This is a genomic window from Lactiplantibacillus dongliensis (assembly GCF_005405105.1).
GTDB lineage: Bacteria > Bacillota > Bacilli > Lactobacillales > Lactobacillaceae > Lactiplantibacillus > Lactiplantibacillus dongliensis.
The window spans coordinates 57672-114984 of sequence record NZ_BJDK01000007.1; the positions used below are offsets into that span (position 1 = coordinate 57672).

The following is a 57313-nucleotide window of genomic DNA, read 5'->3' on the forward strand; positions in this document are numbered from 1 at the left end:
TTTTCAATAATCGTGGTGTTAAGGTCGGATCTGGCCCATCATCAAACGTTAAGGCAACCGACTTCTTGTATTTCAGTCCAGTGGTGCGGTTCTTTTTTGGTAAGTATCGATTAATCACTTTTCCAGTTAACTGTTGGTAAGGAATCACAATTTGCTTCACCTTAAAGCTATTCGGTAATAAATTCATCCGTAGCCCACTGGCCGTTAACGTGGCCTTTTTCGTCATATGGGTTGGCAGTTTAACTTGATAAACAGCTGCCACCCGACTAGCTTTAGCATGGGTCTTAGTCAAGATTTCCTGACGAGCGGCTTCCCGAATAGCCGCCAGTCGATGGGAATTCTGATTGGTTAACTGTCCAAAAGTAACGGTTGATGCCTTCACAGCGGCTTGCGCGGGCATGGTGCCACCAAGGCCCAGTATCGCTACCGCCACTAGTCCCAAACTATAACGGCTTAACATCCCTTTAATCATGATAAGTCCCCCTTTTTCGTGCTTCATTGACTACGTCTAATTCTACGCTGCCAACCAGGAAAACACACTTACTAAGGCTCGAACTCAGCTGACTATTTTCCGCGTATTTCCCGGGAAATAATTTCAAAATAAAAAACGCCCAACTGGACGTTTTAGTCGTGCTGCAACGGTCGTAATTTGACAACGGTACCTGTTAACCAGACCCCTAAGCTCAATAAAGCCAAAACGGTTAACGTGGTTCCCCAGGGTAATGACCAAACTTGTAAGCCATAATAGCTCACGAGTCCAATGCCCCACCAGCTAAAGTTCAACCATAACGGTAAACTGGCGTGCCGGATGAAGTACGTCACAAAAATAGTTGCGTATAGCGGGGCAAAGACCGACCCAATCAAATAGAGAAAATTCTCATAATAGTGCATCGAAACTAACAGTGCTAGTAACAAACCAACTAACGTGACGATAATTGCAATTGGTTTTAGGCGGCGACTTCCCGTCACAACTTGCAAACTCGTAGCGGCCGAGTAGGTATCCATAAACGTCGTGGTCACCGTTGAAAAGACAATAATGAGTAAGGCGACCAAGCCTAAGCCAGACTGTGTCAGCCAACTGGCAAGATTACTTTGACCCGTGCGTAAGACGAGCAAGAGTCCCGTCACAAACATCGCCACACTCCCACAGCCATAACCGACCGCACTCATAATGGCCACAGTCCAAGGCCGCCGAATCTGCTGCGTATAATCCCCGATTAACGGTAACCATGATAAAGTCATCGTCACATTCAACTCCACCGCTTGCCCAAATGACAGGGTCGTCGTTGCTGGAGCCGGTGTAATCGCTGGTGTTTTGAAGACCATCACCAACATCAGCATCGCGCCAATCACTAAAAGCCCAACCACTGCATTATTAATTCTGAATAATAACGTTGTATCCATTAATAACCAAATGATAATTAGCCCGGCGACGACAAGCGCCATAATCGCTGAATTTTGAAAGTGAAACAGTCGTTGACTGACCCCATTCATGGCCAATTGCGCATTAACAATCATGACCGCCGTCCATCCGACTAACTGTAAGGCATTTAACCCCGCTGCTAGGCGTTCACCAAGTCGTCCAAAAGCCAATTGCACAGTGCCCATAGCCGATTGATGCAACTTGGCACCTAAGTACCCGGCTGGCACTAAAAACAAGCCACACCCAATTAAATGGCCTAATAAGATTGCAGCTAGAGCGGGGCCAAATCCCAAGGGTGCTAACAACGTTCCAGTGACAATTTCTGCAATCGAGATTGCGGCTCCTAACCATAGTAGAAACTGACTACGAATGACTGCTGACTTCATTGCATCAACCACCCAGCCGTCCGCATCGCCGTAACCGTTCGCTGATAATCATTACTCTGTGCCAACATCGAGATCACAGCGGCACCAGCGACCCCTGTTTGGGCCAAAGCAGGAAGTTGGTCTTCCGTAATCCCACCAATCGCCACGATTGGTCGGCTTGAAGCCGTCACTAATTCCTGCAAGTTAGCGAGACCGACCACCGGATCAGCATCAGCTTTTGAGCTAGTTGGAAAGATTGGGCCACTACCGAGATAGGCTAGGCCAGCAACTTGATTGGCTACTCGCACTTCCGCTAACGTTGAACAGGACAACCCAATAAACATCTGCTGACTAACTGCCGTGACCACCTGTTGGATACCCGTGTCACTTTGCCCGACATGAATGCCATCCGCACCAAGCGCCAACGCTAAGTCAACATCATCATCCACAATAAACGGGACGCCAGCAGCCTCACACAACGTATGCAATTGTTTTCCTAACGCTAAACGTTCACTGGCCGTTAATCGACTAGCTCCTTTATCTCGATACTGAAAAGCGGTGATACCAGCCGCTAGTGCGCGCTTTAAAACGGTCGTTAACCGCTGACCCGGTATATCTTGCGTCCCACAGACAAAATAAGCGGCTAATTGCTTTTGGTCGAAGTTAATTGACATATTTAGTCACCGCCTGACTAGGTTGTACCCAGTGGTTTAATGGCCCATGACCATGGCCAACTTGAATCGTATCCGCAATCGCTGCTGCGACGAACCCTTTAGCCGTTTGAATCGCCGTTGCCATGGGTACCCCTTTGGCTAATTCAGCCGTTAAACAAGCTGATAACGTATCACCAGTGCCGTGTGTCCGGATTGTGTTGGTTCGCGGTGCCGACAGCCAGAATGATTGCCCGTCTGCCAGCAACACGAAATCGCTGGCGGTTTGTGGATTAGCACCATGCCCCCCTTTAATAATGACGTTTTTTGCGCCTAATGCTTGGAGCGCATGCCCCGCCGCAATCATCCCCTTAGTATCGGTAATCTTCAGCCCAGTTAAGGCCTCTGCTTCCGGTAAATTAGGGGTGACAACGGTTGCTAACGGCACCAACTCATCCCGCACCGTGGCAATCGCAGCTGACGCCAGTAACGCAGCGCCCCCCTTAGCAATCATCACCGGATCAACGGTCAATGGCCCGAAATCGACCCGCTTTAAATTTTCAACGACATTATGCACGTGTCCCGCATCCGCCAGCATCCCAGTTTTACAAGCCTTGATTTTAAAATCCGCTGCTAGTGACGCAAATTGCTCATCAACTAATTTGGTTGGCATCGCCATAAAGTCTTGCACACCAAGCGTGTTTTGCGCCGTGACCGCCACAACCACCGCTGTCCCAAAAACATGCCGTGCCTGCATCGTCTTTAAATCGGCCATCACACCAGCACCACCACCACTATCAGTCCCAGCAATCGTCACTACTTGTGGAAATTCATTCACCATGTTACTACCCCGCATCCTTCTAAAATTTAATCAACCACTGCAATTTTGCTTAATTCAGCTGGCGTTACCAAATGTAATTTATCAATCAACAACATTGCAAAGGTCCCTGGCCGACTAGCGGTTAATTGCGCCGCCACGAGCTCGCCAGTCCCCGCTAAAACGGTCGCTGCTGTCGCTGCGGCTGCCAGTAAATTTTGCGGTTGAACCGCGGCAAAAGCTGCCACAAGACTGGATAATAAGTCCCCGGAACCCACATGCAATTGAAATAATTCAGTCCCATTGTGTACCCGAACAACTTGCTGACCATCCGTCACAATATCAGTGGCGCCCGATAAGACCACCACACAGTGATACTTCTGCGCACAAGCCTGTGCCATCGCAACCAGATCGCCACTACCAGTCCCCGCATCAATACCTTTAGCCTGCCAATTCCAAGCTGCTAAAGCCGCAATCTCACCCGCGTTACCGCGAATAACATCGGCGTGAACCGTCCGTAACAAGGTCTGCGCTGCTTGCAGGCGATACGGGACCGCCCCAACAGCGACTGGATCAAGAATAACCGGTTTATGTTGCCGATTAGCCGCCGCACCAACAGCTCGCATCTGCGCTAACTGTAATTTAGTTAATGTCCCAAGATTCAAGCACACTGCGCCCGCAATTGTCACCATCGCTTCAGCTTCATCAACTTCCGCCGACATAATCGGCGAAGCACCTAGGGCATTTAACCCATTCGCCACATCTTGCACCGTGACATCATTCGCCAGCGTTAAAACAATTGGATTCTGTTGCCGCAACGTCGTTAGTAAGTCTAAAGTCATCATTTTTCCTCCTATAATTCGGTCACGCCAACAAAAAAGCGCCCACCGATTCAAAATTTCTTTGAACCAGTGGTCGCTAAATAATCAGCTGTGACACTTTCCCTACGCAAGTCTGAACTTACAGGTTCAAAGGGATCGGTGTTAACTCACCATCTCAGCCCAGTCATGGACACCCCTAGTGTTTGTATTAGTTTCAGTGTACCGGTTGTAAGCGTTACCGTCAATGAAGAGTAACATTTAACTTGCCGCTACGGTTGGTCTGGAATGATGCTGACCCAACCAGAGTGGCACAAAAAAAGAGCCTGGATTTTAATCCAGACTCCGAAGAACGATTGCTGATTAAGCAAAAGTTGCTAATTGTTGTTTTGTTAAGGTGTCGTTCATGCGACCACTACGGAAACCGCCTAAGTCTAAAGTAACATAACGGAAACCAAGCGCTTGCAACTTACGGTTAACACGGTCGTTGAAGACCAAGAAATCACCGATACGGGCTTCTGGTAATTCTACACGGGCGATATCACCATGGTAACGAACCCGAACTGTTGGGAAGCCTAAGCTACGTAAGTACTTTTCAGCAGCCATCACTTGGGCGATGTTTTCATGAGTTAACGTGGTGCCATAAGGGAAGCGTGATGAAACTGAGCAAGACGCAACTTTGTTCCAGTTGTTTAAGTCAAGTTCTTGGGCCAAAGCACGAACGTCAACCTTGAAGAAGTCAGCTTCTTGTAACAAGCTACGAGCGCCGGCTTCAGTCCGAGCTTTCAAGCCGGGACGGTAGTCTTGTTCGTCGTTTTTGATCATACCGTCTAAGACAGCGTCGCTACCGTTTTCAGTAGCTAAGTCGTTCAAACGTGTATAGAACATCTTCTTAGCATAGTACCAGCTATCAGCGGTGTTATGTTCAATATGTTCGTCACTCAAGTAGTCCAAAGTCGTGGTTTGGACATTAGCACCTAATTCTTCAGCTAAGCTAACGGCTTTGTCGAATTCTTCTTCAGTGAATAATTCAGAGTTAGCAACGACTGCGGTCACGTTATCGCGACCTAAAACGTTTAAGGCCATCTTCAAAACGACCGTACTATCGATCCCGCCAGAAAATGCAACGGTGACCTTGTTCATCTTTTGTAATAAATCTGTTAAAGCTGCTTTTTTTGCTGCTAAAGTTGTCATAATTAAAAGCCCTCTTCTATTTTATTTTTTTACTTTAAATTCCGAAAAAGCCATGCATGAACCACGCGGCCACGGCTGCCCCAACGAAGGGGGCAATCCCAGGCACGATAATCCCATATTGCCAGTCGCTATCAGCTTTATTGGCAATTGGTAAAATCGCATGCGCGATCCGGGGACCCATGTCTCGAGCCAGGTTCATCGCGAACCCAGTTGGACCACCAAGTCCCATCCCAATGGCCCAGACTAACAAGCCGACACCAATTGGCACAACACCGGGTGTTTTGACTGTTGAAATAGCCAAAATACCGGAGATAAAGATAAAGGTATCAAAGAATTCCACGAAAAAGTTGCGTGGTAAATTCCGAACGGCTGGTGAGGTACAGAACAAGTTACGAATCGTAATTGGTGAAATCTCATCAGTCGAAGCTTTAAAGTGATCCGCATACATGATCCAAACAATCACGGAACCAACCACCCCGCCTAAGACTTCGGCTACGGAATAAGGAATAAAATCAACCCATGGCAAGTTGCCCAATAGACATTGTGCTAAGACCATCGCCGGATTAATGCAAACATTACCGAAAATAAATAAGGCGATACTAATCCCAAAACCCCAAGTCGTGATGGCAAAGATATGCCCGGAACCACGATATTTAGTCCCTTTAAGTACCGTACTACAGTGAACCCCAACCCCAAAAATAATCATCAAGGCTGTGCCCATAAACTCTGCTACTAATGCGTGAAACAAGTGATTACTCTCCCTTCGCCAGTTGACCGGCTGCCGCCAAAGCCGCTTGGTAAACCGTCATTAGTGGAATTTGATGCTTGCGCGCCAATTGGGCACAATCATCAAATTCCGGTGTCTTTTTTTCAATATCATCATAGGTTGCCACTTTTAACTGCACCGCCCCATACGGTGTTTGGACCGTTTCAAAGTGCCGCTGCATAATGGCGCGTTGCCAAGTCTGATACCGTACCCCAATGGTGCTTGTCTCGGCTAAAATCAACTTGGTCAGCGCAGTTTTTGCGAGCGGATTACCTAAGACAGATAACTTTACCGCTGGCCGATCCTTCTTCATCTGGATTGGTGTGAAATAGACGTCATACGCCCCAGCTGCTAATAATTGCGTCATCACATAACCTAAGCCTTCGCCCGTTTGGTCATCTAAGTTCGCTTCAATGAGTAAGACCGCGTCCTTAGTTTCGTTAACGATTTGATGACTTAGTTTTTTTTTTCGAATAATACCGCGCGCAAGGCGTTGAAACCGCCTGTGTCACGCTTACCAAAGCCATACCCAACTTTTGTTGGATTGGCCTCCGTTGGTAGTGGACCGAAGTCGTGGACCAACGTCTTAACCAGCCCCATCCCAGTTGGGGTAATTAATTCGGTATGAATATCTAATCGTTGTTGAATTGGAATGGCACTACCAACCCGCATCTGCATCACTGCTGGAACAGGTACTGGCATTTGACCATGCGCAACATTGATAAAACCACTACCATCAGTTAATGGCGATGCTAAGATCGTGTCGATCTGCATCAATTCCAAGGCCACACAACAGCCAACGATATCAACGATTGAATCTAACGCGCCCACTTCATGGAAATGGACATCCGCTAACGGCATGTTGTGTACCGTGGCTTCAGCTTTAGCAATTTCCGTAAAAATGGCTTTTGAACGCGCCTTAACTGTAGCCGATAACGCACTAGCATCAATCAAGGCCGTAATTTCGGTTAAATGCCGAGCATTATGGTGATGGTGATGATGTTCAGTTTCAGCGTGATCATGGTCATGATGATGGGCCACTTCGGCGGTGTCATCGTGATGATGGTGTTCAATGAACCCATGATCCTTGCCGCCAGCAACTTGCACATCAAAGCTGGTCCCATAAATACTGCTCTTCGCCAACCGGTCACTAGTCAATTCGTAACCGCTGACGTGTAATTTAGCTAATTCCGTTTTTAACGCCTCGAAGTCAAGGCCTAAATCTAACATGGCCCCTAAAAACATATCGCCGCTAATCCCAGAAAAAGCATCTAAATAAAGTGTTCGCATAAGTTACTCCTCTAAATATCTAAGTTACCCAACGCGTTACAATTGATTAATCATGCTGGCCGAATAAGCCGCCCCGAAACCATTATCGATATTAACGACCGTGATACCCGAAGCACAGCTATTCAACATTGTCAGTAACGCCGTTAACCCTTGGAAGTTAGTTCCATAACCCACACTCGTCGGCACAGCAATCAGGGGTTTGTCGATCAGCCCCCCAACAACACTAGCGAGCGCGCCTTCCATGCCGGCAATCACAATCACCACTTTAGCACCGCGGATGACATCCAGCTTAGCAAAGAGACGATGAATGCCAGCAACACCAACATCATAGACCCGTTCAACCCGGTTGCCAAAAGCTTGGGCCGTCACAGCGGCCTCTTCAGCAACTGGCAAATCCGACGTCCCCGCAGTGACGACCGCAATATAATCAGTCGATTTAGGGGTTGGCATCGCGCCAACGGTCATGCATTTCGCCGCTTCATGGTATACCGCGGTCGGCAAGGCCGGTTGTAACGCCGCAAACTTCTCGGCCGTTAACCGAGTCGTTAAGATTGGTGTGGTTTGTGGCGTCATCGCTTTGATGATCCCCGCAATTTGTGGGGCCGTTTTACCGGCACCATAAATCACTTCGGGAAATCCGTTGCGGTGCTGCCGGCTTAAATCAACATTGGCAAAGCCTAAATCGGCCGTTTGAGTCGCTTCTAATTGCGCGGTTGCCGCCGTGGGACTTAATTGACCGGCAGCTACTGCTTCTAAGATTTCCTGCGTCGTCATAATTATTTAACAATAACCCCCAAACCGTCAGGCACAACGGTCACTTTGGCAGCTTTACCTTCACGGGCATAGGCTTTTTCCATGGCTTCGTCTAAAGTCTTGGCTAATTCCATATGCATCCCGGTGATTAAGTCAGGATCAACTAAATCTGAAACGAAGATAACATGATGATGCACTAAGATCCGAGCAAAGATTTGCGCCGTCCATTGGTCAGGAATCGTCTTCAACCGTGGTGTGTTAATCGCTTTGTCTAAGAATTCCTTAGGATCGTCAACATCAGCTAGGTTATGGAAGAAACCATCGCCACCATGACCATCGCGGGCACCGGCAACCATCACAATGGTTCCGCCTTCTTTGTTGGTCGCTTCGGCAGCGGTCATCCCTTTAACAGCTTGGTAGATGTTTTGGTCAAGTGGGTAGCCACCATTGGTTGAGATGGCAATATCGCTATCAATGGCCGGTACACTGGATAAGCTTTCAACAAAGTCACAACCGACTTTGTGAGCGGCTTCCATGTCACCCGCAAATGACCCGATAATCTTTTTATCTTCATCTAAAACGACGTTGATAATAAAGGCTAATTTAGCCGTCCGGGCAGCATAAACCATGTCTTTATGAATTGGGTTATGCATTAAGTTCCCGGTCCGAGCCTTTGATGAATTAATAAATTCACCAGAGTGGTTCGCCATGATAGTCTTGTAATAAGAGACCCCAGGTAAAACGGATTTCCGGCCGCCAGAGAAGCCAGCAAAGAAATGTGATTCGATAAACCCTTCTGAGATTAATAAGTCTGCTTCCGCAGCGACTTTATTAATGATACATTCCCCACCAGATGGTAAGGTCCCGATTTTGACACAAGAGTCACGATCGGTAGACACATGCATGACGATTTCTTCATTGTCAACGATTTCAGAACCATATTTGTTAACTAATTCTTCATGGGTTGATGGCCGATGGAAACCAGTTGCAACTAAAATACGAATACGGGCATCGGGCGCAACAGAACGCAAACGCCGTAATAAGATTGGTGTAATAATATGTGAAGGTACTGGCCGAGTATGATCAGAACTAATAATGACAATATTCTTCTTGCCCTTAGCGAGTTCTTCCAGCTTTTGTGAACCGATTGGGTTGTCTAACGACTTCTCGACCGTTTCCTTTTCTGAAAGTTTGTTATGATATGTTGCAGCTTGTGAGACGAGCTTACCAGCGAAGTTTTCATCAGGAATTTCAGCGGTAATCCTGGTTTTATCATATGGTAAATCAATTGATACCATGTCTTTTGGCCATCCTTTTTTTGAATTGTTTTTTGCACGTGCTTTTAGTTATACTCGTTCACTAACCACTTGTCCGTTACATTTAAAGTTTTCAAAAAGAGTTAACAAATGTATACTTAAAATGCGATTGCCGAATTTTTTAAAACCGGTATGATTAGCAACATAACTAATCGTGACGGGGTTTTGGCAATTACCAGCCTCCTAAATCACTCACGAAAGAACTGAAAACTAAGATGGTATTAACTGATATTGAATATTTATTAAGCTATTTGGAAGCCCATCATGTCCCGACAATTCAAAAGAAGCGTCATACTTATTTGACTTATCACGGCTTAGCCGAACACTATACGTATGTTTTAAAAGATGGCATCATTAAAAACAGCATTATTTTACAAGATGGCCGTGAATTTAACTTGTCCTATATCGCCAAGCCTGATGTGATCTCACTACTGCGTGATGAAGTCTCCCGATCAACCGATCAGCCCTTTAATGTTCGGATTGAATCCGAATACGCGACCTTTTATCAAGTCAATCGCGTGGCCTTTTGGAAATACGTCAACAGTACGCCCGAACTACAAAATTATGTCAAAAATTACTATCGTAAGAAGCTGTCAGAGAACATTCTGCGCTTACAGCGAATGGTGATGAATGGCAAGAAAGGGGCCATTTGCTCTTTTCTGTATAGTTTAGTCGATTTGTTTGGACGTAAGATTAAAGCGGGCGTATTGATCGATTTTGTGGTAACTAATGATGACATTGCTGGTTTCTGTGGGATTAGTTCCCGCAGTAGCGTTAACCGCATGCTCAAAGAATTACGCGAAGATGGCGTGCTTTCAGTCCAAAATCATAAATTCATCATTAAAGATATCAGTTATCTCTTAGATCAAATTGCTAATTAGCAGAGGAGATTTCCATGCACATTCCAGATAATTATTTAAGTCCCGCGACTTGCGGTACCTTAGCGATCGCTATGGCGCCGATTTGGACCGTCGCGGTACTCAAAGTCAAAGTTCAAATTAAACAACATCGCGAAACCTTGCCAATGTTAGGCATTGCAGCAGCCCTTGCTTTTCTGATTATGATGTTTAACTTACCGATTCCCGGTGGTACGACGGCGCATGCGGTGGGTGGCACCCTGTTAGCAGTCCTCATCGGGCCGTGGGCAGCTTGTTTGGCCTTAACCGTGACCTTATTACTACAAGCGTTACTATTCGGTGACGGCGGTATTCTGGCCTTTGGGGCGAATGCCTTTAACATGGCGTTCATCATGCCATTTGTCGGCTACGCTTGTTACCGCCTTGGTCAAAAACTGCATCACGAAAAGATAGGCTTAGCCATTGGGGCATACCTTGGGATCAATACAGCGGCCTTAGTTGCTGGGATTGAATTGGGCTTACAACCACTACTCGCGCACACCGCCAGTGGCGCCCCGCTCTATTGCCCATACGGCTTAAATATTGCGGTACCCGCCATGCTCGCAGCGCACTTATTAGTCGCTGGCTGGGTCGAATTAGTCTTTACGTTATTGGTTTACCAGTTTGTTCAAAAAGTGGCGCCCACTAACCTCTACCAGACGACCCCTAAAACGAGTCAACGACCTTGGCTTTACTTATTAGGCGGCATGGCACTCTTGACGCCGCTAGGGCTACTCGCCAGCAATACTGCTTGGGGCGAATGGAGTCCCAGTGAATTAAAGCACTTATTAGTCCAACAACACGTTGGGTCGACCGTACCACAAGGCATGGCGCACGGCTTTCATTTTCAAGCGCTGTTTAGCGATTATGCGATTGCGGGCTTACCGGTCAGCGTCGGCTATATCCTATCAGCGTTGACGGCGATTCTGATCTTCTTACTCTTGATTCGAGGACTGCAACATGACCAATCAACCTTCAAAAACTGATTTACCAACGTGGCTGCAAACACCCAATCAGCCAATCACCAAACGGCATCGGCAACCGTTTTGGGCGCGTAATCAACGGCACTTACAAGCACTGCTTGTTCGATTAGCCCAACCAGCGCCGGCCATTCCGGCGACGCGCTGGCAATTGGCGCCGCACATCAAGCTACTGCGCTTAGGGTTACTGTTACTGCTGATTGCGCTGATCAATAACGGCCTCTTCCTCTGGGGATTGGCACTACTGCTAGGCGCCCAGTTACTCATCTTAGCCCCCAGTCAGTTGCGTCGTTTCTTACGCAGTTGGCTATTCAGTAGTCTGATGGCAGTCATTATCGTCTTGCCGACTTATTGGCTGAATGGTCCCGCCACGTTACTCTGGTTCGGGTTTAAAACCAGCTTGATTTTGGCCAATGCACAATATTATCGCGCCACAACTAACTTTCAGGATCTACTGACGGGCTTAAAAACCTTGCATTGCCCGGATGTATTCATCATGACATTAGCGATCGCGATCACTTACTTGCGTATGCTAGGCAACTACCTGTTACAAACTATGGAAGCCCTTAGCTTGCGGACCGTGGCCCCCGCCAAGCACCCTTATCGTTTAATTGGGGCCCTCTTTGGTAACTTATACTTAAAGAGTTATACCTACGCGTTAGCGCTATATGCAGCGATGGAAGCGCGGGGCTTTAACGGCCATTATGCGAAACCCGCTGCAAAGCCAACCCGTTGGCGTGATTACCTGTCACTAAGTCCCTATGTGGCGCTAATGGCGCTGCTGATTTTTTGGAGGAACTAACTAATGCCGTTGATGACTTTAGAACAATTGAGTTACAACTATCCCAACACTCAAGGTCTCGATCACTTAGACTTAACGATTCAAACCGGGGAATTCGTCTGCTTGCTGGGGCCCAATGGTTCTGGCAAGTCGACTTTACTGCGAATTCTCAGTGGGCTGGCCACTGCCAGCACGGGGACTTATCGCTTTAATGATCAGGCGATTACGGCTGATTATTTGCGTGATGCCACGAAACGGCAACAATTACATCAACAAATCGGCCTTGTCTTTCAGAACACAGACGTTCAGCTGTTCAATCCCTCGGTCACTGAAGAAGTTGCCTTTGGGCCGCGCCAGCTAGGCCTCAGTACCGCTGAAGTCACACAACGGGTAACCGATTGTTTAGCATTAACAGATTGTACCGAACTACGCGAACGGGTTCCCTATCAGCTCTCCGGTGGTGAAAAAAAGCGGGTCGCTTTAGCCAGTGTCTTGGCCTTGAATCCGAGTGTGCTATTATTAGACGAGCCATTGAACGGGCTGACAATTGCTGCCCAACAACAATTGCTAACGTTACTATCACGTTTACAAGCGGCTGGTAAGACCATTATTATGGCCAGCCATAACTTCCAACAAGTTCAAGCTGTTGGTCAACGTTTCATTATATTTAATTCTGCCCACCAAATTGACGCGGACGTCGCTGGCAGTGTGCTTGCCACCCAGCCAGAACGCCAAGCGCAATTGATGACTTTATAACTTAAGGAGTTGGAGAACTTGATGAATCCAAATGGGGCCATTCACCGTGGCTGGAACCGTCGCGTCGTTACCGGTAAGACTTTAGCCGAATGTGACGAACGCTTGGTCAATTATTTAAATGACCAAGATTACGGTTCTGGCGAATTCGTCGTTTTACATGAAAACGACGGAACTAACCAAAATACCGGTTATGACTTACCCGACGGCGATCATTGCTACATTAGCTTTTTGATCTACAATAGTCGGCTTTAATCACGAAACAAAACGACCTCGCAACTGAGTTTTAACTCAATTGCGAGGTCGTTTTGTTTCACATGGAACATTTGATTAGCGCTTAATAATCAGATTAAACCGCCACTCTGGTTAGTCCAGAATCAGCTGGAACGTGGTGGCCACGTTTGCAAGCCAATTCTAGCCCACCCGACGTTAATTAGCGAGCAGCTACAACCGACTGATGATTTTTCACCAGTTACGCTTGGTGCTAGTTGGTTTAAATTGTCACTCTGGTTGGTCCAGAATCGGCTGGAACGTGGTGGCCACGTTTTTGAGCCCAAAAGCGGTCTCAAAAGCCGGGCTTTATCTAAGGCCGGAAAATCACCGACCAAGATAAACGACACCACTGAGCCAATTCTGGCCCGCCCGGCGTTAACTAACGGTAATTGAAAAATTAACGATTGATTACTTTCAGTTCAGTCATTTAGCCGAGAGATTGGTTCCTAAAATGCTCAGCCGTGTCGTTGGCTTTAGTGTGAGTAGTCTGCTCGGACTTAGGCCAAGGTCAGTTTTGAAGACTGGGCTTTGGCTTCAAAATGGCCCATGGCATTTCAGCGTTTTAGGAACCAACCAGCAGGCGACAATTTCAACTAGCACCAAGCGTACCAGTTAACTTAGCCGTATCGTTGACCTTAGTGTGAGTATCTTTATCAGACTTAGACGAACAAAAAACCGCCAACTAACTGTCAGCGGTTCAAGTTTTAATTAGTGATCAAGGTCTTACCTTCAACGGTGACCCGATTACGACCAGCTTGCTTCGATTGATACAAATAATGATCAACCCGGGCAAACCAATCACTAAACGTTTGATCCTCTGGTTGTAATTGAGAGACTCCAAACGAAACCGTAATATGCAAGGCTTGACCATCAAAATCCAACGTTCGTTGTTGTAAATCCGAACGAATCGACGAAACAATGGCCGCCGCTTCAGTCACGGCTACCGACCGGAAAATGACGACAAATTCTTCCCCACCATACCGAAACAATTCGCCATGCGTTTGTTGAGCCAACAGTTCTTGTTCAAAATGTTGCGCCACATACTTCAAGACCGCATCACCAGTCGTGTGACCATGCAAGTCATTGAATTGCTTAAAGTGATCAATATCAAACATTGCCATCGTAATTGGATTACGCGTCCGTTTACGATACACTTCAAACACTTCGGCTTTCACCGTATCAAAATTACCACGATTACGGACACCGGTTAACTCATCGAAGTTAACTTGCTGACTTAACGCCGAATAGCGTTCCAACACGCGGCTCATCCACTGAATTCCCCGATGTAATGCCCCAATGTAAGCCATAAAGATAACTAACATCAAGACAGTAAAGAACAAGTTAAACGGATGAATCGCCCAGATAATGAACCACCAAGTGCCTCCATAAATCGCTTGTAATAAGAAATACTGCCACTTGGAAGCCATCACTTCCGTTCGATGCCAGGCAAAATAAACGATTCCAGCAATCAGTAAAGTCACCATAACGGCAAAGATCGGCGCATACCGCCAACTAGACCCTAAGTAGATCCCTTGGCTGTAGATGAAGACCGGCATGATAATATTCAGCATACCAATTGCTGGGCCCCACATCGTATATAACGCAAATAACAAGATCGTTAGTTGCGCGGTCGCATAAGACCAAGTCAAGACCGAGCCATCATTGATCGCGTAAAACGTCGATCGAATAATCAGCATACTCAACAAGACACTTGCCGTCTCAACCACATGAACAATCCAAGTAAAACGGCGCCGGCGAATTTTTAACGCCCGATGTTCTAAAATATATGTTCCTACTGACATTAAGGCAATCAAGCCAGTCGTCATAAACGCAATGATAACTGTTTTCATATTAAAAATAGCTTCGAAAAACAGCACTAAATGTTGATCAATTTGCACATTGAATACCTCGTTGTGTGATTAAATCCTAAATATAGTCAACAACTATAGTAACACGAAATGGTCACTTATCGTTAGTGACCAAGTTAAACGTGCAAAATTAATCGTAAATCCAAGTAACTAAATACGCTTGATGCTAGTTGGCTTAAATTGCCACTCTGGTTGGGCCAGAATCGGCTGGAACGTGGTGGCCGCGTTTTCGAGCCACAGAACGGTCTCGAAAGCCGGGCTTTATCTAAGGCCGGAAAATCACCGACCAAGATAAACGACATCACTGAGCCAATTCTGGCCCGCCCGTCGTTAATTAACGGATATTAAAAAATTAACGATTGATTATTTTTAGTTCAGTCATTTAGCCGAGAGATTGGTTTCTAAAATACTCAGCCGTGTCGTTGGCCCTAGTGCGAATGATCTACTCGGATTTAGGCCAAAGTCAGTTTTGAAGATCGGGTTTGAGGCTTCAAAATGGGCCATGGCGTTCCAGCGTTTTGGAATCCAACCGGCAGGCGCAATTTCAACTAGCACCAAGCATAACTAAATAACGCTCGTCACACCGAATTAGTCGATATAACGAGCGTTATTAGGAATTATTATTAATTTGCCATTACTGGCGCAGCTTCATCAGTTTCGATAAACGTCAAGAAGTTGTTAAAGCACTGTTTTAAGAACGCTTCACTCCCGGCATCATTCAAATGGCCTTGGTCATCGAATTTGTCAGCAGCTTGTGGCAACATAAATTCATTGCCAGGCAGGACTTTTGCATTGACCCCGGGTGAATCTAGGATTTGCCGTAAGTTCATTTGGGCGCGAACCGTCCCTTGAATCCCCAAGGACGTCCCAACAATCATGACTGGTTTGTCCTTGAAAGGATGTTCTTGGCAAGAGAGCCATTCCAAGGTACTCTTTAACGCCGCCGGAATCGCATGATCATATTCCGGCACCGCAATTACAACCCCATCAGCCGCATCAATCTGTTGACACAAAGCAGTGACGTTCGCTGGTTCTGCATCGACATCATCTTCTCGGAACAACGGGACATCGCTAATTTCGGCAATCTCAAAGTTAACTTGGTCACCGAATAAGTTCTGCATTGCCTGCAATAGCGTCCGATTATATGACTTCGTCGCATTCGTTCCCATGAGACCAACGACGTTTAGATCTGTCTGCCCAGCCGCTTTTTGCCGGTCAGCATTGGCGCTCGCTGCAGCTCCGGCCACATAGCCTGAGGAGATGCCCCAAGTGTTCATCATACTTGGCATTGAATCATGACCATTCGCACCGCCAGCCACTTCACCAGCCGCATAATAGTTTGCAACTGGAACGGCATCTTTAGTAATGAGTTGTAAGTCCGGCGTAGTGACCGAATAACCACCGAGCGTTGTTGCAAACCGCCCGCGTTGTTCAACCAAATAATAAGTGTCGCCATCAAATGAATGCAAGTATTGGGCATCGCGGTTGAAGTCGGGATCTTGCCCCGCTTTTGCATAGCCTTGATACGCCGTTACCGTCTTTTGCAACGTGTCAGCATCAATACCAGCTGCTTTAGCAACGGTTGCCAAATCACCTTTAACAAAAATAGGCGTTTTATCTTGATGATCAAAGAAGCCTTGAATTTCATTAGCCGTAAAGTCATGTAAGACTAATAAGTCATAGACTTGTTTCCAAGTTCGTTCGTCCATTAACATAAACGCGACTTTATCAGGTTGCGCCAAGATAGCATCACGGAAGTCACTATAGACCGCGGACTCATTCACAATCCGTTGGCCCTTAGTATTGACGTATAACGCCCCCATATCCGTGGCTTTCTTCGACGCATACGTGGTCAACTTTGCCACGCCGGGTTCAACTTCAACCCCATGCGGATAGACTTTATACCAGCCTAAATCATGGGTTTGCAGGTTTAATTTGCTGTTAAACCCATAAGCATCACCAGTCGAGGTCATTGGACCATAATAGTCTAAGCCCTGACTTTCAGCACCCCGCATCTTTTGGCTGGCACCATGACCACCTGTGGCTAAAACAATCGAACGGGCCTTGATCTTAACCGGGGTTGCATGTTGAACAGCGGTTAAGCCATTGAGTTCACCCTGCCGATTAAACGTCAGCCCTTCAACCCGCGTATCCAGTAGCGTCTTGCCACCATGATCATTAAAGGCCTTTGACACCTTTTGAATCAGCTCATAGCTGCTAGCGGTTGGAAGCTCAATCTGCCGATTAATCGAATGTTCTGGCGTTTGCGTTTGCGCTTTTTGATAATCCAACCCAGCAAAGTCACTAATAAAATCAATTGCCGGACCAATGTTGTTGACCATGACATCCGTCATTGCTGGATAATTTGTGTGTTTACTTTCGCGCGCCACATCATCCGCCAAAGCTTGGGGGGTATCATGGTTGTCACCAAAAATCTTGGTCGCCACTTTTGACCCAGTTGCAGTCACATTAGAGCCGTTTAAAATGGTGGCACCCCCGAGATAGCCATTCTTTTCTACTAAAATAACGGATTCGCCCTTAGTTAAAGCCCGACAACCAGCTACTAACCCAGCTTCACCACCACCAATAACCACGACATCGGCACTTAAATGTGTCGTTGCAGTAGTCTTAGCCGCTTTTGGTGCCGCCGTTAACTGCACATCGGCTGCCTTGACCGCCTTTTTAGCAGAATCCAATAAAGCTTGGGTCATGACCGTTGCGCCACTAATGGTATCCACATTAAAGGATTGTTCGGTAATCACACTCTTTTTCAATTTGTCGATCACTTGATTAAAAATACCAGATGTTTCAGAATGCTTTAAAATTTTTAAATCTTCAATTTTATTATCGTCAACATCAACTTCATAGTTGATGATGCCGTTATGGCCCATCGCTTGGCCTTTAATTTGTTTTGTGTCACTCATATGCGTACACTCCTTCACTCAAATGCTGGAGACCAGCCGTTGTTTGAATCTGTTGGTTTTGATCAATAAAGATAGCTTCAACGTTCGGTAGCCGGTCAATTAACTGCCGACCTGCCGTCGCGCCCTTAAAAAAGGCCACCGTTGATAAAATTTCGGCTAAAGTTGAACTGGTCGTCACGATTGAGACTTGTTCAATCGGCTTTTCAACCGGATAGCCAGTCTGCGGGTCTAAGATATGATGGTAAAGCTTAGTCCCCACCTTAAAATAACGCTCAAAGATACCCGAAGTAACGACCGTTTTAGCCGGTGTCACTAACTGCAATGCTGGATAACCACGCGGGGCTTTAGGGGCTTGAATCCCGACGACCCACTGCCCAGTCGGCGTCAGTGGATTTTCACCCAATATTTTGACGTTACCACCCAAATTCACAATCGCGTGGGTCACGCCCGCTTGTTGTAATTGTAAAATCACCTGATCGGCAAAGTAACCCTTGGCAATCGCACCTAAGTCCAGCATCATGCCGGGCTTGGTTAACCAGACTGTCTGTTTAACGGCATCCAGTTGCACGTCAGCTGGGTTCATTAAGGCCAGTCGCGCTTGAATCGCGGACTGCGATGGCACTTGTTGACCACCAAACCCAATCTGCCATAACTTGACTAACGGACCAATCAGCACATTAAAGCTATCCTGATAGTCCCGACTAGCCGTGATGGCCGCTTGAATCAGTTCAAAACAAGTCGAGCTGACAGTGACTGGCGCATGACCAGCCTGTTGATTGATCCGCATTAATTCAGAATCAGGCCGGTTCATCGAAAAGAACTGATCCATCTTGACCAAATAGTCATAAACCTGTTCAATTAGCGGCTGGTTCGGGGCAAATAACGTGATCGTAACGACCGTACCGAACATCGTAAATTGCGATAAATACTTTTTCTGCACGGCCACCACGATACCTCCTAACTAAGCTTCAACGTTTGCAGCATTGGCCGTAACCGTTCCAGCGCGATTTGGCCGGGCGCTGAACCAGCCCCAACGGTCGCAAAGGATAAGCAGGACCCAAAGACTTCACCGGCAACCCGAGAGACTTTCCCCAGGTCACCCATCGACATCGTAATCAACGGTTGCGTTAACTTCTGCCGCGCTTGGTTGGTAGCCGTGAGTAACGCTAACACATCATCAACCGATTGGGGCATCACCGCAATCTTCAGCACATCGGCGCCAAGTTCGGCCATCCCGGTCAGACGCTTGACGATTTCCGTCACACTGGGCGTCGCTTGAAAATCATGGTTACTCATCACGATGACGATCTTTTTAGCGTGAGCAGCCACAACGGTTTGTTTAACGGCCGTTTCGTCATGATAGCGTTCGACATCAAGAGCATCGGTAAAGCCACCATCAATCACCGTTTGGCAAATCTTAAAGTAGTCAGCTTCAGTGGGCAATAACAACGCCCCACCTTCACCTTGCGTCCGAAAAGTCGTTAACAAGGCAATCTCACCAATCGCTTGTCGAATCTGTTGGCCGGCAGCCACTAATTTTTCTGGATTTGTCACATCTTCAAAGTAATCGATGCGCCATTCCACCAAGTCAGGCTTTTCAGCTACGATGGGTTTTAGTTGCCGTAATAACGCCGTTAAGCTCCGACCAGTAATTGGCACGGCGAGTTTCGGTCGATCAGCGCCCAATTGAATATTTCTTAATTTAACTGGTTGTGTCATGATTAACATGACTCCTCTCGTTTAGTCGTTGAATAAAATATCGCGAATATAGTCAACTGGCATTTCTTTACCCGTCCAGAGCTTGAAGGCAGCAGCGCCTTGTTCGAGCATCATACCGAGACCGTTAAAGATATGTGCCACACCAGCTTGTTCAGCCACTTGCATGAGTTTCGTCGTCCGTGGTGCATAGACAGTATCAAACACGATTAAGTCTTTGCGGAACCAGCTTGGGTCAGTGACCAAAGTTTCATTTTCAAGTGGCTTCATTCCAACACCAGTCGCATCCGTATAAATAAACGAATCGGCAATTTCAGCCTTTAAATCATCACGATTTTCCAGTTCATGTAAGGTCGCCTTGCAGTTCGTTTTTTCATTAAGTAAGGCAACATTACGTTTGGCGTTTTCCCATGATTCATCATGCCGGTTGAAAATCGACATTTCACTGACACCATCTAAAGCAGCTTGAACCGCAATCGCCGTTCCGGCACCACCCGCACCAGCTAAGGTCATCTTATGGCCACGGATGTCCAACCCTTCGTCGTCCAATGACTTCATAAACCCAATCCCATCAGTCGTGTAACCGGTTAAAATTCCGTCGTCGTTAACAATCGTATTGACCGCACCGATCATCTTAGCCGCTGGATCGAGCTTGTCGAGGAGTGGAATCACCTTTTGCTTGTTAGGCATTGAAATATTGGAACCGCGCATATCCAAGGTCCGAATGGATTGAATCGCGGCCGGTAACGTCTCATTAGTCACTTCAAAAGCCAGGTAAGCATAGTTCAATCCCAACTTAGCAAACGCGTTATTGTGCATGGTTGGTGACATTGAATGTCTGATTGGATAAGCCATCAAGCCAATTAAAATTGTGTGTCCATCGATTCGTTCCGTCATTTCAAATCACTCCTAATTTTATTTAAATGTTAAATTGTTACCTAATTCACTTGCTATGTTAGCAGTTTCATTTATTATATTAAATAGGGATACGTTGTTTAATCAATAAATAATATCTATCGTTCATAAGGAGATGCGCCAATGAATTTACGCCACCTAGTTTTTTTCAAAGAACTTGCTCGCACTCAACACATGTCGCAGGCCGCGGAAAACCTTGGTATTTCGCAACCGTCACTAAGTTACGCCATTAAAAAGCTCGAAGACGAGCTCGGCGTGCCATTATTTGAACCCGATGGCCGCAATATCAAGCTCACACAACTAGGCGATCTCTACCTAAAGTATGTAACCGCTTGCTTAAATGATTTATCACAAGGTAATGATTTGATCAGTCAATTAATGGATCCAAACCAAGGCCACGTTAACTTTGGCTTCACTTATACCATGGGTCAACAGCTAGTGCCAGAGCTGGTGACGAACTTTAAAGGTCAGACCAATAACCATGAAATCACCTTTACAATGGGGCAAAGTAACTCTGGCCATTTACTACAAGATTTAGATGATGAAAAGTACGACGTGGTGATTGCCTCACACGTTGCTAAGCTAGGTGAACAAGATACTGAAAACCGCTTCGAGTTCATCCCGATCGTCCAACAAGAAATCATGGGCGCCGTTCCCGCTGACAGTGACCTAGCGCGTAAAGAGCAGCTAACCGTCGCTGACTTAGCCGCCTACCCGATGATTATCTTCTCGAAAAACAGTGGCCTACGACCTTTAATCGACCAGATTCTACAGACGGCCAAAGTTGAGCCGCAGATTTTGTACGAAGTAGAAGAAGATCATACCATGGCCGGCTTCGTGCAATATGGCCTCGGAGTCGCTTTAATGCCTTACTTGCCGTTATTGGACCAAAACCATATCCGGTTACGGCATTTGGCTGATAACCAACTGAATCATCAGATGTATATGGTCGTGAAGCAGAACCGCTTTATGACACCGTCTGTGCATCGATTTGTGGAGTTTGTACGCAGTTACTGTTGGCAGCATTATACGAATATTGGGAAGATGATTTAACGCAAATCGCCAGCTTGAATGATCATTTCGATAATCAAGCTGGCGATTTTATATTTTTCATTCATAACATAATCAATATGCTAAAATTAGTTTGCAACATTTTGAAATTACGAGGGGATATCTAATGAAACAACATCGTTTATGGCTAGTAATCTTACTAGCTAGTTTTAGCTTGCTGATTAGCCTGAACACGTTGACTGCCAGTGCCAAAACGGTTTGGTCTTATACCACACCAAAAGCACTGCGGGGCACATGGTATGACGGTCACTATACGATTAAGGGATATAAGCATTCCATTGGCGACTTACGATATGGTGACAAATCACAAACCAACTATTCTTCGATTTCTAATAAAATTATTGTTGGTCATGCTCATCATCATTCCATTTACGGCTATCGAGATCGCGTTTATTTCCGGGACATCAAACCATATGCACACCAGATGGGCGAAATTTACACACCAATTGTCTTTAAGTACAATCATCGCCACTACAAGGGGCTTGATGTCACCGGCCATGCACCAGATAATATCTGGACACGAACAAAACTGGGTAAAACAATCAGTTTATCTGGCTGGCATTCACATAAAGTGGCTTTAGTTCATTATGGTTGGTAAAAGGAGTCTAATTAACATGTCAAAAAAATTGAAACTGGGGTTAATAACCTTGGGCGCTGGCGTGCTGGGAATAGTCGGGATGCTTAGTTGTCCACTCCCCTCACAAGCAGCTAGCCACAACACGATTCCGATAACGTTGCGGGGAACGTGGTATCAAACTAACTCGACCTTTAATAAACATTATAAGGAGGTTCCCGCCAAAGGTTATCGGGTGATGAAGTTAAGTCGACATACGCTCACAACTTGGAACATTAACAATTGTGGCAAGCGGACAAGTAAAAAATGGGTTGTTTTAGCTAGCAAATATAAATACGATTATCGCCATTTATACGTTACCAAAGGACCCTTATTTAATAAACATCGCTATGTCTGGAACCTACCAGACATGAACTTACAAGACGTTCAACCCCGGGGGCGGAAAAACACGATTGGCGAAACCGATGGCTGGGCTTTTTGGACCTTCAATAAAACAGTAGCCCATAAAAAGTATCACTTGCTCGGCACTTATCAACGACAAGGTTACGTCGATATCTGGTCAAAGAAGAAAGTGCACCACGTCTTTTCTTATACGACACGATCTAGTAAAAAGCTACGGACATTAGGCATTAAAAAATAAACATTTAAAAGCAACTGGCAAAGTCTAAAGCTATCGACTTTGCCAGTTGCTTTTCTGTGATTTACAGGTGTTTTAAACTAAAATACTTTCAAAATCAGAAAACTGAATTTTTGTTTTTGAATCATCATAAGGTCTATTTTCACCCCAAACAATCACTTGCAATTAAGTTTCAGTGTTGACAAACAAATTCCTCCTGCGCTACACTAGGTTCAACTTAAATATCGTCCTTATAAACCAATGAGGTGGAGATCAAGATTATCGTGCCCGCACAGAGAGTCATCGTTGCTGAGAGTATGGCCGAACGCAGGTAATTAAATGGACCACCGAGGGCTTTTCCGAAATTTCGAGAGTACGAAAAGACGTGCGGCATACGTCAGTTGTCAGGAGAATGATGGTTCTCTACTAAGAAGGAGTGCATATTTAGTCAATTAGTGACTGAAGTGGACTCAAGTAAGGTGGCACCGCGGTTTATTAACCGTCCTTAACACAGCATTGGCTGGCTAAGGACGGTTTTTTTGACTTTAAAACGGGGTGAACCAGATGCAACAACAACGATGGCAAAGCTTAATGATGACGACAACCAACTTAATTTAAACCTTTGGGAGGATCAACTCATGAGCTTATTTACACACAAAAAATCTTTATTACTAATCGGTGGGATCATCATTATCGGCGGCATCGCCTTCACCGTTAATGCCCAATCAAAACCGACGAAAACGGCAGTAGCACAACGGCTTAATCTATATGAAGCCACTGCTTTAACAACTTTAGACGTCTCTAAATCGACTGACGGCGTCTCAAATGCCCAACTTAGCCAAGTCAACGAAGGGCTTTACCGCTTGGATAAAAATAGCCAACCGGTCAACGCCTTAGCTAAAAAAACGACGATTACCAATGGCGGTAAAACTTACCTGATCGACCTACACAAAAACGGCCACTGGAGCAACGGACAAGCCGTTACCGCGCATGATTTCGTCTATGCTTGGAAACGAACCGTCACCCCAAAGACCAAGTCGGAATTTACCTATCGTTTTACTAATATCAAAAATGCGAACGCCATTATTGCTGGTAAGAAGGCCCCTAGCACGTTAGGTGTCCAAGCAACCGGTAAGTATCAACTCAAGATTACGTTAAGCAAGCCCGCCGCTTACTTTAAAAAGTCATTGGCTAGCACGATTTTCTATCCGTTGAACCAAACAGCCGTGAAAAAATACGGCAATAAATACGGAACTTCGGCTAAAACAACGGTCTTTAACGGCCCATTCGTTTTGACCGGCTGGACTGGAACAAACGATCACTGGACCTTGAAGAAGAATCCCCGTTATCGGGATAAAAAAGTGGTCAAACTTAACCAAATTAACTATCAAGTACTAAAGTCTGGGACCACCGCTTATAACCTCTATCAAGCCAACAAGCTAGACATGGTCACTTTAACTGGTGAACAGAACATTCAAAACCAGCATAACCAAGACTTGAAGACCTTGTCCGCTGGGCGAGTCGGCTTTATCCAATACAATCAAAAGGATAAAGTCGCGGCTAATCAGGCTTTACGTACGGCCATTTCACTCGCCATTAATCGCCAACAATTGGCTAACAAAGTCCTTGAAAATGGCTCAATCGCCGCTAAAAGTTTTGGCGTCTACGACATGCTCAAACAGCCTAAGACCGGGACTGACTTCATCGATGATGCAACCGTTAAAAATACCGCGACAACTAACTTGCCACTTGCTAAAAAAGACTATCAAACGGCTTTAAAGCAATTGAAACAATCGCATTTAGACTTGACGATTACTTGTGGCGATGACGATACTAGCCATCAAGTCGCGGAATTCCTGCAAGGACAATTAACGAGTCATTTAGCTGGGCTAAAAGTTACCATCAAGGCCATGCCATTTACCGCTATGCTGGGCAAAGTCTCACACGGTGAGTTCCAACTGAATCTGACCAGCTGGGGCATGGATTTCGCAGATCCATCGCAAGCCCTCACCATCTTAACGTCTAAGAGTAATTCCAACATGGGTCATTACCAAAGTAAGCCTTACGATCAAGCAATGGCTGCGGCGGAAGGCACGGACGCGATGACCCCCACGACTCGTTACCAAGATCTCGTCAAAGCCGCTAAAACCGCAATGACTGATCAAGCAGTGACACCCTTATATGAAGGCCGTTCACACGTCTTAGTTAAATCGCGTGTTAAAGGCGTGGTTTATAATAAGTTTAGTGGTGACATGAATTTCCGAGCTGCCTATGTCAAGTAAATTCAATTAGGATTAAAAAAATCAGTCAACAAATTCGTTGGCTGATTTTTTTACGCTTCAATGTTAGAAACGCAACGTTCCTTTGCCTTGACCCAAACCTGGATCAACAAAAACGTCTTTTAATTTCAGTTCAAAAACGACTAATTTCGATCCAATCATATCCCAAACCTTTTGATAATTTGGCACCGTATCTAGATACAACGGTAATAAATCTTGCATCGTCAAAGTTGACCGCTTTAGTTGCACGTGCTGGGCACGCATGTAAGGATTACCCGCAGTGCCATCGTTAGGTACCGTGATAAATGCGACATCGGGATCTTGATCATAGACCGCCAATGCAGGGCTGTCTTTAACTGATGAGAAATACAACGTATTTGGTTGTTCCTCACGCCAAACGATGTTTACAATCTTAACGTCGGCTTCGTTATTAACCGCCGTACTCAACGCAATCTTATTCGTCGTTGCTTTAACTTGTTTAAAGCCTGCAATATCCATTATTATTCCGCCCTTCGATTAGTCTCTCTTAGGAACTAATTATACCGCAAATTCCAGCTAAAGCAAACAAGCGTTCGTGGTGATTGTACGATTATAATACGTTTTGTTCCACGTGAAACATTCCCTTTAACTCAATTAAATGATTATTTCAAATTTGGATATTGCTGTAACAACTTCCCCGCCGACGCCGCTAAAGCGGCATTAGTCGCATCGCCACTACCCGCAAATGCCTGAATAATGTCAGCATCGGGAATCCCCTTAAGCACTGATGCTGAAAAGCCTTGATTTGATACTAATAGCCGCCGTAAATCATTGGCCTGCTGATGTTCAGCTGGCGAAACCGTCTTCGAACTGCTAGACGTTGACTTAGCAGTTGCTGAAGAACTAGCCGCTTCACTAGACTGACTGCTTGCAGCTTGGCTAGCCTTGATTGCCGAAGCTTGTTTCGCCTTGACCCGGGTAGCCAAGTGATCTAAAGCAGTCGTTAATGCCGTTGACCCAGTTGCCTTTTGGCCTTGTGCTAGTTGCGTTTGGGCCCTAGCATAATCCTGCTGATCAAAAGCCGTCTGTGCTTGATTAAGCGCTCGAACTTGCGTCAAATAATGTCTGGCCCGTTTGGCTTTTGGTTTAGTATCGACAGCATTTTCAAAGTAGGCTTGTGCTTTAACGTATTTGCTACGGGCCACTGCATCTGGCCCCTTCTCCAAGCTTCGTTGATAATAAGAAGCCAGTTTAACTGAGCTAGTCTTGGCACTAGTGACTGGCTTGTCCGATTGCGCTTGCTGACCACAGCTCGTTAATACCGGTGCCACCACCAGCAAAGAACTAACTATTAACACCCTTTTTAATCGTCGCATGGTTATCCCTCCAAAAGATACTCGTTTACCATAACCATAGCGATCCGATAACGTTCTTGCAACGGTTTAAGTACTGGCTGCTTTCCTTGAAACTAACTATCCTAACTGTCATTGCAACGCCCACATCTTTTTCTATAATTAAAGATGATGACAAAGGAGGAGTTTAAAAAATGAAACACATCAAAAAGGTAGTCTTAGCAATGGCAGCCATCACAGCACTAGCTGTCACCGTGCCACTTGCACCCACAGCTTCCGCACAAGCTAGTACGACCACCACGCCTAAAACGTTACGTGGCACCTGGTACACCTACGCTGGGAGTCATCGCTATAACGTCACCAAGATTACAGCACATACCGTGACGCGCTACGACCTAAGTGCTCGCGGTAAGGTCAGTGCCAAGCAAAGCTATACCAATCATAAGTCTGGTCGTTACCGTTTGCATGTCACGAAGCATCGCAACCGTTACGGCGGTACCGTCTATAGCCTTAACAAAGGTCAAGCCGACTATCAAAAATTACCTTTAATGTGGGTTAGCCATCGTCGTATTCATGGGACCCGTTACCGCGTCTTAAAAAGTTATACCAATGGCGGTTACTTTAACGTCGCCACTAAACATAAACTCACACACAGTGGCTCTTATCAATACATGGGCAGTAACCCGTTGCACCAAATCGGTAAATAAAAAATCAGCGTTCATTGCCAATTTCGGGCGACGAACGCTGATTTTGTTTCACGTGAAACTATTCGATTACTTAAACTTGATACCCGGTCGATTAGCGAAGATAACGGCACTAATAATCACGATTACCCCGACTAACTGTAGCCAGCTAACCCATTCACCTAACAGTAAGAACGCCACCACAATCGATGCCGGCAACTCCAGTGACGATAAGATGGGGCCGACCCCCAACGGCACTAACGGCATAAAGCGTGAATAACACGCTAGCGGCAAAATCATTGAGAAACAAGCCGTTAGTAACCCCCATTTCACCGCCACTAACGAGAACGGCACATTGATCAACTGCGGTCCCCAAGCTACCACAATTAAGCCCAGCGCACCGACACACAATAACCAGGTCTTCGTTAATGGCTCCAAGTTATTGCCGAGACTCGCGGTAAACTGCAAGGTTCCCGCATAAGCGACCGCCGCAAGAAAGCTAAACAACAACCCCCAACCGGACAATGCTGTCGTGATGGGCAATAAATCGGCCGCCAAGACCGTACCGGCTAAGACTAAAATAATGCTCAATAATTGTCGTCGTGACGGCCATTGACGCTTGATCATTGCACCCAGCAATACCGACAACCAGACTGATTGCATCAACATCACCGCAGCGACAGCCACCGGAATCGACCGTAACGCTAAGATATAAAATGTATTGGTAAATCCAGAAGCGGTCCCAGCCGCCATCACTAATAAGACTTGTCGCCAACTAGTATTCTGCGCATTTAACCGACGCCCACGACTCACGTGAATGAGCGTTAAAATCACCGCTGAACTAAAAAATGACCAAAACAACAATGATCCATTTTGAACCCCCGCGCGGCCAGCCAACTTGAATAAGGATGCTGGAATCCCATAACTGATGGCGCCTAAACCGACGATCCATGGTGCTAGTCGTTTCATTGATTTTCCACCTCGGCGGTTAACGCCTGTAAAGTTGCCGTTTGAAAGGTCGCTAGCAACTTATGAATCATGCTTAATGGCTCGACTTGACCATTTAGTAACCAGTTGCGCCAGATCTGATAAACGCCGGCGCTCATAAACTGCGCCCAATACTTTTTCTGGACAGCCGTTAAAGGCGTTGTCACTAATAAATCATCATAGAGCCGAGCCAAATTTTCGTTAAATAATTGCTGAATAACGGGTTCAAAACCACGGGTCACTGCTAATTCCAATGTCGTCGCATAATCCGTGAAGAAACGCCCTACTGCCGCCTGTTTTTGGTCAACCGGGACATGTTGACGGATATCATCAAACCGCGCAGCAATCACCGGTGCAAAATAAGCCGTTAAGACATCAGCCAATGTCGTAAAGTTACGGTAGAAGGCCATCCGACTCACGCCTGCGCGCTTGACGACTTGGGTCACGGTCAACTCACTTAAATCTTTCGTTGCTAGAAGCTGCAATAAAGCCGTTGCGAGATACGTCTTTGAATCCTGTTTAATCGCTTGCGCATGCTTGGTTGCTGCCATAACACTTCCCTCTTTCTGTCACAGATACCCCTTAACCACTAGCATCTGGTTTAAGTTCATTGTAAGCTATTTTTACAGACGTTACAAATGTCACAAAAATATCTTGGAGGCACTTAAACATGCAAAAACAATTAGTTGTCGTCACTGGCGACAGTGGCTTTATCGCCATCCATATCATTTTACAATTACTACAGCAAGGCCAAAGCTGAACGCCTACTTGACTGGCACCCTCGTTCGGCTCGGACTGCTATCCTTGCCACCGCCCAATCAATGTTTGCTTTGAACCTCATTAAACCGGTATAAATATAGTTATTGTGAACTAGCTCTCACATCGCTATACTTAGCCTTACGAGGGAGCGATGCACATGCCATTATTATCAAAAAAGCACTTATTACTGAGTACAACCCTATTAGCAGGTCTCATGTTGACCACAATCATTGCTAAACCAGCTCAAGCCAGCACCATCAAAGACTTCAGCCAAGTGACCCACAACTGGAACACCGACAACGTGATTACGAAACTCCAACTTTACAAAACGAAACACGGTCACTACACGATTGGTCCGCACGCGCGCAACTACTTCAATCTGCGGATTACTAACCGAACGAACCAAGCCTTTCGCTTCAAGTTCACCCGCCTCGTCGCTGACACTGATGGCGGTGAGTTCGATGGCTACCTTTATCAGCTAGCTGACCGGCACAAAGCCGTTATCGTCCCAGCGCATCGCACCGTTACCGTTAAAAAGGCCTTTGCGATCAACCAACAGAACTTAGTGAAATGGGACTTCCCCCACAGCGAAAATTACTTGAGCTATGGTAAAAAAACGACCCATTACCTTTTCAAGATTACGCCGAAGAACTATTATCGGCTATATCAAAGTAACTATCACACGTTCGATTAGTCTAAAAAAGTTGCCAGTGATTAGCTGACAACTCTTTGCAGTTTGACTTTCAACAACCAACCGTGCGATAATACTCACGGTGCCAAACCACGATGGGGGTACGCGATCGGTGCGCAAGCATTCTGAAGGTCGCCGCACCTCATCATGACAATCTCGAGTAGAACGCGAGATTGTCTTTTTTTATCGATATTTTTCAGTCATGCGCCGCTAACCAATGTTTGAGCTGGTCAAAGTAAGCCACCGGTTCATCAATAAAGGCCATATGGCGACTGTGCGCAAATAACGCCCATTCAGCGTTTGGTAATTGGTCAACCATCGTTTTCGCCACTAAAGGCGTACATAAATCATTCGTCCCACTTGTCACTAAGGTTGGGACTGTCACTTGTGCTAAGGCCGCGGTATAATCATAAGCTTTCAGGTTCCCGGTCGGACAATATTCGTTAGGACCCCACGCAGTTTGATATGCCAAGCTGCCGCTAATTTTAGGCCGCTGTAAATACGCTGGTGACGCCGCCGTCACCGGACCAGCTGCATGTTGTGCCATATAGTGCCGGTTGGCAGTCACATAAGCGGCCCCCGTAAACTCACCCGTCACCTCTGCGGTCGCAATCGCCGCTTGATCCACTGGTGATAAATAGCTGATTAAACGATGTTGCTCCTGAGCCCAGAGTTGTGCCGATGACAAGGTGCTGGCTAGAATTAGGCTCTGAATGCCTTGAGGCCGTTGATCACACAAATACATAATCGCTAACATCCCGCCCCACGACTGACCTAATAAATGCATCCGATCCAATCCCAAATAATCACGAACGGTTTGCAGTTCCGCTAACCAATTTTCGGCCCGATACCAACTGGGGTCACTGGGTAGCGATGATTCGCCACAGCCAAGCTGATCGTACATCACGACAGGTCGGCCCGTCTCAGCTGCCAATTGATCAAACGCCTCAAAGTAATTATGCGTTGAACCTGGGCCACCATGTAATAATAGTAATGGCGTTATCCCAGTCGTTAAATCACCAACTACCCGATACGCCGTCTGAAACTTTTGAAATGGTATCATACCGGTTTTAACTTGCATCCTCATCATCCCTTTCACCCTAACTCATCAATGCCGCGCCGCCGGTTGTGGATCTTCTTTTGGCAACGGCAACGTCGATTGATAATTATTTTTCACCAAGAACCGCCGCAATTTAAACCCCGAAGCAAGCTTAAAACAAGTCTCCGCATCCCGTAAATCACACCCCGTAATCTTCGAAATATGCTTTAAGCGATTCCGCAACGTATTGGGATGAACATAGAGTTCTTTCGCCGTGCGCGTCAAGTTACAAGTGGCTTCCAGATACGCATCCAACGTTGGCACCAAGTTCGTTCGATTCTTAGCATCGTACGCAATCAATACTTTTAAGGCCGGGTTAATAAAAAATGGCAAAATCTCAATATGGTTAACCCGCGCCAACGATAAATTAAAAAACTCGTCTTCGCAAAAAACAACTCGATCATGGTACGTCCGCAGCTTGGCTGTCCGGGTGCACACCGTATACGCCGCAAACGTATCTTCCGGCCGTTGATAGAAATTCGACACAATCAACCGGCAATCAGTATGATTCGCAGTTTGGGTCAGTCGTTCTTTAAAATCAGGACTATTATATGTCGCCAGCGATAAGCTTACCAATGCTAAACAATTATGCTGATAGACCGAAACCAGGACCTGTGAAAATTGTGGGGCTAATAAATATTGCAGTCGCTGTTGCAAGACCCGTGCCGATTGCCCCGCTAACGGTTCGCATTTAATGATCACCATCGCATCTGGTAAGGTGGCATGTTGTTCTGAAAATTGTGCGGCAAATGTCGTACTTTGACGCTCCGTTAATAGTACATTAATCAAGCGATCCCGTTGTGACTCCGCAGTCGGCATAATCTGGTTTTTGACCAGCGACCCCGCCAGTACTTGACTGAGGCCACCAATCAGTAACGCATGGCTCGCATTCAGAGGCGTTTTAATCGCCGGCATCACTAAATACCCCAGCGGTTCCCCTTGATGAGCCAGCGGTGCGATCAGCATCGGCCCCGATGCTAAATTATCTTGAGCCACATAGATCTGGGTCAAGAAGTCGCGTTTTCCTGGGGCAAAGCCATGTTCCAATAACCACCGACCAATTTGATTTTGCTCGACCGCCGCACTAATACTGGCCCCATTAATCTGCGTTGTATGTGAGCGCGACAAGATCTGACCATTCAAATCAATAATCGCTACCGGATTTTTAAGTAATTGGACCGTCTGATCCAACACCGTATCAAAATCAGCCGTAATGGCATCAATGGCAAGTTGATTAATCGTCAGTTGCACGGTTTGAACGGGTGCTAACCACTCCCCAATCTTGAACAAAACTTGCATCAGCTGGTTCTCCAACCCAACCGCCACCTTTTTCGGCACGGTCAATTGGAGCACTCCAATCCGGCGCAGCTGACCTTGATCGTAATAACTTAACTTCACTTGATGCGCCGTCACCAAATTCAAGAATAAAACATGTTCTTGAAACTGCCGGACGTCATTATTTCCTAGTTGTGCTTGTTCAATCTCCGTCGTCCCCGCCGCAAAGCTAGGTGCCAACGTTAGGTCAAAGGTCGTAGCTAACTGTTGTACTAATTGCTTAAGTCGCATCATTCATCCCCCGCAAACGTCTAAATCTTAGTACGATTTTTGAATCATCAAAACACTGTTTGCATACTTGATACTCATCATAATTGCCGCCTGCCACTCTGGTTGGTCCAGAATCGGCTGGAACGTGGTGGCCGCGTTTTCGAGCCACAGAACGGTCTCGAAAACCGGGCTTTATCTAAGTCGGAAAATCACCGACCAAGATAAACGACACCACTGAGCCAATTCTGGCCCGCCCGTCGTTAATCAGAAATTGCTGATTATTTAGTTCAACCAGTAAATTTAGCCGAAAGGTTGGTTCCTAAAATGCTCAGCCGTGTCGTTGGCCTTAGTGCGAGTGGTCTGCTCGGACTTAGGCCAAGGTCAGTTTTGAAGACCGATTTTCAGGGCTTCAAAATGACCCATGGCGTTCCAGCGTTTTAGGAACCAACCGGCAGGCGGCAACCCAAATCACACACCTCAATCATAAGGAATGAAAGCGTTATTGTAAAGATGAAAGTGACAATAAAAGTCCACCGCCAACATTTAGTTGGGACGGTGGACTTTCATATTTATTCAAGTGGGAAATGATGAACCCTTAATTTAGAGGAATTCGGTCTGGGTCTTCGTATCATACCGTTGCGTATGCAATGGTTCTGATGCGGCTTTCCCTAAAGCAATCCCCATGATTGGCACGAAGCGCTTAGGATCTAAGCCCAAAGTTGGAATCATGTGTTCAAAGTCGATGCCAGAAAAGGCATTGGCGTCATAACCATGAGCCCGGGCAATCAACAAGAGTTGAGCGCCAACGATGGAGCAGTCCATCGTCGCATCAAACTTCAAAAATTCTGGAGTGGCTTTTTCATATAATGGTAAGAAGGTCCCCAAAATCTGGTCCAAACGTTCCTTGGTGATGTTACCATCTTTATAAACCTTATTCCAAACATCCCGATAAACCAAGTGGGATTGAGTGTCCCCAGCGATGAAGACAATCGCTGATGCTTTATCAACTTGTGGATAGTTGAATGGCATAACGGCCTTCTTGAACTTTTCCTTCGCTTCGGGCGTATCAATTACCACGAAGTGCCAAGACTGCAAGTTGCAGGCTGATGGCGCAGTCGCTGCTTCTGATAGCATTTCTTGAATTTCATCACGGTCGATTTTAACGGCTGGATCGAAATCCCGAACTGAATGCCGATTGAACATCACATCAGCTAAATCATTATTACCTAATTTTTTAGTCATCGTTGCCATATTAATTACCTCGTTTTCAAATCTGGGTCTTAAATTTTATATGACGTTGCTTTCGGGTTGAAGAAGCCACGGTCGTAACGGCCGGTTAAGAGCTTAGGCATTGTTTCATCAGTATCGACTTTTTCAAGCTTCAAGGTATTGAACATAATGGAAGTATCGAAGTGGAACCAAGCCGCGCCTAATGGCTTCAAGACTTTTAATTCACCAAATGGATCGTCATCAGTAGATTGTAATTCAATCGATAAGTTCCCTGGTTCAACTTGATCTGCTAATGAACGCAATTGGGTCGCAACCAATTCAACATTGTTAAAGTGGTTAGAACCATCTTCATGTTGGTCAATGTCATAGGTATAGAAGAAACTATTCATTTCAGCTTCCTTACCTAAAGCCAATTGCCCAGCAAATTGCTTCATAATTGATGGATCGTTCAATTCACCAGCGGTCCAGTCAACCTTCAACAAGGTCTTACCATGACGTTCAACGGTCGCTGTAGCGGAGTTGTCGTTACGACGTAATTCCATTGCGTCAGCCAACTTCTTAGGAATCCCAGCGCCTTCACGGCCAGCAATCATGCCGCTTTCAGCACCTGGGCCATGTAACAAGAGTGAGATTGGATAGGCACCCATCATCTTATCTTTGTAGCTAACTAAGGCAAAGAGGTTTAATTCAAGGTAAGGACCGCCGAAAGTTGGCTTGCCCATATGAACAACATAACCGCAAACAACTGGAGCCATGAGCTTCAATGGCGCTGGAATCAACTTCTTCAAGACAGCTTCATCGGTCGCATATGCGAAGCCTAACCCTTGCTGGTCGTTCATACTTGGTAAATTCAAGAAATTCTTGACATCATCATTACTTACAACATAACTAGCCATAATTTAACACTCCTTTGTAATTAGCCGTAACTACATAATTCCGTTCATAACACTGACATCTGGTGCGCCATCGTTGACGATCCGGTGAACCCGATCAGCAATCAATGGGTTGAATTCTGGATGGGTCAAGATGTAGAAACGATTGTCTTCCAAGGCTTTGAAGACCGTGTCAGCGATTGAATCGATTGGTTTCCCATTAGTAATGACATACTTCGCAAACTGCTGCCCCTTTAAATAGGCTTCGCTTTGATAGTACGGGTCACTCTTATCGGTATATTGAGCTGGACGATGATTTTCAGTATGGTACAAGTCCGTCTGAACAAAGCCTGGGCACATGACGTGCATGCTAATATCAGCCTTAGCCCGCTGTAAATCATAAGCGGTGGCTTCAGTCATCCCAACGGAAGCAAACTTGCTAGCGTGGTATGACGGCATTCCGGGAGTGTCAACTAAGCCGGCAATTGAAGCGACATTTAAGATATCCCCGTGGGTCTTTTGTTTCATCATAATTGGGATAACCCGTTGCATCGCGTAAACTTGACTCATCAAGTTAACATGCATGATCCATTCCCAATCCCGGGTTGGTAATTCCCACATCCGACCTGGTAAAGCGATCCCAGCGTTGTTGATCAATAAGTCAATCTGACCAAACTTAGCCATGGCTTTGTCAACGGCCGCGTCAACATCAGCTTCCTTCGTGACATCGGCACCAATCATCATGGCTTCCGTGCCAGCGTCGATCGCGGCTTGATAGGTGTCCTTTAAGGCATCTTCATCCATATCGACTAAGGCTAACTTCATGCCGCGCTTAGCCCCTTCTTCAGCGATAACTTGGCCAAAGCCATGGGCCGCGCCAGTGATGAACATTACTTTATTCTTAAAATCCTTCATGATCACAGACTCCTTTAACAACTTAATTTTTTGTGAAAATAATTGCTAAATCATCAATTTAAAACTTTTTCGGTCGACCGGTTAACCTCAAGTACAGCTATATTGTAGCGCTTACATTCGGTGCTTCGTAAGAGGTAAAAACCACACAAATTGCGAACCCAAACTGTAGGATTCTCACATCTAACACCTTAACTATTAATTCACAAATTCATTAAATGAGTTAGTCGCTGTGACCGGCAAACTATGCTACGATAACACTATTATCTTGTCAGAAAGCTGGTTAATTCTTAATGAAAATCATCATCGCCCCCGCTAAAAAGATGCTCGTCGATCCCGACTCATTGGCCTATCAAGACTTGCCACAGTACCTAGCCCAAACAACTCAGCTCTTAGCTCAATTACGACAACTTAGCTATCCAGCAGCAAAAGCCCTCTGGCACTGCAGCGATAAACTCGCCCAACCGAACTACGCTTGGTTGCAGAAGCTGGACCTCAATCGCCAATTAACGCCCGCGATTTTGAGTTACAGCGGCATTCAGTACCAATATATGGCGCCTGATATTTTCACCGAACCAGCCTTGGCTTATATTCAAGCAAACTTGCGTATTTTATCGGGCTTTTATGGGATCCTACGTCCCTTTGATGGCATCGTCCCTTACCGACTAGAGATGCAGGCTAAGCTCGCGGTCAACGATGCCCCTAACTTGTATGCCTTTTGGGGTGACTTACTTTACCAAGCGTTAGCTGGTCCCACCGAACCGATCCTCAACTTAGCGTCACAAGAATACGCTAAAGCCATTACCCCATATTTACAGCCACAACAAGCATTTGTCACCGTCGTCTTCGGGAGTCTGATCGATGGCAAGCTCAAGACTAAAGCCACGCTAGCTAAGATGGCCCGCGGGGCGATGGTTCGCTATTTGGCTGAGAATCAGATAACTGAACTAGACGGTGTCAAAGCCTTTGATCATCCAGATTATCGATTTGACGCGACCCGTTCAACGGCAGCTCAACTGGTTTTTATTTATCAGCATTAAAAAAGGCGTTGCCTAGGTTGATTTTCCCTAGACAGCGCCTTTAATACGACCTTTAGTCACTGATAACTAATAATGATTTAATGGCTTCGCGTTGATCCATCGCTTCGTAAGCCGCCTGAATTTGGTCCAAAGTGAACCGTTTGGTGAAGACCTTGCCGGGATGAATGTCACCCTTTAGCACAGCATCCAATAAGACGGCCCGATCATCAGTCGTGACGGAAGCAATCCCACCGCGCAGACCGATATTTTTCCAGAATAAGTTGTTGGTATTCATTTCAGCCTTTTGTGGCACGCCGACCCGGCCAACGACTGCCCCGGGACGACCAACTTTAACCGCCGTATCCACTGAAAGTTCGGTCCCCACACATTCTAAGACTGCATCGGCACCGGCACCAGCCGTCAACGCTTGCACCCGCTTTACGGCATCATCACCACGTTCGGCAATAATATCCGTTGCGCCAAACGCCTTGGCTAGCGCTTGACGATCGGCATGCCGACTCATGGCAATAATGCGTTTAGCACCTAGTAAATGCGCTGATAGCACGCCGCACAGACCAACGGCACCATCGCCCATGACGACGACCGTGTCACCCGCTTTAACTTCCGCACTCTTAGCGGCATGATAGCCGGTTGCCATGACATCGGATAAGGTCAATAAGTCATTGAGCTGATCATCCGTATAATCAGCGGGTTGTCCCGGAATCTTGACTAAGGCCCAATCTGCCTGCTTAAAGCGTAAGTATTCACCTTGATAACCAACGATTTCATCATCGGTTGGATTCAAGCAATCACCATCAAAGCCGGCTAAACAAGCGGCACAGTGCCCACAACCGTGCGTAAACGGGGCAATCACAAAATCGCCTGGTTGAACGTTGGTCACGGCACTCCCGACTGACTCGACAATCCCAATGGCTTCATGGCCAACTGGTGAATTTAAAGCCCGCTTAGAGATACCACGATACCACCACAAATCTGACCCACAAACACACGCCCGGACGATTTTTAAGACGGCATCAGTCGGATTCTTGATCGTTGGTTTCGGTAACTCTTGAACGACCATTTTTCCTGGTTCGGCAAAGACTGCTGTTTTCATACTTTTTTCCTCCTAATGACTCACTAGATACCTTTAGTGTAGCCGTTTCAACGCGACTGAGCTAGTAAAGTTAATTGCTAACCCTAGCTTACCCCTTCAAGTGGACTTTAAGGCAAATATAAAAAGGACGTTCACCAGCAATTTACGCTGATCAACGTCATCTAAACCCTAAAAGTCTTCGTTCAATTCACTAATTGGCGCTAGGCCCAAGTTCTCTGTATGCACCATCTGTTCACCAGCCCGGGACCATAACCACAATTTCTTGTTCAAGGCTGCTTTGTCGAATTTTTCAGGTTCTGGCAAGACTTTACCAGTCTCTTCATCGTAAGTGGCGTCTTCAGGAATATTGTTACCACGATAAGTGACACAACTTGGAAGCGCCGTGCCTGGTAGGTCCGCAAAGGTAATGATCTTGTTCAACGAAATCAAATGTTCCCAAGTTGCTCCGAAATCATAAGTATAGACGATATCCGTCTGCAATAAGTCGGGATAAACATAGGCTTGGGTGGTCAGAATTTCATCATCATCAAAGCCCATTCCCGTTAATGCGGGAACATATTGCCGGGCTTGTCCTTTCAAATGAAACCCATACAAATGGTAGTTTTCCCACCCAAAAGCAAGTTGAATCAAAACGTGTAGCTGGTCATAACGAATCGACAGTGGCACCACTAACTTCCGATAAACCGCGGGATGCACCCCCGCTAACTTAATCATTAATTCCATCGCAGCAGCATTATCCATCTTACAACACCTTCGACTTTCATTTATGGTCTAATTGGTCAGATAATCTAAAATTTTAAATAACGTGGTTTGCGTCGCTTCGGGAATCGGCGCCGCTAAAATATCAGCAGCAGTCTGCCCTAAAACAGAGCCGGCAATATACGCATGGTCATTGACGACCATCTCCCGCACATTGGTCACTTGGGGTTCCAGATGAAACTGGAGACCAACAATTCGGTGTCCCAGTACGAACCCTTGATTACAAACGGCTTCACTCGAAAATAGTAACGTGGCTGCAGCCGGAATCGTAAACATCTCTTCATGCCAGTGCAGCACGTTGAGCGTGGCGGGCAGATCTGGAATCACCGTTGCTTGTCGATACACGGGCGCCCAGCCGACTTCTTTAGCTGGCGCTTTGGTGATTGGATAACCCAGCGTTTTCGTAATCTGTTGGGCACCGAAGCAAGCCCCAAATATCGGCGTATCGGTCGCCATTAACGCTTTAATTAAGTCACGTTCTTGCCTGATCCAGGGCAAGTCATCGTTAGGACTCATCGGCCCACCTAAAATCACCAACAGATCCGTTTGGGCGGCGGTTGGTAATTGACCGAACTGGTAAGGATGGTAGATATAGAGTGCATGCCCGTGTCGTGTTGCCCAATCAGCAATCATCCCCGGGCCTTCATCTGGCGTATGTTGCAAAACATTAATTCGCATAAATAACCTTTCGTCAACGGCAAAAATTTAGTTTGGGACTCGCCTGCAAACTCCCATATTAATATTATTATAGCACCAACTACTTATTTGGCGGCCACAAAAATGAAAGCGCTGACTTTCTTTAATCAAGCTAAACAAGCCCTACCACTACCCGAAAACGCTACGCTACAAAGTGCTTACCAATTTGGCGTTCAAGCTGATTTGTTAGCTACTTTGGTCGTGTAGCCAGACTTAAACCTTCAACAACCAATACGCTGAGACTGGACAAACGCTTAATCCAACCACAGCCACGATGATTCTTAAACGTTTGCACGTTGCTTATTCGCAAAAAATGTCACCAGTTAGTAACCACGCAACCAATAATTATATCTACCCTTGATAGCTTTTCCTTTTCTAATTTATTTCCGAATAAGCAGTTGATATAACCAAGCTTCAATATCATATAATGGTATTTACTCCTATATACGATATAATCAGGCTATGAAAAAGCCAGCGTTCGAATTCTACCAACGACCAAATGGTCACACTGAATTTATCGAGTTTCTACAAACTCTCCCAGAAAAAGATCGCGCCAAGTTAGTCGCAAATATTGCCAATGTGCAGGACCAAGGATTAATCGTAGCTAGAAAGATGAAATGGATTAAAAGAATAGATGATAACTTATTTGAACTACGATCAAAAACTGGCAATAATATTCAGCGCGGCCTGAACTTTCATGTAACTGGGACAAATTATCAAATTACACATGGTTTCACTAAAAAAACACAAAAGACACCCTCACACGAAATACAACATGCCTTAGAAATCAGAGCCGAATATTGGAAGGAGCACAACCATGACCAGCATTAATTTTAATAGTTATTTGAAAAACGCCTTAAAAGATCCTGCATTTAAGAAGGATTTCGATAATGAATATTCAAAATTAGCCAGCGCAGCAGCACTGATGAAGGCTCGTGAAGCTGCTGGACTGACGCAACAAGAACTTGCAGACAAAGCGGCTGTACCTCAATCAACTATCACTAGAATTGAACGTGGTGCTAACACTTCTTTTGATACCCTATCAAAAATTGCATTTGCTTTAGGAAAACGATTGACTATTAGTTTCTCTTAACTAAAAATGACTTCATCCAACACTCGTGCTAGTAGGATGAGGTCATTTTCAGTTGGTATTACATTTATAGTACGACCAACATTTCTATAATTCAGCTAACTCGGCCGCGGTATAAACATACGGCACATGCGCCATTGTCGGCACTTGATCCCAAGGCACGGGATAACCAGCACCATGCGCACAAAAGACCGAATCTGGCGTATTTTCTAAATCAGCAACCGGTTGATACGCTTGGGCTGCTACCACTTCTTCAGCGTTGTGACAAGGCCGATAACCATCAATCAAGCATTCTAGTTGGCCCTGTCCATGCGTATAAGCATTGACCGATTGCGAATAATCCTGCATCTCAGCCACCGGTGCCGTCCCAGTCAATACAACTAAGTCACTGCCGTTAGCAGCTGGCTCTGGACCTTCAAAGCTACCTTGCATCCGTTGAATATCCGTCATTGCCCGACCAACTTGAGCCTGGCCCACCTCTAAGCGGAATCGATACCATGGCTCTAGTAACTGGCACGCCTGTTGGGCTTTCAGCATCATTAAACCTTGCCGTACCGCCCGCCAGGTGGCTTCCCGAAAGTCACCGCCGACCGAGTGTACATTGCTGGCGCGCCCTGTTACGAGCGTTAGCTTCACATCCGTTAACGGGGCGCCAACTAACACCCCCAGTTGATCCTTCGCCTGCAAATTCGACAACACTTGATGTTGCCAATTGCGACCCAATACTTCTAACGGACAATCAGCTGCAAACGTCAGTCCACTACCCGGTGCAGTCGGTTGCAGGAGTAAATGTACTTCTGAATAATGGCGCAACGGCTCAAAATGACCGACGCCTTCCACTGCTTGGGTAATGGTTTCTTTATATAAAATACTCCCCTCACCAAAGCCAATGTCTAACTGAAATTGCGTCTGGAGACGTTGCTGCAAGATCTCTAATTGGACCTTTCCCATAATCTGTAACCGAATTTCTTGTAATTCCGCTGACCAGACCACGTGCAGTTGTGGGTCTTCATCCGCTAACTGTTGCAAGATGGTTAGACAGTGATGCAGATCATTGTCTTTGGGATCAACCGTATAATTCAAGACGGGTTGAATCACCGGCATCGCTGCATCAGGTTCAATCCCTAGTCCTCGCCCCGGATGCGTGTCTGTCAAATTAGGAATCGCCGCCACGTCATCAGCCGTTAAAGTCGGCACAATTTGAAATTTTGAACCGTTATAAACGCGAATTTGATTAATTTGCTGATTATCAAGGAGATACCCCTTCGTTTTCAATTCGCCACCCGTAACACGCAACCAGGTCAACCGGGTCCCTGCATCGTCATATGACACCTTGAAGACCCGCGCCCCGAATGTTGATTTAACGGGCGTTGGCTCAGTCCACTGGGCCAGTCCTGCTAGCAAGTCATCGACTCCATCCACCTTGAGCGCCGCACCGAAGTAACATGGAAATACAGCTCGTTGCTGAATCAGTTGCTTAATGGTAGCTGCCGTCAATTCACCAGTCTCTAAATACTGTTCTAAAATCGTGTCGTCTTGCATCGCCATCGTTTCGATCGTCTCAGCGGACAGCGTCGCGTCAAAAGCCACGCACCCGGCCGACAACTCTGTCTGTAGTTGCGTTAACAGGGCCGCCTGATTGGTTCCCGGAACATCCATCTTATTCACAAAAATGAACGTTGGCACGTGATAATGTGCCAATAACCGCCATAAAGTCCGTGTGTACCCTTGAACACCATCAGTCGCCGAAACGACTAAAATCGCATAATCGAGCACACTTAAAACTTGCTCCGTTTGCGATGCAAAATCCACGTGTCCCGGAGTATCTAGTAACGTTAACTTGAGATCTTGATAGCTTAAATTCGCCTGATGCGAAAAAATGGTAATCCCGCGTTGCTTTTCCAAATCATCGGGATCTAAAAAAGCATCCCCTTTATCAACGCGACCCAATTGTCGAAGCGTCCCGGCTCGATACAGCAACGCTTCAGATAACGTTGTTTTACCGGCATCGACATGGGCGATAATGCCCGCTGTAATTGATTGCATAATATCCCGCCTGTCTTAAATAAAATAACTGCTATGTACCCTATCTATCATAACATGCTACTTGCCAGCACCCAGTTTGCAAAGTCAGCTAGTAAACCACGCTTAACTATTTTTAAGAAACCGCTTTATTCATGATAGATATCTGTTATAGTGAAACTGATAACCAGTTAGGGGGACTTTCACATGCACACGATCGAACAACTCGACGATGGACGTGCCGTTTATTTAAATGGCAAGCTAATTCAGGTTTCTGAAATACCGATTTTTCGGAAAACGCTCGCGTTGAATAACCAATACTATACCCTGCAAAAGACCCATCCAGCAGTTCACACTTACCAAGAAAATGGCCACAACTACGACATTGCCTACAAAGTACCACGCAATGTGGCTGATTTGCGGCAAAAGCATCAGGCCTATCAGGAAATTGCGCAAACCAATAACGGAATGCTAGGTCGCACCCCAGACTTTTTAGCCACCGGGATGGGTATCTTAGCGGAACGCTATGCCTTCTTGGGGCATAACAAATGGACTGATTTCGCTGTCAATGCGAAACACTATGCTGAATGGATTAAGGCAAATGACATTTTTATCAGTCATGCCCTGCAAAATCCACAATTAGACCGCACTAAACCGATTAATCAGATTCCTAGCGGTTACACCGGGGTGCATACCGTTGAACGCCGCGCTGACGGCATTGTGGTTTCTGGCGCCAAAATGGTGAATACCATGGCGCCAATTGCAGATGACTTATTGATCTTCAATCCACCGGAATTATTGTTGGAAAAAGGCGATACTAGTTATGCCGTTGCTTTTGCTACCCCATTGAATACACCCGGCGTTAAGATTATTTGTCGGAAGTTACTCGATCATCCCGGCTATACCGAAGACGATTATCCACTAAGCAACGCTTTAGATGAGATTGATGCCTATGTCGTCTTTGACCAGGTCTTCATTCCATGGGAAAAAGTCTTCGTTGAAAACGACACCGACATGAGTAACCGCTTCTTCATCGAATCCGGGATTTTTGGGCACACCTCGCACCAAGATGAAGTTCGCGGGATTACCAAGTTGGAATTCGCCACTAGTTTGGCGATTCGTGTTGCCCATACGTTAGGCTTAGATGGCTTTTTAGGTGTTCAAGAAAAGCTTGGTAGTTTGACGGCTCACTTGGAACTGATCAAAGGCACGATTGCCCGATCCGAAGATGAAGGCCAACTAGACGAATTTGGGATATACACCCCGAACTTACAAGCTTTATTAGCCGTTCGCGCTAGTTTACCCGCCTTTTATGATGAAGCATTGCGGGTCATTCAACACTTAGCTGCGGGCTCAATGGTCGGTGTTCCCGGTTTTGAAGAATTCGCTGGCGACAATGGGCCAATCTTGGATCAAGCATTGACGACGTCACGAGCTGATTCACGGGAACGGTCGAAATTATTGAATTTAGCATTTGATTTAAGTAGTTCTGGTTTCGGCCAACGTCAGTTAATGTATGAATATTATCATGGCGGTGACCCGATGCGAATTCGCTCGAAGCATTATTTGGATGAGGATTTACAGGCTGGAAATGCGATGTTGGATCGGTTATTAAAATAAGACGATAGTCACAACTCAAAAAGTAGACTTCAGACAAATTTTGCCCGAAGTCTACTTTTTTGACTACAATTGATAGTGCCGATCACCTTTAAACCAACGCTTAGCATTGGCTTTAGCAGCTCTTTTAGAATGATAGCCATACCCATCCGTCCAAATACCTGCACCACCGGCCATTTGTAACAGCTGAACCTTTTTCCCGTGAATTCGATGTGTCACTTTACGATAGTAATCCCCATCCCCGGCACTCTGATACCAGCCATAAGTTTGCGTCCAATGTTCCCCTTTGTAGGTAAAATTGCGCCCAATAATCCAACTTGGATGTTTCATTTTAGCACCCTGTTTCGGATAAGCCGTCGTCTTACGTGAATGCAACCGATTGGTATACTTACCATCTGACATTTTTCGTGTTGAAATCTTAATACGGATGATTTTATGATCATAGTTGTCATAAGTATACCAAGTTCCCCGTATCCGCTTGGGGAATGTTTTAATGGTATACGCTGACGCTTGTGCCTTTTGATCGTTTGGCTTTAAAAACAAACCACTCACCATTATCGCCAACGTTGCCAGAAACATGACTAATAGTCGTTTGACTTTCATTTGTTACTCCTCCTCCATTTATCATTAATCTTAGTTCAAACACACATATCGTTCAATCAGTAAAGTCTAATATGAGAGGCCTTCATTAGTCTAATTTAATTAACCCCGAATGTTTCACGTGAAACATTCATCGCTTTGGTTATTCAAAGTTGCCAAGTATTTCACTTTCTTGTATACTACTAACCATTCGGCCACAATGGCGAAATAAGGAGATGATCAACGATGATGGCATCGTTATTAGTACGGAAAAGTGCTGCCTGCTAGCGACACTTTTCTGCTCGACCTTTCAGAGAAGTGTCTAGTTTGAATCTGAAAGGAACTTTATTTATGAAACCAACTATTACCACCTATCAATACAATTACATCACCCAGCAAGTTGACGACCTCGTCAGTGCGGAGCTTTCCGTTAATGATAAACAAGTGTTGGCAGCGGTCTTGGCTAAAATTCTCGACCGCATTACCCCACTCTTGCCAATGGATGAACCGGTTGCCCAAACTTTTGTAACTCAGTTGCGAGCGGAGCGGCTCACACGTGCGAAAGCGGCGAAACTAATCGCACCGCTAGTGCCGTTAGTGATCCCGTTTCCACAACTAACGTCCAAGCAACTGGAAAAGCTCTTCCGGAAAGTTAAAAAGCTGAAACAACCTAGCTGGTCAGCGATGCACTTACACGAAATGACTTACTTGGGTTGGAATGATGGTGGTAGCCAAAAGAAATACCTCGTTGCCCCCTATCAAGGCCGCTTAATTGGGATTCAAGGTGAACTCGCACCACAAACGGTCAAAGGTGTTTGTGCGATTTGCCAAACAATCGGAAATGTCGCCCTATTCTTATCAACAACCAAATCGTCTGGACTGGGAACCTACACTAAAAAGGGCAATTACATTTGTCGTGATAGTGCCCAATGCAATCGGCAATTAACTGATCCACAGCCGTTAGCCGACTTTTTGACGGTTGTTCGACCGCAACGAAAAAAATAGCCTAATAAAACTGGCGCTCAAGCAAGACTCATACATCGAGCCTTGCTTGGGCGCCTTTAAAATTGCTAATCATTAGCCATAATCGTGGCAATCCGTTGTTGTAACTCCGGTACTACCGTTTCCAGAAACCAGGGATGCTGCTTCAACCACCCATAATTTAGCGGTGAAGGATGGACTAGCGGAAAGTACGTTGGCAGATAACTTTGATACTGTTGAATCGTTGCCGTAAGCGTCCGCGGTGGTCGGTTTAAATAGGCCTTTTGCGCGTATTGGCCGATTAAAATGGTCAACTGAATCTCTGGCATTAACTTTAATAATGGCGCATGCCATTTTGCCGCGAAGTCTTTCCGCGGTGGTAAATCGCCGCCATGTGGCCGCTTTCCAGGATAGTAAAAGTCCAATGGTAACACCGCAAACTGCCCAGACTGATAAAACTGCGCTTTGGTTACTCCTAACCATGCTCGCAAGCGATCCCCACTCGCATCATCCCAAAATGTTAGTTTCTCTTGCGCTCGACGACTGGGCGCTTGGCTGATTAATAAAATCTTAGCGTGCGGCTCAATATGATAGAGCGGTTGAATGCCATTTGCCGTAAAGCGTTGATTTTGTGGGTCGGCCTGAATCGCTTGAAAGATTTCATCAGCAGTCATTTAACAACCATAATCTGATTGTCCTGACACCACTCAATCGCAATATTCCGATAAGCTGCATCACGGAAGCGATACCACTGATCCGTCATGCCAAAGTCAGCGAGTCGATCACGAAAATAACGAAACGCCCCACGCCCACTAATGCTGCGTGTAAGTTGGGCTTGCTGTTTGCCATCCGGTAATTGCCAAATAAAGGCTTCCATAATGTGGTAATCATTGATGTCATACTTAGAAGGTAAACTGAGATATTGATCAAAGTGCGCCTCAATCTCATCGCTGTCCGCATCTAACATGACCATTGCTACCTCACCAGTCACCTTATTGTAGTAATAACGACTTTCGTCATTGGCCATTTCGACCGCTTCCATCACATCGTCCAATTTAACTTGCATCACAACTCCCTCGCTTTACGTTGACTTTTAATACACTCTGCACCTATCATACACCGTTTTAACAATTGTAAATATGCTCATTTTGCCGTTACAACTTAATAAATGCTAGGAAAGTCTTTTCCATAACATTTATATAGAATATATTCGCGACACATGTCACGATCATCCCTACGTATGTGGGGAATACCAGACTCCCTTTGCTATACCGCTGGCTAGTCCCAGGATCATCCTACGTGTGTGGGGAATACACCGGCCTAGCGTTGCGTGAGGTGCCATTCCGGGGATCATCCCTACGTGTGTGGGGAATACATGTCGATGATGCAATCGTTTAACTGCCATTCAGGATCATCCCTACGTGTGTGGGGAATACATTAAAAGATCGCCGTCATACCGCGGTTCTTAAATTTTCAAAACACCATTTTCAATCAGTTTGCTCGCTAACTCAAGTGTTGCCTTTGCATCTGATAACGAATTATGTGGCTTATCATTTTTCACATTATATTCAGACAATACCGTCTTCAATTGGTAGCCATCAAGAAATCGATTGGCTTCTTTAACTATTGGCTTCAAGTCTATCATTTGATTAGATAAGTCTGACTGCTCAACTTTTCTAAATCCATTAGTTAGAAAAGCCTCGTCAAACCGTAAATTATAGCCAATAATTGGCAGTTCGCCCACGAATTCTTGTAGCATCTTTAATCCTGACTCTAAACCAATTCCTTTTGAACGCAGCATTCCAGAGTTGATTCCAGTTAATCTTTCAATCTTTTCCGGAACGGCTTTTTCAGTCTTTATCAACTGGTAGAAAGGCTCAATCTGACCATCTTTTGACTGTCTAACTGCTCCAATTGATATAATCTCATCTTCAGTCGTCTTTAACCCGGTTGTTTCAAGATCAAGACTAACTAACGTAACCCTGGATTCACCTGATACCTGCACTTTAGCAGCGGATCTTCGCGTCATAACCCTAGCTCGGTGAAACTTCGCCGCATTACTAAATCCATGCTTAACCTCACCTTTTGACACATTTAAATACATCATCAGGGGAATACCATCAAAACTAACAACTTCACGGTCTTGTCGCGTTGTTCTAAATTGATATCCAAGTTCGTTGTTTGAGTTATAGACCATAGTCGCTTCACCACGACCGATATTTTTCATAATTCGATCCCATAGTAAATCACGAATACGAGCACTAACACTACCAACATAAACACCCGTTTGAATTTCTTGATACCATTTGGTTAAATCGCCTCGCAACGACCTAGGAACCTTCGTCAAAGTAATTACGATCATGAGTGCTCATCTTCTTGCAAGTCTTTATATTGAACACCAAACTTTTGCAATCCCATCCGATCATCCCACAGGCTAATCGTTTCAGCCTCATTATCAGCCGCTGGCATACCTAGAAGTGTTTTCAAGTCCTTGACCATCCGAACAATCAGCTTCCCATCAACAAAACTATCGCGCATCGCTAGCCGTGTCCTCGATGCAATATCAGGATCATCACTATATTTAGCCGTAACTGTAAATGCGACTGGAATCGAAAAGTCCGCCTTATACAAATCAGCAAAATCATACACAAACGATAAATCATGACCAGTATGCACAAAGCCAAGACCAGTAGAGGCCCCTAGCGCCGCAATAACACTATAACTCAACCCATAGAGCGCTTGATGCGCCACAGTTAACGCTTTGTTGATTGGCGTTCCGGCCTCAAAGTTATCCGGATTATACTCGCGCCGTTCCCAAGCCACACCTGTTTTTCGTGATTGATCAAGATAAACTTGCCGCACTCTAGCCCCTTCTCTACCTCGCAACTGTTGCATGGTCAACTTTGAAACATCGTCATTAGGAAAACGCATCTGATACATTTGCCTAGCAACCGCGAGTCTTGAACGATTATTTGAGACTAACCGAGCTTGGGCTTCAAGCAGTGCTGATGAGTGATTCAATGAACGACCATACGCATACTGCCGCACACCATATTCACCAACCCAAACAACGCCTAATCCGGATTCACCAATTAATTCCATTGCCCGATGCGTTACATCAACCCCTGGACCAAGCATCAAAACACTAAGAATTGCTGCTGGAACGTAAACAATTCCACGATAATCGGTAACTTGAATCGCACTATCTTGCCGGTTTAACTTAGCATGTTCTAAATATAAGAAAGTCAATCGATCACGAACTCGCCCTAACTCATAGCGTTCTGGCTTTTTAGCACCCACTTGTTTAACCATACTACGCCTCCGGAATGACCGTCATCAGTCCCATACCAAAAGCCTTTTCACGTCCCAATCCCTTAGTCAAGGTTTGCTTAAAGTCAGCTACATTAGCTACTCGCAACATGCCTTCAAAAGTAACCCGGCTAAGGCGAACACCACGTCCAGCCTTTCGGTGTAGCATCGGATGATCGCGACTAATAATCTTAAAGTCCTTAGCTGTCGGTGCGCCCGGAACGTCAACCATTTCTTGTTCTACCAATTGGAAACCTGACTTTTCAGCACGCTTTACTAACCACTGACATTGTTGTTCAATTGTGACATGCGGAAAGATTCGTCCCTGCTTTTGACCGGGCTGACTAACGGTATAGGTCGGATTAGCAGTCAAACGAAATTGCATCAATTGCCCTTCTCGAATGCTATCTAGGAAATGATCGTACGATTTCGTTATTGCTGTCTCAGCAATGCCATACTTTGTAAATAATTTAAGATCTGGTACTGATTCGCTCAATACCAATAGATACTTTTTCCCGGCCAACTTATCAATCCGCCATAAATGTCGCTTACGTTTTCCTGCAGCTATTTCTTCAGGAAAACTTTGCTCAACCCAATTATGAAAAGCACCCAAATGGGCTAAACCACTGGTCTTATGCCGATCACTAACATCAATTTCTACTCTTGATAAATACATACTTGCCCCTTTCTAGAATAATTCCATCATTTCGTGTTCTGTTTAAAAAGCTGCTTTTTAAACGGATAACTTTTCTAGATCACTGATATAAACTTTAGTTTTCGCAATCGCTCTAAACCCATGACGTCGGTCACGCTGATCAAAAGAAACCACCTGATCTTTAATCATTGACCCCTGCGCACCCGTTATTAAATTCGCATCAGCCACAATTTCTAACGATTGAACTTCTCGTTTTCTTTGGTACCTGGGAGTTGCTTGCCATACCATTTTTTTTAAAACCGTCACTGGTGAGTCGTCCGAAAATTCACTAGTTTTTAGAACACCTGCTGGCGCGTTGGAGCGACGACCTAAAAACAATGGAAACCGAGGATGATGTAAAGCATCGTTAATTTTTTCAACCAATTGTGCATCATCACTACCGATAGCTGCCACAAAAACAGCATCTTGAATATAATCTCGATATGTTATTTTTCGCTCGTTCTGTTTCCACTCAACAGTTTGGAAGTCAGTCAGCGTTGGACCAACCTGATCAGCTCTAACCGCAAAGCTTAAGTCATTGAGCATCAAAATACGTTTGTCGGTACGCCGATATCCCAAGGCCGCAGCAATCATTCCAACAACTGCGCTTTTAGTTGGATAACGACTAGTTGTACGCCGTGAAAATGTCGCCTCGTTACCATAAGACTGTAATGGCGCTGTTAACTTAACTGTTAATATTTTCATCCTGGACCACCTTTGATAACGCCGCTGTGACCTGCTCTAAAAGTTCAGAGAGATTAATTACCTGGTCACCGACTTGAGAGTCAGTTTTACTTAAAACCAAGTTTGAAATTGGTGGATTAACAAACTGTTGCGTTGCTAAATACTCTTCCTCAAGTTTCCTAATCGATGGGCCAACAAAACCAGTGCTGGAAACGACGGGGTTCTCAAAAGCAGATACTAAATTAACCGGTGTATCTCGTCTAATTGTAATCATTACATAACTTGGTAAAGTCTTGTTAGCAAATGTATTTTGTTTCCCAGTCGGCATAGATAATATAAAATCTCTAACAAATGCCTCTACACCATTAAGCAAATCTTCTTTAACAAGTTTTTCTGCTAGTGCGCATACATTTAAATTGGCATAGCGATATAAAGTGGCTGAATTAAAATTAACAACACCTAACATTGCCGCACCAGTACTATCATCCGTTTGCAGGTCGTCCAAGGCCGTAAAGTAATCAAATTCAGGGATAACTTCATGCGTTGAAATCGCATGTGCAACTTGTGATGATGCCTCTACATTTAATTTAGGATCAGCTGCAATCATCCGCCCAAATAATGCTAAATCCAAAGTATGGTCATACTGAAATTGCTCTTCAATCAAATTTTTCACTTTAATTTTAACTTTACTTTTAGCTAATTCATCACCATTATCAATGGCATATCTTGCTAATCTTGAAACTTGACCTTGAGTTACAAATAACAATTCCTTTGATTTACTTCCATCAAAATTAATTCCGATAGCACTTAAAACACTTATAGCCCGTTTCAATGCCAGTTCTTCTTCCAAAGATGGGTCCGTATTCTGTATTTCAATTGCTAAAAGTTCGGCAATCTTTTTGGTCCGGAAGCCGAGCCCTATGTTATCTTTCTTAAAAGACTGGCGTATTGCCCTTTTCCAACTTTGAGAAGAAACCCGTGCTCGAGTCACCCCACCATAAAGTGCTGTTTTGGGCGCCCCAATATCGTCACGATTAATATTCGACGATGGTACAGTTTGTATTACGTTTAAATCGATATATAAATTTTGTTTAGTCATTTTTACTCCCCAGACTCAGTTGACTTATGGCTATCATAAAAATATTGTTCTCCCCATTTTAGCCTAACTTGAACTCTTTGCTTATGATTAAGTTGAAACCAATATAACTCTTGCGCCAGGCAAGCAAAATCAATCCTTACGTTGTGCATTTCATTGTGCCCATTAATAATACCAATTAAATTAGTTAAACCATTAATTACACTAGTGACATCATTAACTGATAAAACTGCCCGCACTCTTTGATCCAACCCTTTTTGGATTTTTTTATCCATTCGCAATTTTGATAAGAGCTTAAAAAAAGCCACATTTTCTGACCCATCTACAAATTGATCCTTACCTTGTTGATACAATGCAAAAAAACGAATTCCGGCGTAAACGGCTATCTCAGAAGTGCTTGGTACACCGTTATGACTAAGCTGACGCTCATTCAAATTCTTCATCAAAATCGGCCAAATAGCTTGAACTGGCCGATTATTCAATGTTGCACTGCTCTTTAAAACGGCTAATATGGCCTTTCGAGAATTCTCACTTTGATAAAAAGTTTTGATAATATTTTTAGTCGCACTCTCAACACCTGACGCCATAAACCTATATCCCCCTCTATAAGTTGAAGTGACTTCGCATACAATTTGCCAATTCATTTTCTGCAATGAAAACATTTAAATATCTATTCTTGTCTTTCTTTTTCTTGTCTTTCTTTTCTGTCGTATAAATTCCCTGAATATCTTTTGGTGAACTTGTCCGCATAATATCTTCAATTTCCATATTCGCAATTCGTTTAAGATCATCTTTCCAGTCATTAATTTTCTTATCTCGGTCATCATCACCTGTAAGATTCTCTAACCATGCCCTAAATGATTCGTTTAAATGATCATAGAATTTAGAACTCATCTTAATTACAAATGAATTTACATTCAAGCCTCTAATTTCACCAATATCCTCTAGAAAACTTTCAAAATCTTTCCCGACACCTTGAGTTAACTTAATAACATCCTCTATTCTAACTGTCCAACGATTCGTTTCGTTTAGATCAAAAAGAACATCAGCCTGCATTTGGATATTATCTATAATTTCAAATAACGGTGATTGCGATGCCTTACCATCGCTAATTAAAGTCACTGAATCCAATACTATCAGTTGTTTATCCCAAATTAACTTTTCCTTTTTTAATGTGCGTAACCAGCCAACTATCCCAGGCTCATGTATATTGTCATTCGTTCTGACCCTAACAAATTGACCAAATTCACGCCACATAGCAGTACCTATTGATCTGGTATTTTTAACTTCTGGTTGATACTCATTAGCTTTCTCGTCAAATTTCCAAGTCGTCATTGGTTCAACAAATGCGCCTTTATTTTCAAACATTGGAATCATGGCACTGAAAATCTTAGGCATTCCCAAAGCATCCCATTCAACGTGTAAAATTCTAGACCAAGTCGTATAGAGTTCTGCTAAATTATTAGGTAAAATAAGCTTTTTACGCTCATCTATATAATCACTCATACTCTCAAATTCCCACACCGGCCTTTGAGCAGAATATTCTTGTCTTTCATCAACCAATATTAGATTCAACATTAATGTTTCAAAAAGTGATCTGCCTTCAGCAAAGACAGGATTCATGTTATAAATCCAGCCCTTATTGGTAAATGTTTTATCAAATACCACTTTGGTTTTATCCGTAGTACCAGTATAATTTTGATAGGTAATCAACCAACGAACAAACTCATCTAACGAAACTTCATCTTTTAATTCATCAGATTTTGGTGAAAATATTACCGCCGTATTACCACTTTGCGAGATTCGTCGATTGATTTGTCGGACTGCTACTTGGCCGCTACCTGTAGAGATCCTCTTATTTCTTGGAACTAGAGAATCATAGTCTTCGGCTGTTACTTGATAAAACGGACGCTCGCCAAATAAATCAAATCGATTTTTATATTCGTTTAAATATTTAATTGCAGCCTCAGAAAACCGATTAGATTGATATAGCTTATTCCAAGTTGCCAACAAGCTTTTTCTTGCTTTTTTCTTATCGATTTTCTTTCTGTTTAATTCCAATTCATTTGATGCCTTAGCGCGACTTTTCATCCAATCATACGGGTTTCCATCCACATCAACTCGAGAATAAACAGTCGTTACAATTGCAAGTAAGAATCTAAGAATACTCAAATCCTGACTACGCATCTCACCAGCTAGTTGTCGATATTCTGAAGCACTTTGGAATAACTCGATTAAAGAAACTACTTTTTCTTTATTAGTTTCCATCTCAACAACCTTAATCCAAGGGTCAGTAGTTAGGTTAAAGCTTTTTTTATTCATGTTCGTCCTTTCCGTAACTTAAACGTAGTTCTTTAGAATATACTAATTGCCATCCCTCAAATGTGGCCGAAAAATTTTCATCCAATGGCAACGCTAAACATCCTTTAAGCCAAATATCATCTTGCCAACTGCTAAAATAACGACTAGTTAATGTCTCTAGCTTGTTAATAGCTTGATCAATATTTATCGTAATTATTGCTGGTAGTCTAATAATTTGTTGTGCAACTTGTTGCGATGACACCTCATCTAACCAATGACCATCTAACAGAAGATTGCCATCCTCTGTATGCTGAACAAGAATTACTTCTAGCGTTTCTTTAATATCACGTACCGCAGCGCTAGCTGCACTTTCATCCCTGCCCGCCACCAAACTACGCTTTAACCAAGCATGGATAGTGTCATTATCTTCAAACTCAGGATCATCAATTTGATAGTTTTCTGCCCTATCCTTTTTGCTACTAACCTTGATATCAAACTTTTTTCTAGCTTTAATAATATCCGTCACTTCATAATCAGTTTCACGATCATAAACTTTTTGAACTAGAGGCGAGATATCATCTGGTAACGTAATCGTTGACTTCATGAAATGATCTGTCTTCATGAGTAAGTATTTATCATAAACTGATTCATTACCGTCTCCATATTTGTTACAATTCTGAATTCCCATAATAAATAAATGTGGTGTTCGCAATTTGTCAGGGCGTATAATCTGATGGCGATGTAAACGTCCCATCCTTTGAAGGATTAAATCCATAGGCGCAATATCTGTATACAAGATGTCAAAATCAATGTCCAACGACTGTTCTAAGACTTGAGTCCCAATTACAATCATTTTATCCGGTCGTTTACCACCTTGACTACCAATAGCAGCCATTAAATGGTCTGCCTTAATCGCCCGATCAGTCGCTAAAAAAGCTGAGTGTAATACCATTAATTTAATATCAGCTGGCACCATCGCCGCTAACATCTGTGCTCGCTTGACAGTATTAACAATTATTCCAGCCACTCCACCGTCTTTAATTTGGTCTATAATCATCGGAATAAGTTCGTCATCAGGTGTGTTCAATCGGTGTACCTGTACTTTTACAGGCTTTTGTTCTGCTTGGCTTGGGAAATCTTCAATCTGTTTAATCTGCTTACCATCTAATATGCTTAGTAACGGATAAGCCTGATTTTTTTGCCAGTCTTTAGGTGCAGTTATCTGTTCCGCACATTCCTCCCCGTACTTCCCATTTAAGTACGCAGTCATTAAAGCACATCTTTTTCCTTTTGGGAGTGTTGCTGACAAAATCACAATTGGCACATGATAAACACCAAGCCAGCTGACTACTTTATATAAATATTGACTCATAAATGCATCATATGCATGAACTTCATCGATAATCACAACCTTGCCACTGAATCCTAAGTGTTTTAAAAATAAATGTTTTTGCTTCAATCCCATTAAAAGCAAGCTATCAATTGTTCCCACCACAAACTTCGATAAAATGGATTTCTTTCCTATGAACCAATCATTAACAAATAATGAGCTATTTTTATCCTCTTCATCGGTATACATGTTGGTCGCACGCGGCAATTTCATATAGTTTTCATTAAATTGATTTCTACTATGTGTTAGGCTAATATTCATTCTTCCTAGCTGATGCTTACCTACCCAGTGTTTTTGCCATTTTTCAACACGATCAAACATAGCATTGGTTGTTGCCTGCGTTGGTAAACCAATAAAGAACCCATCTCTACCAGAAACTTGTGCCAATTGTTCAGCTGCTACTAAAGCAATCTCAGTCTTCCCTATTCCCATAGGCGCTTCAATAATTGCGATTCCTGGATCTGATATCTCACCAATCGAATTAGTCATTACTTCTTGAACGGGTCTCGCTTTAAATTGCCAGCGATCCTCATAAGGCGTCCCACCAATAATTTTTTGAGGAATCCAGTTTTCACCTATATTCCATGTACCTTTTGCTAGCTCAAATCTAATCTGTGCTTTATCTTTAATATCCTTATAAGTCTGATTAGTTTTAATAAGTGGGAACAGTGGTATATCAGGATTTCCACCTAGGTATTCGCTTGATACTAACCAATCAGTCATAATTAGCAGCCCCTCTAGAATGATTGCTTGCGACTTTTGGATACTTGGAACTTCACTAACGGTTTTAAAACCAGCTGATACCAATCCGTACTCAAACAATTCACTTTGAACAAGTTTCCACGGTCTTTGAATCACTTCATTATTGTCGCTTAGATAATAATTAGCCGTATAATTATCAATCTGTTCACTGGGTGCTTCATCTGCGGGTTTACCGTGATGCCCACCAATGACTGCACCAACTGACTCAGGAATCCCAAAATGTTCAACAATTGCTTCACCAGCTAATGCATGAGGCGATTTAGATGGCGAAGCCAATCTACTTTCCATTTCTTTAATCAGACCACTATAATACAATCTTGATTTTACTTGACTATCTAGCAAATCGTCTCCATCACGTGACCTATTTAATTGAAAAGCCGGTGTTGCCTTCCCAATATCATGAATAAATGCTACAAATCTAATCAATCTTTGGGTTCGTTCTTCAGAAAGTGAACCCCTTAATATTTGCCGATCCCCTTCACATAACCAATCAGTAAATAACCAGTCAATCGTCTTTTCAGCATCAATTAAATGTGTAATCAGTGGTAACCAGTATTGAAATCCATCTTCCGACCGTTTCTTGGCCCATAGACTTGCAGCCTGTTTGGATATATTCATCACTGCATGTACGGCTCCTTTCACTATTCAATGACTACTTTGACGTCTATAAAATTTATTCATTTGCTAATTTGTAATTTAAGTGAAATAAAAAATATAGCAGAAACCAGTATTGTACATTTTAATACTCCATAACAGATGCGTGTTTAATACACTCTAATATACCGATTTTGATAAATCGGAGACTTGCTCTTTTATCACTAAGCTCTTATTACCCTGTAAATATATCATAGTACGTTAACTATATATCCTTGTTTACATAATCTATACAAAATTTACTAAACTTATACAAACGCATTATTAAATACCCACGTTTAAATAGCTCTAACTACTAATTAATTCACTGACTACAAAAAAGCAACAATCTTTCAAAGAATGTTGTCTTTTTCATAACTCTATGCAATTAAAATCATCCCTACGTACGTGGGGAATACACTTATCCTTGACTAACTGGCTGGCTTTGCCCGGGATCATCCCTACGTACGTGGGGAATACAATGCCCCACAGAGTTTAATTTATGCTGCTGTAGGATCATCCCTACGTACGTGGGGAATACCGCCAGCTACAATCAAGCAAGCGAGCCGGCCAAGGATCATCCCTACGTACGTGGGGAATACCGCGCTCAACTCGCAAGATTACAGTGGCGGGCAGGATCATCCCTACGTACGTGGGGAATACTTGAATCTCGATGATAAGTTGCTAGACGATCGTGGGATCATCCCTACGTACGTGGGGAATACGCTAAATAAGGCCGTCACTGGTACGGTCGGCAAGGATCATCCCTACGTACGTGGGGAATACAGTAGCGTCAACTCGACAACTTCCATGTCGACAGGATCATCCCTACGTACGTGGGGAATACTCGACGCCGACATCGACCACGCACCAGCACACTTGGATCATCCCTACGTACGTGGGGAATACTGAAGTCAGCGAAGCACGCCGATAACGTCTTAGGGATCATCCCTACGTACGTGGGGAATACGTGCTTAGTGACACCGGGTTTTAAGTCCTTTAAGGATCATCCCTACGTACGTGGGGAATACCTCTTGGCCGCCACGTTTGAACTCAAGATTGTGGGATCATCCCTACGTACGTGGGGAATACCCCAATTGCTGATCCTAATTTTTGAATGCTGTAGGATCATCCCTACGTACGTGGGGAATACGGTAATTTCTTTTTGAGTTTCTTCAAGGTCAGGGGATCATCCCTACGTACGTGGGGAATACACTAAAAATATCCCGGTATGACAGCATTCTTAATTTCAAGAATTGCCGTTTTCCTTTAGTTTGATTTTTTAAATAGTTTCAACTGGTAATGCAATTCTACAATAACCAATTTATCACTAATTAAGAAAACCCGGATTTAAAATTGAAGTGCAACACCCGGTAAGGTACACAAAAAGGTCATGGAGACCTATACTTTAATCACCACG

57 protein-coding genes, 1 CRISPR repeat array and 1 riboswitch (1 of these 59 running past the window's edge) are annotated in these 57313 nt (G+C 44.6%); of the genes, 17 read left to right on the forward strand and 40 right to left on the reverse strand.

All coding sequences use genetic code 11. From position 1 onward, the window contains the following. From FFM80_RS03685 to larA, 11 genes are all read right to left on the reverse strand, one after another. Positions 1 to 472, reverse strand: partial view of a polysaccharide deacetylase family protein gene (locus tag FFM80_RS03685; protein WP_223877288.1) — the 5' end (the start) only. It extends 545 nt beyond the left edge of the window; 472 of the gene's 1017 nt are visible here — the first part of the coding sequence; its start codon is at positions 470 to 472; the stop codon falls past the left edge of the window. Between the two features lie 152 nt (positions 473 to 624). Further along, the gene (cytX, locus tag FFM80_RS03690) at positions 625 to 1809 is read right to left on the reverse strand and encodes a putative hydroxymethylpyrimidine transporter CytX (protein ID WP_137639559.1); all 1185 of its coding nucleotides are present in this window, start codon (positions 1807 to 1809) and stop codon (positions 625 to 627) included. Further along, a complete protein-coding gene (gene thiE / locus FFM80_RS03695; protein WP_137639560.1) occupies positions 1806 to 2462 on the reverse strand; it encodes a thiamine phosphate synthase in 657 nt (218 codons plus the stop codon). The genes cytX and thiE overlap by 4 nt, the downstream gene beginning before the upstream one ends. Then, positions 2452 to 3279: a bifunctional hydroxymethylpyrimidine kinase/phosphomethylpyrimidine kinase gene (thiD, locus tag FFM80_RS03700; protein WP_171001023.1), complete on the reverse strand. Its 828-nt coding sequence runs from the start codon at positions 3277 to 3279 to the stop codon at positions 2452 to 2454. The genes thiE and thiD overlap by 11 nt, the downstream gene beginning before the upstream one ends. 26 nt (positions 3280 to 3305) lie before the next feature. Continuing rightward, positions 3306 to 4097 (reverse strand): hydroxyethylthiazole kinase, encoded by a 792-nt coding sequence (gene thiM / locus FFM80_RS03705; protein WP_137639561.1) that lies wholly within the window; start codon positions 4095 to 4097, stop codon positions 3306 to 3308. Between the two features lie 81 nt (positions 4098 to 4178). After that, positions 4179 to 4284: riboswitch (TPP riboswitch) on the reverse strand. A 152-nt stretch (positions 4285 to 4436) separates the two neighbouring features. Continuing rightward, entirely contained in the window at positions 4437 to 5267 is an 831-nt protein-coding gene (gene larE, locus FFM80_RS03710; RefSeq protein ID WP_137634325.1) for an ATP-dependent sacrificial sulfur transferase LarE, read from the reverse strand. Positions 5268 to 5301: 34 nt separating this feature from the next. Then, a complete protein-coding gene (gene larD, locus FFM80_RS03715; RefSeq protein WP_137634324.1) occupies positions 5302 to 6015 on the reverse strand; it encodes a D/L-lactic acid transporter LarD in 714 nt (237 codons plus the stop codon). Positions 6016 to 6019: 4 nt separating this feature from the next. Further along, entirely contained in the window at positions 6020 to 6508 is a 489-nt protein-coding gene (gene larC2 / locus FFM80_RS14695) for a nickel pincer cofactor biosynthesis protein LarC2 (RefSeq protein WP_379853062.1), read from the reverse strand. Beyond that, a complete protein-coding gene (larC, locus tag FFM80_RS14700; RefSeq protein ID WP_137639563.1) occupies positions 6490 to 7323 on the reverse strand; it encodes a nickel pincer cofactor biosynthesis protein LarC in 834 nt (277 codons plus the stop codon). The genes larC2 and larC overlap by 19 nt, the downstream gene beginning before the upstream one ends. A gap of 36 nt (positions 7324 to 7359) precedes the next feature. Further along, the gene (gene larB / locus FFM80_RS03730) at positions 7360 to 8100 is read right to left on the reverse strand and encodes a nickel pincer cofactor biosynthesis protein LarB (RefSeq protein WP_137639564.1); all 741 of its coding nucleotides are present in this window, start codon (positions 8098 to 8100) and stop codon (positions 7360 to 7362) included. Then, positions 8100 to 9374 (reverse strand): nickel-dependent lactate racemase, encoded by a 1275-nt coding sequence (gene larA / locus FFM80_RS03735; RefSeq protein WP_137639565.1) that lies wholly within the window; start codon positions 9372 to 9374, stop codon positions 8100 to 8102. The genes larB and larA overlap by 1 nt, the downstream gene beginning before the upstream one ends. Positions 9375 to 9607: 233 nt before the next feature. Here larA and FFM80_RS03740 point away from each other — a divergent pair, with 233 nt between their 5' ends. The 5 genes from FFM80_RS03740 to FFM80_RS03760 are packed head-to-tail and all read left to right on the forward strand — an operon-like array spanning position 9608 to position 13057. Next, positions 9608 to 10273, forward strand: a complete 666-nt coding sequence (locus FFM80_RS03740) for a Crp/Fnr family transcriptional regulator (RefSeq protein WP_137639566.1) — start codon at positions 9608 to 9610, stop codon at positions 10271 to 10273. Between the two features lie 14 nt (positions 10274 to 10287). Beyond that, positions 10288 to 11274, forward strand: coding sequence for a cobalt transporter CbiM (gene cbiM, locus FFM80_RS03745; RefSeq protein WP_137639567.1), 987 nt, complete (start codon positions 10288 to 10290; stop codon positions 11272 to 11274). Then, positions 11249 to 12070 carry an energy-coupling factor transporter transmembrane component T gene (locus FFM80_RS03750; protein WP_137639568.1) on the forward strand — a complete coding sequence of 274 codons (822 nt, stop codon included), beginning with the start codon at positions 11249 to 11251 and terminating at the stop codon, positions 12068 to 12070. The genes cbiM and FFM80_RS03750 overlap by 26 nt, the downstream gene beginning before the upstream one ends. A gap of 3 nt (positions 12071 to 12073) precedes the next feature. After that, the gene (locus FFM80_RS03755; protein ID WP_171001024.1) at positions 12074 to 12805 is read left to right on the forward strand and encodes an energy-coupling factor ABC transporter ATP-binding protein; all 732 of its coding nucleotides are present in this window, start codon (positions 12074 to 12076) and stop codon (positions 12803 to 12805) included. An 18-nt stretch (positions 12806 to 12823) separates the two neighbouring features. Continuing rightward, positions 12824 to 13057 carry a hypothetical protein gene (locus FFM80_RS03760; protein WP_137634316.1) on the forward strand — a complete coding sequence of 78 codons (234 nt, stop codon included), beginning with the start codon at positions 12824 to 12826 and terminating at the stop codon, positions 13055 to 13057. A 722-nt stretch (positions 13058 to 13779) separates the two neighbouring features. On the opposite strand, the gene FFM80_RS03765 is transcribed toward FFM80_RS03760, so the two are convergent. The 5 genes from FFM80_RS03765 to FFM80_RS03785 form a co-directional block, all read right to left on the reverse strand. Then, on the reverse strand, positions 13780 to 14973 hold the full coding sequence (locus FFM80_RS03765) for a GGDEF domain-containing protein (protein ID WP_223877289.1): 1194 nt from the start codon (positions 14971 to 14973) through the stop codon (positions 13780 to 13782). Between the two features lie 593 nt (positions 14974 to 15566). After that, complete coding sequence (locus FFM80_RS03770) at positions 15567 to 17867, reverse strand: NAD(P)H-dependent oxidoreductase (protein ID WP_137639569.1); 2301 nt, start codon at positions 17865 to 17867, stop codon at positions 15567 to 15569. Then, complete coding sequence (locus tag FFM80_RS03775) at positions 17860 to 18816, reverse strand: FAD:protein FMN transferase (protein ID WP_137639570.1); 957 nt, start codon at positions 18814 to 18816, stop codon at positions 17860 to 17862. The genes FFM80_RS03770 and FFM80_RS03775 overlap by 8 nt, the downstream gene beginning before the upstream one ends. An 8-nt stretch (positions 18817 to 18824) precedes the next feature. Beyond that, positions 18825 to 19586, reverse strand: coding sequence for a type I 3-dehydroquinate dehydratase (gene aroD, locus FFM80_RS03780; RefSeq protein WP_137639571.1), 762 nt, complete (start codon positions 19584 to 19586; stop codon positions 18825 to 18827). 21 nt (positions 19587 to 19607) lie between these two features. Beyond that, positions 19608 to 20480 carry a shikimate dehydrogenase gene (locus FFM80_RS03785; RefSeq protein WP_137639572.1) on the reverse strand — a complete coding sequence of 291 codons (873 nt, stop codon included), beginning with the start codon at positions 20478 to 20480 and terminating at the stop codon, positions 19608 to 19610. 141 nt (positions 20481 to 20621) lie between these two features. Between FFM80_RS03785 and FFM80_RS03790 the strand changes: the two genes are divergently transcribed. The 4 genes from FFM80_RS03790 to FFM80_RS03805 all read left to right on the forward strand — a co-directional run bounded on the left by FFM80_RS03790 (position 20622) and on the right by FFM80_RS03805 (position 25041). Beyond that, complete coding sequence (locus FFM80_RS03790; RefSeq protein ID WP_137639573.1) at positions 20622 to 21551, forward strand: LysR family transcriptional regulator; 930 nt, start codon at positions 20622 to 20624, stop codon at positions 21549 to 21551. A 124-nt stretch (positions 21552 to 21675) separates the two neighbouring features. After that, the gene (locus tag FFM80_RS03795; RefSeq protein WP_137639574.1) at positions 21676 to 22167 is read left to right on the forward strand and encodes a hypothetical protein; all 492 of its coding nucleotides are present in this window, start codon (positions 21676 to 21678) and stop codon (positions 22165 to 22167) included. 16 nt (positions 22168 to 22183) lie between these two features. Next, entirely contained in the window at positions 22184 to 22783 is a 600-nt protein-coding gene (locus FFM80_RS03800) for a hypothetical protein (protein ID WP_137639575.1), read from the forward strand. 614 nt (positions 22784 to 23397) lie between these two features. Further along, positions 23398 to 25041, forward strand: a complete 1644-nt coding sequence (locus tag FFM80_RS03805; RefSeq protein ID WP_137639576.1) for a peptide ABC transporter substrate-binding protein — start codon at positions 23398 to 23400, stop codon at positions 25039 to 25041. Positions 25042 to 25104: 63 nt separating this feature from the next. On the opposite strand, the gene FFM80_RS03810 is transcribed toward FFM80_RS03805, so the two are convergent. Together FFM80_RS03810 and FFM80_RS03815 are read right to left on the reverse strand one after the other, a co-directional pair. Continuing rightward, a complete protein-coding gene (locus FFM80_RS03810; protein ID WP_137639577.1) occupies positions 25105 to 25536 on the reverse strand; it encodes a pyridoxamine 5'-phosphate oxidase in 432 nt (143 codons plus the stop codon). Between the two features lie 143 nt (positions 25537 to 25679). Further along, positions 25680 to 26393 carry a hypothetical protein gene (locus FFM80_RS03815; protein ID WP_137639578.1) on the reverse strand — a complete coding sequence of 238 codons (714 nt, stop codon included), beginning with the start codon at positions 26391 to 26393 and terminating at the stop codon, positions 25680 to 25682. Between the two features lie 170 nt (positions 26394 to 26563). Here FFM80_RS03815 and FFM80_RS03820 point away from each other — a divergent pair, with 170 nt between their 5' ends. Beyond that, positions 26564 to 27076: a hypothetical protein gene (locus tag FFM80_RS03820; protein WP_137639579.1), complete on the forward strand. Its 513-nt coding sequence runs from the start codon at positions 26564 to 26566 to the stop codon at positions 27074 to 27076. A 66-nt stretch (positions 27077 to 27142) separates the two neighbouring features. Here the strand turns inward: FFM80_RS03820 and FFM80_RS03825 are convergent, their stop codons facing one another. Further along, positions 27143 to 28021 (reverse strand): EamA family transporter, encoded by an 879-nt coding sequence (locus tag FFM80_RS03825; protein WP_137639580.1) that lies wholly within the window; start codon positions 28019 to 28021, stop codon positions 27143 to 27145. Beyond that, complete coding sequence (locus FFM80_RS03830) at positions 28018 to 28590, reverse strand: TetR/AcrR family transcriptional regulator (protein ID WP_137639581.1); 573 nt, start codon at positions 28588 to 28590, stop codon at positions 28018 to 28020. Before FFM80_RS03830 ends, FFM80_RS03825 begins: the two co-directional genes overlap by 4 nt. A gap of 365 nt (positions 28591 to 28955) precedes the next feature. Here FFM80_RS03830 and FFM80_RS03835 point away from each other — a divergent pair, with 365 nt between their 5' ends. Continuing rightward, positions 28956 to 29492, forward strand: coding sequence for a hypothetical protein (locus FFM80_RS03835; RefSeq protein ID WP_137639582.1), 537 nt, complete (start codon positions 28956 to 28958; stop codon positions 29490 to 29492). A 193-nt stretch (positions 29493 to 29685) separates the two neighbouring features. Here the strand turns inward: FFM80_RS03835 and pepI are convergent, their stop codons facing one another. The 5 genes from pepI to FFM80_RS03860 form a co-directional block, all read right to left on the reverse strand. After that, positions 29686 to 30570, reverse strand: coding sequence for a proline iminopeptidase (gene pepI / locus FFM80_RS03840; protein ID WP_137639583.1), 885 nt, complete (start codon positions 30568 to 30570; stop codon positions 29686 to 29688). Between the two features lie 27 nt (positions 30571 to 30597). Continuing rightward, positions 30598 to 32154 (reverse strand): PucR family transcriptional regulator, encoded by a 1557-nt coding sequence (locus FFM80_RS03845; RefSeq protein WP_137639584.1) that lies wholly within the window; start codon positions 32152 to 32154, stop codon positions 30598 to 30600. Between the two features lie 579 nt (positions 32155 to 32733). Then, complete coding sequence (locus tag FFM80_RS03850) at positions 32734 to 33384, reverse strand: nitroreductase family protein (protein ID WP_137639585.1); 651 nt, start codon at positions 33382 to 33384, stop codon at positions 32734 to 32736. Between the two features lie 29 nt (positions 33385 to 33413). Continuing rightward, positions 33414 to 34259: an acetoacetate decarboxylase family protein gene (locus tag FFM80_RS03855; protein ID WP_137634297.1), complete on the reverse strand. Its 846-nt coding sequence runs from the start codon at positions 34257 to 34259 to the stop codon at positions 33414 to 33416. A 30-nt stretch (positions 34260 to 34289) separates the two neighbouring features. Then, positions 34290 to 35150: an SDR family NAD(P)-dependent oxidoreductase gene (locus FFM80_RS03860; protein WP_137639586.1), complete on the reverse strand. Its 861-nt coding sequence runs from the start codon at positions 35148 to 35150 to the stop codon at positions 34290 to 34292. Positions 35151 to 35440: 290 nt separating this feature from the next. Here FFM80_RS03860 and yaaA point away from each other — a divergent pair, with 290 nt between their 5' ends. Further along, a complete protein-coding gene (gene yaaA / locus FFM80_RS03865; protein ID WP_137639587.1) occupies positions 35441 to 36187 on the forward strand; it encodes a peroxide stress protein YaaA in 747 nt (248 codons plus the stop codon). Positions 36188 to 36239: 52 nt separating this feature from the next. Here yaaA and FFM80_RS03870 read toward each other — a convergent pair whose 3' ends face one another. The 3 genes from FFM80_RS03870 to FFM80_RS03880 form a co-directional block, all read right to left on the reverse strand. After that, positions 36240 to 37280 carry a zinc-dependent alcohol dehydrogenase family protein gene (locus tag FFM80_RS03870; protein WP_137639588.1) on the reverse strand — a complete coding sequence of 347 codons (1041 nt, stop codon included), beginning with the start codon at positions 37278 to 37280 and terminating at the stop codon, positions 36240 to 36242. Between the two features lie 168 nt (positions 37281 to 37448). Then, positions 37449 to 38021, reverse strand: a complete 573-nt coding sequence (locus FFM80_RS03875) for a plasmid pRiA4b ORF-3 family protein (RefSeq protein ID WP_137639589.1) — start codon at positions 38019 to 38021, stop codon at positions 37449 to 37451. Between the two features lie 30 nt (positions 38022 to 38051). Continuing rightward, entirely contained in the window at positions 38052 to 38717 is a 666-nt protein-coding gene (locus tag FFM80_RS03880; protein ID WP_137639590.1) for a type 1 glutamine amidotransferase, read from the reverse strand. A 102-nt stretch (positions 38718 to 38819) separates the two neighbouring features. On the opposite strand from FFM80_RS03880, the gene FFM80_RS14705 reads away from it, so the two are divergent. The 3 genes from FFM80_RS14705 to FFM80_RS03895 all read left to right on the forward strand — a co-directional run bounded on the left by FFM80_RS14705 (position 38820) and on the right by FFM80_RS03895 (position 39828). After that, positions 38820 to 38942, forward strand: a complete 123-nt coding sequence (locus tag FFM80_RS14705) for a hypothetical protein (RefSeq protein WP_263390479.1) — start codon at positions 38820 to 38822, stop codon at positions 38940 to 38942. Positions 38943 to 39197: 255 nt separating this feature from the next. Further along, positions 39198 to 39566, forward strand: coding sequence for a type II toxin-antitoxin system RelE/ParE family toxin (locus FFM80_RS03890; RefSeq protein WP_137639591.1), 369 nt, complete (start codon positions 39198 to 39200; stop codon positions 39564 to 39566). Continuing rightward, positions 39553 to 39828 (forward strand): helix-turn-helix domain-containing protein, encoded by a 276-nt coding sequence (locus FFM80_RS03895; protein WP_137639592.1) that lies wholly within the window; start codon positions 39553 to 39555, stop codon positions 39826 to 39828. The genes FFM80_RS03890 and FFM80_RS03895 overlap by 14 nt, the downstream gene beginning before the upstream one ends. An 84-nt stretch (positions 39829 to 39912) precedes the next feature. Here FFM80_RS03895 and FFM80_RS03900 read toward each other — a convergent pair whose 3' ends face one another. Continuing rightward, positions 39913 to 41871, reverse strand: a complete 1959-nt coding sequence (locus FFM80_RS03900) for an elongation factor G (RefSeq protein WP_137639593.1) — start codon at positions 41869 to 41871, stop codon at positions 39913 to 39915. A 183-nt stretch (positions 41872 to 42054) separates the two neighbouring features. On the opposite strand from FFM80_RS03900, the gene FFM80_RS03905 reads away from it, so the two are divergent. Beyond that, positions 42055 to 43467 (forward strand): 4-hydroxyphenylacetate 3-hydroxylase N-terminal domain-containing protein, encoded by a 1413-nt coding sequence (locus FFM80_RS03905; RefSeq protein WP_137639594.1) that lies wholly within the window; start codon positions 42055 to 42057, stop codon positions 43465 to 43467. A gap of 63 nt (positions 43468 to 43530) precedes the next feature. On the opposite strand, the gene FFM80_RS03910 is transcribed toward FFM80_RS03905, so the two are convergent. Further along, positions 43531 to 44067, reverse strand: coding sequence for a hypothetical protein (locus FFM80_RS03910; protein ID WP_137639595.1), 537 nt, complete (start codon positions 44065 to 44067; stop codon positions 43531 to 43533). Positions 44068 to 44394: 327 nt separating this feature from the next. Between FFM80_RS03910 and FFM80_RS03915 the strand changes: the two genes are divergently transcribed. Next, complete coding sequence (locus tag FFM80_RS03915) at positions 44395 to 45048, forward strand: FusB/FusC family EF-G-binding protein (RefSeq protein WP_137639596.1); 654 nt, start codon at positions 44395 to 44397, stop codon at positions 45046 to 45048. Between the two features lie 65 nt (positions 45049 to 45113). On the opposite strand, the gene FFM80_RS03920 is transcribed toward FFM80_RS03915, so the two are convergent. The 10 genes from FFM80_RS03920 to cas3 all read right to left on the reverse strand — a co-directional run bounded on the left by FFM80_RS03920 (position 45114) and on the right by cas3 (position 55878). Continuing rightward, complete coding sequence (locus FFM80_RS03920) at positions 45114 to 45698, reverse strand: uracil-DNA glycosylase family protein (RefSeq protein WP_137639597.1); 585 nt, start codon at positions 45696 to 45698, stop codon at positions 45114 to 45116. Continuing rightward, positions 45695 to 46090: a UPF0158 family protein gene (locus tag FFM80_RS03925; protein ID WP_137639598.1), complete on the reverse strand. Its 396-nt coding sequence runs from the start codon at positions 46088 to 46090 to the stop codon at positions 45695 to 45697. Before FFM80_RS03925 ends, FFM80_RS03920 begins: the two co-directional genes overlap by 4 nt. A gap of 399 nt (positions 46091 to 46489) precedes the next feature. Beyond that, positions 46490 to 47386, reverse strand: coding sequence for a type I-E CRISPR-associated endoribonuclease Cas2e (cas2e, locus tag FFM80_RS03930; protein ID WP_137639599.1), 897 nt, complete (start codon positions 47384 to 47386; stop codon positions 46490 to 46492). Then, a complete protein-coding gene (gene cas1e / locus FFM80_RS03935; RefSeq protein WP_137639600.1) occupies positions 47383 to 48336 on the reverse strand; it encodes a type I-E CRISPR-associated endonuclease Cas1e in 954 nt (317 codons plus the stop codon). Before cas1e ends, cas2e begins: the two co-directional genes overlap by 4 nt. A gap of 1 nt (position 48337) precedes the next feature. Next, positions 48338 to 49009: a type I-E CRISPR-associated protein Cas6/Cse3/CasE gene (gene cas6e / locus FFM80_RS03940; protein WP_137639601.1), complete on the reverse strand. Its 672-nt coding sequence runs from the start codon at positions 49007 to 49009 to the stop codon at positions 48338 to 48340. A 57-nt stretch (positions 49010 to 49066) separates the two neighbouring features. Further along, positions 49067 to 49732, reverse strand: coding sequence for a type I-E CRISPR-associated protein Cas5/CasD (cas5e, locus tag FFM80_RS03945; protein WP_137639602.1), 666 nt, complete (start codon positions 49730 to 49732; stop codon positions 49067 to 49069). Further along, the gene (gene cas7e, locus FFM80_RS03950; RefSeq protein WP_137639603.1) at positions 49713 to 50810 is read right to left on the reverse strand and encodes a type I-E CRISPR-associated protein Cas7/Cse4/CasC; all 1098 of its coding nucleotides are present in this window, start codon (positions 50808 to 50810) and stop codon (positions 49713 to 49715) included. Before cas7e ends, cas5e begins: the two co-directional genes overlap by 20 nt. A gap of 2 nt (positions 50811 to 50812) precedes the next feature. Continuing rightward, the gene (gene casB / locus FFM80_RS03955; protein WP_171001025.1) at positions 50813 to 51394 is read right to left on the reverse strand and encodes a type I-E CRISPR-associated protein Cse2/CasB; all 582 of its coding nucleotides are present in this window, start codon (positions 51392 to 51394) and stop codon (positions 50813 to 50815) included. A gap of 16 nt (positions 51395 to 51410) precedes the next feature. After that, entirely contained in the window at positions 51411 to 53129 is a 1719-nt protein-coding gene (locus FFM80_RS03960) for a type I-E CRISPR-associated protein Cse1/CasA (RefSeq protein ID WP_137639605.1), read from the reverse strand. After that, positions 53122 to 55878: a CRISPR-associated helicase Cas3' gene (cas3, locus tag FFM80_RS03965; protein ID WP_137639613.1), complete on the reverse strand. Its 2757-nt coding sequence runs from the start codon at positions 55876 to 55878 to the stop codon at positions 53122 to 53124. Before cas3 ends, FFM80_RS03960 begins: the two co-directional genes overlap by 8 nt. 406 nt (positions 55879 to 56284) lie before the next feature. Continuing rightward, positions 56285 to 57107: a CRISPR direct-repeat array (repeat unit 28 nt; unit sequence GGATCATCCCTACGTACGTGGGGAATAC). Positions 57108 to 57313: the final 206 nt, after the last annotated feature.

Excerpts from the sequence above, each read along its gene's own strand:
- cytX (WP_137639559.1), bottom strand. The coding sequence starts at position 1,809 with ATGAAGTCAGCAGTCATTCGTAGTCAGTTTCTACTATGGTTAGGAGCC.
- thiE (WP_137639560.1), bottom strand. The coding sequence starts at position 2,462 with ATGTCAATTAACTTCGACCAAAAGCAATTAGCCGCTTATTTTGTCTGT.
- thiD (WP_171001023.1), bottom strand. The coding sequence starts at position 3,279 with ATGGTGAATGAATTTCCACAAGTAGTGACGATTGCTGGGACTGATAGT.
- thiM (WP_137639561.1), bottom strand. The coding sequence starts at position 4,097 with ATGACTTTAGACTTACTAACGACGTTGCGGCAACAGAATCCAATTGTT.
- larE (WP_137634325.1), bottom strand. The coding sequence starts at position 5,267 with ATGACAACTTTAGCAGCAAAAAAAGCAGCTTTAACAGATTTATTACAA.
- larC (WP_137639563.1), bottom strand. The coding sequence starts at position 7,323 with ATGCGAACACTTTATTTAGATGCTTTTTCTGGGATTAGCGGCGATATG.
- larA (WP_137639565.1), bottom strand. The coding sequence starts at position 9,374 with ATGGTATCAATTGATTTACCATATGATAAAACCAGGATTACCGCTGAA.
- FFM80_RS03740 (WP_137639566.1), top strand. The coding sequence starts at position 9,608 with ATGGTATTAACTGATATTGAATATTTATTAAGCTATTTGGAAGCCCAT.
- cbiM (WP_137639567.1), top strand. The coding sequence starts at position 10,288 with ATGCACATTCCAGATAATTATTTAAGTCCCGCGACTTGCGGTACCTTA.
- FFM80_RS03750 (WP_137639568.1), top strand. The coding sequence starts at position 11,249 with ATGACCAATCAACCTTCAAAAACTGATTTACCAACGTGGCTGCAAACA.
- FFM80_RS03755 (WP_171001024.1), top strand. The coding sequence starts at position 12,074 with ATGCCGTTGATGACTTTAGAACAATTGAGTTACAACTATCCCAACACT.
- FFM80_RS03770 (WP_137639569.1), bottom strand. The coding sequence starts at position 17,867 with ATGAGTGACACAAAACAAATTAAAGGCCAAGCGATGGGCCATAACGGC.
- aroD (WP_137639571.1), bottom strand. The coding sequence starts at position 19,586 with ATGACACAACCAGTTAAATTAAGAAATATTCAATTGGGCGCTGATCGA.
- FFM80_RS03785 (WP_137639572.1), bottom strand. The coding sequence starts at position 20,480 with ATGACGGAACGAATCGATGGACACACAATTTTAATTGGCTTGATGGCT.
- FFM80_RS03790 (WP_137639573.1), top strand. The coding sequence starts at position 20,622 with ATGAATTTACGCCACCTAGTTTTTTTCAAAGAACTTGCTCGCACTCAA.
- FFM80_RS03795 (WP_137639574.1), top strand. The coding sequence starts at position 21,676 with ATGAAACAACATCGTTTATGGCTAGTAATCTTACTAGCTAGTTTTAGC.
- FFM80_RS03800 (WP_137639575.1), top strand. The coding sequence starts at position 22,184 with ATGTCAAAAAAATTGAAACTGGGGTTAATAACCTTGGGCGCTGGCGTG.
- FFM80_RS03805 (WP_137639576.1), top strand. The coding sequence starts at position 23,398 with ATGAGCTTATTTACACACAAAAAATCTTTATTACTAATCGGTGGGATC.
- FFM80_RS03810 (WP_137639577.1), bottom strand. The coding sequence starts at position 25,536 with ATGGATATTGCAGGCTTTAAACAAGTTAAAGCAACGACGAATAAGATT.
- FFM80_RS03815 (WP_137639578.1), bottom strand. The coding sequence starts at position 26,393 with ATGCGACGATTAAAAAGGGTGTTAATAGTTAGTTCTTTGCTGGTGGTG.
- FFM80_RS03820 (WP_137639579.1), top strand. The coding sequence starts at position 26,564 with ATGAAACACATCAAAAAGGTAGTCTTAGCAATGGCAGCCATCACAGCA.
- FFM80_RS03825 (WP_137639580.1), bottom strand. The coding sequence starts at position 28,021 with ATGAAACGACTAGCACCATGGATCGTCGGTTTAGGCGCCATCAGTTAT.
- FFM80_RS03830 (WP_137639581.1), bottom strand. The coding sequence starts at position 28,590 with ATGGCAGCAACCAAGCATGCGCAAGCGATTAAACAGGATTCAAAGACG.
- FFM80_RS03835 (WP_137639582.1), top strand. The coding sequence starts at position 28,956 with ATGCCATTATTATCAAAAAAGCACTTATTACTGAGTACAACCCTATTA.
- pepI (WP_137639583.1), bottom strand. The coding sequence starts at position 30,570 with ATGCAAGTTAAAACCGGTATGATACCATTTCAAAAGTTTCAGACGGCG.
- FFM80_RS03845 (WP_137639584.1), bottom strand. The coding sequence starts at position 32,154 with ATGCGACTTAAGCAATTAGTACAACAGTTAGCTACGACCTTTGACCTA.
- FFM80_RS03850 (WP_137639585.1), bottom strand. The coding sequence starts at position 33,384 with ATGGCAACGATGACTAAAAAATTAGGTAATAATGATTTAGCTGATGTG.
- FFM80_RS03855 (WP_137634297.1), bottom strand. The coding sequence starts at position 34,259 with ATGGCTAGTTATGTTGTAAGTAATGATGATGTCAAGAATTTCTTGAAT.
- FFM80_RS03860 (WP_137639586.1), bottom strand. The coding sequence starts at position 35,150 with ATGAAGGATTTTAAGAATAAAGTAATGTTCATCACTGGCGCGGCCCAT.
- yaaA (WP_137639587.1), top strand. The coding sequence starts at position 35,441 with ATGAAAATCATCATCGCCCCCGCTAAAAAGATGCTCGTCGATCCCGAC.
- FFM80_RS03870 (WP_137639588.1), bottom strand. The coding sequence starts at position 37,280 with ATGAAAACAGCAGTCTTTGCCGAACCAGGAAAAATGGTCGTTCAAGAG.
- FFM80_RS03875 (WP_137639589.1), bottom strand. The coding sequence starts at position 38,021 with ATGGATAATGCTGCTGCGATGGAATTAATGATTAAGTTAGCGGGGGTG.
- FFM80_RS03880 (WP_137639590.1), bottom strand. The coding sequence starts at position 38,717 with ATGCGAATTAATGTTTTGCAACATACGCCAGATGAAGGCCCGGGGATG.
- FFM80_RS14705 (WP_263390479.1), top strand. The coding sequence starts at position 38,820 with ATGAAAGCGCTGACTTTCTTTAATCAAGCTAAACAAGCCCTACCACTA.
- FFM80_RS03890 (WP_137639591.1), top strand. The coding sequence starts at position 39,198 with ATGAAAAAGCCAGCGTTCGAATTCTACCAACGACCAAATGGTCACACT.
- FFM80_RS03895 (WP_137639592.1), top strand. The coding sequence starts at position 39,553 with ATGACCAGCATTAATTTTAATAGTTATTTGAAAAACGCCTTAAAAGAT.
- FFM80_RS03900 (WP_137639593.1), bottom strand. The coding sequence starts at position 41,871 with ATGCAATCAATTACAGCGGGCATTATCGCCCATGTCGATGCCGGTAAA.
- FFM80_RS03905 (WP_137639594.1), top strand. The coding sequence starts at position 42,055 with ATGCACACGATCGAACAACTCGACGATGGACGTGCCGTTTATTTAAAT.
- FFM80_RS03910 (WP_137639595.1), bottom strand. The coding sequence starts at position 44,067 with ATGAAAGTCAAACGACTATTAGTCATGTTTCTGGCAACGTTGGCGATA.
- FFM80_RS03915 (WP_137639596.1), top strand. The coding sequence starts at position 44,395 with ATGAAACCAACTATTACCACCTATCAATACAATTACATCACCCAGCAA.
- FFM80_RS03920 (WP_137639597.1), bottom strand. The coding sequence starts at position 45,698 with ATGACTGCTGATGAAATCTTTCAAGCGATTCAGGCCGACCCACAAAAT.
- FFM80_RS03925 (WP_137639598.1), bottom strand. The coding sequence starts at position 46,090 with ATGCAAGTTAAATTGGACGATGTGATGGAAGCGGTCGAAATGGCCAAT.
- cas2e (WP_137639599.1), bottom strand. The coding sequence starts at position 47,386 with ATGATCGTAATTACTTTGACGAAGGTTCCTAGGTCGTTGCGAGGCGAT.
- cas1e (WP_137639600.1), bottom strand. The coding sequence starts at position 48,336 with ATGGTTAAACAAGTGGGTGCTAAAAAGCCAGAACGCTATGAGTTAGGG.
- cas6e (WP_137639601.1), bottom strand. The coding sequence starts at position 49,009 with ATGTATTTATCAAGAGTAGAAATTGATGTTAGTGATCGGCATAAGACC.
- cas5e (WP_137639602.1), bottom strand. The coding sequence starts at position 49,732 with ATGAAAATATTAACAGTTAAGTTAACAGCGCCATTACAGTCTTATGGT.
- cas7e (WP_137639603.1), bottom strand. The coding sequence starts at position 50,810 with ATGACTAAACAAAATTTATATATCGATTTAAACGTAATACAAACTGTA.
- casB (WP_171001025.1), bottom strand. The coding sequence starts at position 51,394 with ATGGCGTCAGGTGTTGAGAGTGCGACTAAAAATATTATCAAAACTTTT.
- FFM80_RS03960 (WP_137639605.1), bottom strand. The coding sequence starts at position 53,129 with ATGAATAAAAAAAGCTTTAACCTAACTACTGACCCTTGGATTAAGGTT.
- cas3 (WP_137639613.1), bottom strand. The coding sequence starts at position 55,878 with ATGAATATATCCAAACAGGCTGCAAGTCTATGGGCCAAGAAACGGTCG.